Annotated in this window: 54 protein-coding genes and 1 tRNA gene (1 of these 55 only partly in view); 26 read left to right on the top strand and 29 right to left on the bottom strand. The window is 67.4% G+C overall.

Annotated elements, in window-relative coordinates; all coding sequences use genetic code 11:
* Together HWX55_RS18645 and HWX55_RS18640 are read right to left on the bottom strand one after the other, a co-directional pair.
* On the bottom strand, positions 1–722 hold the 5' portion of the coding sequence (locus HWX55_RS18645) for an AraC family transcriptional regulator (protein WP_175976783.1). 52 nt of this gene lie to the left of the window's left edge; the window shows 722 of its 774 coding nt (coding positions 1–722); it begins with the start codon at positions 720–722; its stop codon lies beyond the left edge, outside the window.
* A gap of 25 nt (positions 723–747) precedes the next feature.
* Complete coding sequence (locus HWX55_RS18640; protein WP_006479474.1) at positions 748–1089, bottom strand: FKBP-type peptidyl-prolyl cis-trans isomerase; 342 nt, start codon at positions 1087–1089, stop codon at positions 748–750.
* A gap of 592 nt (positions 1090–1681) precedes the next feature.
* Between HWX55_RS18640 and HWX55_RS18635 the strand changes: the two genes are divergently transcribed.
* Both HWX55_RS18635 and HWX55_RS18630 read left to right on the top strand, forming a co-directional pair.
* On the top strand, positions 1682–2599 hold the full coding sequence (locus HWX55_RS18635) for a metal-dependent hydrolase (protein ID WP_175976782.1): 918 nt from the start codon (positions 1682–1684) through the stop codon (positions 2597–2599).
* A 444-nt stretch (positions 2600–3043) separates the two neighbouring features.
* Positions 3044–4534 carry a sigma-54 dependent transcriptional regulator gene (locus HWX55_RS18630; protein ID WP_050017964.1) on the top strand — a complete coding sequence of 497 codons (1491 nt, stop codon included), beginning with the start codon at positions 3044–3046 and terminating at the stop codon, positions 4532–4534.
* A gap of 28 nt (positions 4535–4562) precedes the next feature.
* Here HWX55_RS18630 and HWX55_RS18625 read toward each other — a convergent pair whose 3' ends face one another.
* The 3 genes from HWX55_RS18625 to HWX55_RS18615 form a co-directional block, all read right to left on the bottom strand.
* Complete coding sequence (locus tag HWX55_RS18625; RefSeq protein ID WP_175976781.1) at positions 4563–4949, bottom strand: GtrA family protein; 387 nt, start codon at positions 4947–4949, stop codon at positions 4563–4565.
* 595 nt (positions 4950–5544) lie between these two features.
* On the bottom strand, positions 5545–5928 hold the full coding sequence (locus tag HWX55_RS18620) for a hypothetical protein (RefSeq protein WP_175976780.1): 384 nt from the start codon (positions 5926–5928) through the stop codon (positions 5545–5547).
* Between the two features lie 106 nt (positions 5929–6034).
* Entirely contained in the window at positions 6035–6817 is a 783-nt protein-coding gene (locus HWX55_RS18615) for an ABC transporter substrate-binding protein (protein WP_175976779.1), read from the bottom strand.
* Between the two features lie 234 nt (positions 6818–7051).
* Between HWX55_RS18615 and HWX55_RS18610 the strand changes: the two genes are divergently transcribed.
* Positions 7052–7471 (top strand): MbcA/ParS/Xre antitoxin family protein, encoded by a 420-nt coding sequence (locus HWX55_RS18610; RefSeq protein WP_050017968.1) that lies wholly within the window; start codon positions 7052–7054, stop codon positions 7469–7471.
* Positions 7472–7500: 29 nt separating this feature from the next.
* Entirely contained in the window at positions 7501–8169 is a 669-nt protein-coding gene (locus HWX55_RS18605) for an RES family NAD+ phosphorylase (RefSeq protein ID WP_175976778.1), read from the top strand.
* Positions 8170–8188: 19 nt separating this feature from the next.
* Here the strand turns inward: HWX55_RS18605 and HWX55_RS18600 are convergent, their stop codons facing one another.
* Positions 8189–8920, bottom strand: coding sequence for a metallophosphoesterase (locus HWX55_RS18600; RefSeq protein WP_175976777.1), 732 nt, complete (start codon positions 8918–8920; stop codon positions 8189–8191).
* A gap of 133 nt (positions 8921–9053) precedes the next feature.
* Between HWX55_RS18600 and HWX55_RS18595 the strand changes: the two genes are divergently transcribed.
* Positions 9054–9707 carry a DUF1345 domain-containing protein gene (locus HWX55_RS18595; RefSeq protein WP_050017971.1) on the top strand — a complete coding sequence of 218 codons (654 nt, stop codon included), beginning with the start codon at positions 9054–9056 and terminating at the stop codon, positions 9705–9707.
* A gap of 6 nt (positions 9708–9713) precedes the next feature.
* On the opposite strand, the gene HWX55_RS18590 is transcribed toward HWX55_RS18595, so the two are convergent.
* Positions 9714–10382: a glutathione S-transferase gene (locus HWX55_RS18590; protein WP_175976776.1), complete on the bottom strand. Its 669-nt coding sequence runs from the start codon at positions 10380–10382 to the stop codon at positions 9714–9716.
* Positions 10383–10480: 98 nt separating this feature from the next.
* Entirely contained in the window at positions 10481–11188 is a 708-nt protein-coding gene (locus tag HWX55_RS18585) for a class I SAM-dependent methyltransferase (RefSeq protein WP_175976775.1), read from the bottom strand.
* Between the two features lie 313 nt (positions 11189–11501).
* Between HWX55_RS18585 and HWX55_RS18580 the strand changes: the two genes are divergently transcribed.
* Positions 11502–13154 carry a DUF3459 domain-containing protein gene (locus HWX55_RS18580; protein ID WP_175976848.1) on the top strand — a complete coding sequence of 551 codons (1653 nt, stop codon included), beginning with the start codon at positions 11502–11504 and terminating at the stop codon, positions 13152–13154.
* A gap of 74 nt (positions 13155–13228) precedes the next feature.
* Here HWX55_RS18580 and HWX55_RS18575 read toward each other — a convergent pair whose 3' ends face one another.
* From HWX55_RS18575 to HWX55_RS18555, 5 genes are all read right to left on the bottom strand, one after another.
* Positions 13229–13813, bottom strand: coding sequence for a thiamine phosphate synthase (locus tag HWX55_RS18575; protein WP_175976774.1), 585 nt, complete (start codon positions 13811–13813; stop codon positions 13229–13231).
* A gap of 22 nt (positions 13814–13835) precedes the next feature.
* On the bottom strand, positions 13836–15179 hold the full coding sequence (locus tag HWX55_RS18570) for a hemolysin family protein (RefSeq protein WP_050017974.1): 1344 nt from the start codon (positions 15177–15179) through the stop codon (positions 13836–13838).
* Positions 15180–15255: 76 nt separating this feature from the next.
* Positions 15256–16035 (bottom strand): HAMP domain-containing sensor histidine kinase, encoded by a 780-nt coding sequence (locus HWX55_RS18565; RefSeq protein WP_175976773.1) that lies wholly within the window; start codon positions 16033–16035, stop codon positions 15256–15258.
* A gap of 67 nt (positions 16036–16102) precedes the next feature.
* On the bottom strand, positions 16103–17026 hold the full coding sequence (locus HWX55_RS18560) for a DMT family transporter (protein WP_175976772.1): 924 nt from the start codon (positions 17024–17026) through the stop codon (positions 16103–16105).
* Between the two features lie 37 nt (positions 17027–17063).
* Positions 17064–17921: a LysR family transcriptional regulator gene (locus HWX55_RS18555; protein WP_175976771.1), complete on the bottom strand. Its 858-nt coding sequence runs from the start codon at positions 17919–17921 to the stop codon at positions 17064–17066.
* Positions 17922–18034: 113 nt separating this feature from the next.
* On the opposite strand from HWX55_RS18555, the gene HWX55_RS18550 reads away from it, so the two are divergent.
* From HWX55_RS18550 to HWX55_RS18540, 3 genes are all read left to right on the top strand, one after another.
* The gene (locus HWX55_RS18550; RefSeq protein ID WP_175976770.1) at positions 18035–18418 is read left to right on the top strand and encodes a tautomerase family protein; all 384 of its coding nucleotides are present in this window, start codon (positions 18035–18037) and stop codon (positions 18416–18418) included.
* A 139-nt stretch (positions 18419–18557) separates the two neighbouring features.
* Positions 18558–20177, top strand: a complete 1620-nt coding sequence (locus HWX55_RS18545; protein ID WP_175976769.1) for a CHAD domain-containing protein — start codon at positions 18558–18560, stop codon at positions 20175–20177.
* A 55-nt stretch (positions 20178–20232) separates the two neighbouring features.
* Positions 20233–21069: a TOBE domain-containing protein gene (locus HWX55_RS18540; protein WP_175976847.1), complete on the top strand. Its 837-nt coding sequence runs from the start codon at positions 20233–20235 to the stop codon at positions 21067–21069.
* A gap of 182 nt (positions 21070–21251) precedes the next feature.
* Here HWX55_RS18540 and HWX55_RS18535 read toward each other — a convergent pair whose 3' ends face one another.
* A complete protein-coding gene (locus tag HWX55_RS18535) occupies positions 21252–21953 on the bottom strand; it encodes an ATP-binding cassette domain-containing protein (protein WP_175976768.1) in 702 nt (233 codons plus the stop codon).
* A gap of 157 nt (positions 21954–22110) precedes the next feature.
* On the opposite strand from HWX55_RS18535, the gene HWX55_RS18530 reads away from it, so the two are divergent.
* The gene (locus HWX55_RS18530) at positions 22111–23163 is read left to right on the top strand and encodes an RNA-guided endonuclease TnpB family protein (protein WP_175976767.1); all 1053 of its coding nucleotides are present in this window, start codon (positions 22111–22113) and stop codon (positions 23161–23163) included.
* Between the two features lie 13 nt (positions 23164–23176).
* Here the strand turns inward: HWX55_RS18530 and modB are convergent, their stop codons facing one another.
* The 3 genes from modB to HWX55_RS18515 form a co-directional block, all read right to left on the bottom strand.
* Positions 23177–23854: a molybdate ABC transporter permease subunit gene (gene modB, locus HWX55_RS18525; RefSeq protein WP_175976766.1), complete on the bottom strand. Its 678-nt coding sequence runs from the start codon at positions 23852–23854 to the stop codon at positions 23177–23179.
* A 10-nt stretch (positions 23855–23864) separates the two neighbouring features.
* Positions 23865–24659 (bottom strand): molybdate ABC transporter substrate-binding protein, encoded by a 795-nt coding sequence (gene modA, locus HWX55_RS18520; protein ID WP_175976765.1) that lies wholly within the window; start codon positions 24657–24659, stop codon positions 23865–23867.
* Positions 24660–24817: 158 nt separating this feature from the next.
* Positions 24818–25516, bottom strand: coding sequence for a phosphatase PAP2 family protein (locus tag HWX55_RS18515; RefSeq protein ID WP_050011356.1), 699 nt, complete (start codon positions 25514–25516; stop codon positions 24818–24820).
* A 259-nt stretch (positions 25517–25775) separates the two neighbouring features.
* Here HWX55_RS18515 and HWX55_RS18510 point away from each other — a divergent pair, with 259 nt between their 5' ends.
* Together HWX55_RS18510 and HWX55_RS18505 are read left to right on the top strand one after the other, a co-directional pair.
* Complete coding sequence (locus HWX55_RS18510) at positions 25776–26885, top strand: PHB depolymerase family esterase (protein ID WP_175976764.1); 1110 nt, start codon at positions 25776–25778, stop codon at positions 26883–26885.
* Positions 26886–26965: 80 nt separating this feature from the next.
* A complete protein-coding gene (locus HWX55_RS18505; RefSeq protein ID WP_069618521.1) occupies positions 26966–27142 on the top strand; it encodes a DUF3563 family protein in 177 nt (58 codons plus the stop codon).
* Positions 27143–27258: 116 nt separating this feature from the next.
* Here HWX55_RS18505 and HWX55_RS18500 read toward each other — a convergent pair whose 3' ends face one another.
* The 5 genes from HWX55_RS18500 to HWX55_RS18480 form a co-directional block, all read right to left on the bottom strand.
* Positions 27259–27678 carry an organic hydroperoxide resistance protein gene (locus tag HWX55_RS18500; RefSeq protein WP_050011354.1) on the bottom strand — a complete coding sequence of 140 codons (420 nt, stop codon included), beginning with the start codon at positions 27676–27678 and terminating at the stop codon, positions 27259–27261.
* 163 nt (positions 27679–27841) lie between these two features.
* Positions 27842–28294 (bottom strand): MarR family transcriptional regulator, encoded by a 453-nt coding sequence (locus tag HWX55_RS18495; RefSeq protein ID WP_175976763.1) that lies wholly within the window; start codon positions 28292–28294, stop codon positions 27842–27844.
* A 194-nt stretch (positions 28295–28488) separates the two neighbouring features.
* Complete coding sequence (locus HWX55_RS18490; protein WP_175976762.1) at positions 28489–29298, bottom strand: BPSS1780 family membrane protein; 810 nt, start codon at positions 29296–29298, stop codon at positions 28489–28491.
* Complete coding sequence (locus tag HWX55_RS18485) at positions 29289–30287, bottom strand: homoserine kinase (protein ID WP_175976761.1); 999 nt, start codon at positions 30285–30287, stop codon at positions 29289–29291. Before HWX55_RS18485 ends, HWX55_RS18490 begins: the two co-directional genes overlap by 10 nt.
* 99 nt (positions 30288–30386) lie before the next feature.
* Positions 30387–30782 (bottom strand): hypothetical protein, encoded by a 396-nt coding sequence (locus HWX55_RS18480; protein ID WP_027782546.1) that lies wholly within the window; start codon positions 30780–30782, stop codon positions 30387–30389.
* Between the two features lie 129 nt (positions 30783–30911).
* Between HWX55_RS18480 and HWX55_RS18475 the strand changes: the two genes are divergently transcribed.
* Positions 30912–32438 carry an AMP nucleosidase gene (locus tag HWX55_RS18475; protein WP_175976760.1) on the top strand — a complete coding sequence of 509 codons (1527 nt, stop codon included), beginning with the start codon at positions 30912–30914 and terminating at the stop codon, positions 32436–32438.
* Positions 32439–32555: 117 nt separating this feature from the next.
* On the opposite strand, the gene HWX55_RS18470 is transcribed toward HWX55_RS18475, so the two are convergent.
* The 4 genes from HWX55_RS18470 to HWX55_RS18455 form a co-directional block, all read right to left on the bottom strand.
* Complete coding sequence (locus tag HWX55_RS18470; RefSeq protein ID WP_175976759.1) at positions 32556–33119, bottom strand: tautomerase family protein; 564 nt, start codon at positions 33117–33119, stop codon at positions 32556–32558.
* Positions 33120–33271: 152 nt separating this feature from the next.
* The gene (locus HWX55_RS18465; protein WP_175976758.1) at positions 33272–34264 is read right to left on the bottom strand and encodes a helix-turn-helix domain-containing protein; all 993 of its coding nucleotides are present in this window, start codon (positions 34262–34264) and stop codon (positions 33272–33274) included.
* A gap of 157 nt (positions 34265–34421) precedes the next feature.
* On the bottom strand, positions 34422–34712 hold the full coding sequence (locus HWX55_RS18460; RefSeq protein WP_027782548.1) for a hypothetical protein: 291 nt from the start codon (positions 34710–34712) through the stop codon (positions 34422–34424).
* A 346-nt stretch (positions 34713–35058) separates the two neighbouring features.
* Positions 35059–35817, bottom strand: coding sequence for a TIGR00730 family Rossman fold protein (locus HWX55_RS18455; protein WP_175976757.1), 759 nt, complete (start codon positions 35815–35817; stop codon positions 35059–35061).
* A gap of 1 nt (position 35818) precedes the next feature.
* On the opposite strand from HWX55_RS18455, the gene polA reads away from it, so the two are divergent.
* The 3 genes from polA (at position 35819) to HWX55_RS18440 (ending at position 41362) form a co-directional block, all read left to right on the top strand.
* Complete coding sequence (gene polA, locus HWX55_RS18450; RefSeq protein ID WP_175976756.1) at positions 35819–38572, top strand: DNA polymerase I; 2754 nt, start codon at positions 35819–35821, stop codon at positions 38570–38572.
* Positions 38573–38850: 278 nt separating this feature from the next.
* Positions 38851–40185: an NAD(P)/FAD-dependent oxidoreductase gene (locus HWX55_RS18445; RefSeq protein ID WP_175976755.1), complete on the top strand. Its 1335-nt coding sequence runs from the start codon at positions 38851–38853 to the stop codon at positions 40183–40185.
* A gap of 301 nt (positions 40186–40486) precedes the next feature.
* The gene (locus tag HWX55_RS18440) at positions 40487–41362 is read left to right on the top strand and encodes a dienelactone hydrolase family protein (protein WP_175976754.1); all 876 of its coding nucleotides are present in this window, start codon (positions 40487–40489) and stop codon (positions 41360–41362) included.
* 84 nt (positions 41363–41446) lie between these two features.
* Here HWX55_RS18440 and HWX55_RS18435 read toward each other — a convergent pair whose 3' ends face one another.
* Positions 41447–42316, bottom strand: coding sequence for a sulfurtransferase (locus HWX55_RS18435; protein ID WP_175976753.1), 870 nt, complete (start codon positions 42314–42316; stop codon positions 41447–41449).
* Between the two features lie 117 nt (positions 42317–42433).
* On the bottom strand, positions 42434–43540 hold the full coding sequence (locus HWX55_RS18430) for an aromatic ring-hydroxylating dioxygenase subunit alpha (protein ID WP_175976752.1): 1107 nt from the start codon (positions 43538–43540) through the stop codon (positions 42434–42436).
* Between the two features lie 269 nt (positions 43541–43809).
* On the opposite strand from HWX55_RS18430, the gene HWX55_RS18425 reads away from it, so the two are divergent.
* The 4 genes from HWX55_RS18425 (at position 43810) to folE2 (ending at position 47933) form a co-directional block, all read left to right on the top strand.
* Entirely contained in the window at positions 43810–44103 is a 294-nt protein-coding gene (locus tag HWX55_RS18425) for an exodeoxyribonuclease VII small subunit (RefSeq protein WP_006479428.1), read from the top strand.
* Positions 44100–44984, top strand: coding sequence for a polyprenyl synthetase family protein (locus HWX55_RS18420; protein ID WP_175976751.1), 885 nt, complete (start codon positions 44100–44102; stop codon positions 44982–44984). The genes HWX55_RS18425 and HWX55_RS18420 overlap by 4 nt, the downstream gene beginning before the upstream one ends.
* A gap of 81 nt (positions 44985–45065) precedes the next feature.
* Positions 45066–46970, top strand: coding sequence for a 1-deoxy-D-xylulose-5-phosphate synthase (gene dxs / locus HWX55_RS18415; RefSeq protein WP_050011335.1), 1905 nt, complete (start codon positions 45066–45068; stop codon positions 46968–46970).
* A 153-nt stretch (positions 46971–47123) separates the two neighbouring features.
* Positions 47124–47933, top strand: a complete 810-nt coding sequence (gene folE2, locus HWX55_RS18410; RefSeq protein WP_124553981.1) for a GTP cyclohydrolase FolE2 — start codon at positions 47124–47126, stop codon at positions 47931–47933.
* A gap of 90 nt (positions 47934–48023) precedes the next feature.
* On the opposite strand, the gene tsaD is transcribed toward folE2, so the two are convergent.
* The gene (gene tsaD, locus HWX55_RS18405) at positions 48024–49064 is read right to left on the bottom strand and encodes a tRNA (adenosine(37)-N6)-threonylcarbamoyltransferase complex transferase subunit TsaD (protein ID WP_050011333.1); all 1041 of its coding nucleotides are present in this window, start codon (positions 49062–49064) and stop codon (positions 48024–48026) included.
* A 121-nt stretch (positions 49065–49185) separates the two neighbouring features.
* On the opposite strand from tsaD, the gene HWX55_RS18400 reads away from it, so the two are divergent.
* From HWX55_RS18400 to HWX55_RS18375, 6 genes are all read left to right on the top strand, one after another.
* Positions 49186–50415, top strand: a complete 1230-nt coding sequence (locus HWX55_RS18400; RefSeq protein WP_256975831.1) for an NAD(P)/FAD-dependent oxidoreductase — start codon at positions 49186–49188, stop codon at positions 50413–50415.
* Between the two features lie 106 nt (positions 50416–50521).
* On the top strand, positions 50522–50734 hold the full coding sequence (rpsU, locus tag HWX55_RS18395) for a 30S ribosomal protein S21 (RefSeq protein WP_006479415.1): 213 nt from the start codon (positions 50522–50524) through the stop codon (positions 50732–50734).
* A 194-nt stretch (positions 50735–50928) separates the two neighbouring features.
* Positions 50929–51375, top strand: a complete 447-nt coding sequence (locus HWX55_RS18390; RefSeq protein ID WP_050011331.1) for a GatB/YqeY domain-containing protein — start codon at positions 50929–50931, stop codon at positions 51373–51375.
* A 70-nt stretch (positions 51376–51445) separates the two neighbouring features.
* Complete coding sequence (dnaG, locus tag HWX55_RS18385; RefSeq protein ID WP_175976750.1) at positions 51446–53314, top strand: DNA primase; 1869 nt, start codon at positions 51446–51448, stop codon at positions 53312–53314.
* An 88-nt stretch (positions 53315–53402) separates the two neighbouring features.
* Positions 53403–55820 carry an RNA polymerase sigma factor RpoD gene (rpoD, locus tag HWX55_RS18380; protein ID WP_175976749.1) on the top strand — a complete coding sequence of 806 codons (2418 nt, stop codon included), beginning with the start codon at positions 53403–53405 and terminating at the stop codon, positions 55818–55820.
* Positions 55821–55958: 138 nt separating this feature from the next.
* A tRNA-Ile gene (locus tag HWX55_RS18375) sits at positions 55959–56037 on the top strand.
* Positions 56038–56211: the final 174 nt, after the last annotated feature.

Below are 56211 nucleotides of genomic sequence, written 5' to 3'. Positions count from 1 at the left end.
AACGCATGCGTGAACGTGCTTTGATCGGCGAAACCGACGCTGCCCGCGATGTCGACGAGCGAATGCCGGCCGTCGGCGAGCAGCACGACCGCTGCGTCGAGCCGCAGCCGCTGCAGGTAGCGATGCGGCGTTTCGCCGAACGCGTCGACGAACAGTTGATGAAACCGGCGCATCCCGTAGCCGCAGTGCGCGGCGAGATCGGCGATGCGCAGCGGATCGGCGAGCCGCGCGCGCAGCCAGCGGTCGATGCGCGCGAAATCGAGGCCCGACGCGGGCGCGGCAATGCCGGCATCGTCGAGCAGCGCATCGCACAGGCGTGCGGCGGCCTGCCACTGGAAACGGTGCGCGGCCGCCTGCCGTGCGTCGCCGGCCGGCGCATCGTGCTGCACGGCGACGGCCGCGACCTGCGCGACGAGCGACGTGAGCGCCGGGTCGATCGACACGGCGCGCGCATGGTCGAACAGCCGCTGCGGCACCGCGAGCGATGCGGCGGGCAGGTCGATCACGAGCTGGCGATTGTCGCCGAGGCCCGCGTAGTCGTGGCGCGCGCCGGCCGGAATCAGCCAGGCCGCGTGCCGGTCGATGCGCCGGCCGACCCCGTCCACCGCCATCACCATCGCGCCATCGACGCCGAGCACGACCTGGTGGAAGTCGTGCACGTCCGACGCTTCGCACGTGGCGTAGCGGCGCAGCGCGATGGCGGGGGAGGCGATGCGTTCCATCGGAAGGAAGCGGCCGGATGCGGGGTCAGACGTCGAGCAGTTCGACTTCGAACACGAGCGTCGCGTTCGGCGGAATCACGCCGCCTGCGCCGCGCGGGCCGTAGCCGAGTTGCGGCGGAATCGTCAGGCGACGCACGCCGCCGACCTTCATCCCTTGCACGCCTTCGTCCCAGCCCTTGATGACCATGCCGCCGCCCAGCACGAACGCGAACGGGTCGTTACGATCCTTGCTCGAATCGAATTTCTGACCATCGGTCAGCCAGCCCGTGTAGTGGACGCTGACGGTCTTGCCGGCTTGCGCTTCCGCGCCGGTGCCTTCGGTCAGGTCTTCGTACTTGAGGCCCGATTCGGTCGTGATGACGGACATGATTTCTCCTGAAAGAGCGTGATGTAAAACCGCTATTGTAGGCGAGCGCGCAGCGGGCCGGCGCGTGCGGATTTCGCGCTGCCGTCCGCGTGTCGGCAAGCGTGGCGGCAAGCGTGGCGGAGCGCCGCGCGCGGGATCGCCCGACACGCCATTGGAACGCGCGTTTGAATTTTTCGCGCGTCGCGGGGCCGAGGTTGCACCACGCGAGTGCGCCGAGTGTATGAATCGACGCGCCGGCACGCGTTGCCGCAGACTGCACGACCGTTGCCGGATTGCACGACACGCCCGCCACACGAGGCTTGCGGGCGGGCGGCGCGGCGCCGAACCGGTTCCGGCGCGTCACCCGTACGCCAACCCGCGCGTTCGAATCGCGACCTGTCCACGCGCCGCTCGCGCGCCGTTTTTTCCGCCTTTCCGACCGTGCCGTGTTTGGAAGCGCGCATCTACCGCGCGGCTTGCGCGGGCCGGCGCGCGCGGCCTATCTTTACATCTGTCGATGTCAGGATTTGGCGGCGCGCGATGTGCCGCCCGGGCTTGCGCCGGCTGCGTCGGACGATGCGCCGGGCCGCTCCGCAACAGGAGAACGATGAACATGAAGTCAGCCGCTTCCGCCACCGCAGCCGGCATCATGCCGATGCGTCGCGACCTGCGCTTCGACCTGCCGGTCGAACGCGCGAAGGACTGGCATGGCCTCGGGTCTCACGTGACCCATTTCTTCAACGCGCTATCGCTGCTGTTTCCGGCCGGCGAGCGTTTCTTCATGGATTCGGTGCGCCACTACCGCGACCGGATCGACGATCCGGTGCTGAAGCAGCAGGTGCTCGGCTTCATCGGCCAGGAGGCGATGCACACGCGCGAGCACGTCGAATACAACGAACTGATGCAGGCGAACCGGCTGCCCGCGCGCAAGCTCGACAAGCGCGTGTGGACGGTGCTCGGCTACCTGAAGCGCAAGCTGCCGCATTCGATGCAGCTCGCGCACACGGTGGCGGCCGAGCACTATACGGCGATGCTCGCCGACTGGCTGTTGAGCGACCCGACGCGCCTGGCCGGTTCGGTCGAAGGCTACCGGCAGATGTGGCTGTGGCACGCGCTGGAGGAAACCGAGCACAAGGCCGTGTCGTTCGACGTATGGAATGCCGCGATGAAGCCGGGGCTGCGCCGTTACCTGATCCGCATCGGCGTGTATCTGCTGACGACGCTGACGTTCTGGCCGACCGTGTTCCTGATCCATGTGACGCTGCTGTGGCGCGATCGCGGCGCCGGCCATCACGTGCGCGGCCTGCTGCGGGTGATCGCGTTCCTGTACGCGCCGCGCCGCGGGCTGTTCCCGCGCATCGCCGGCGAATGGCTGAGCTTTTTCCGGCCGGGCTTCCATCCGTGGGATCACGACAATCGCCACCATCTCGCGCGGGTCGACGCGCTGGCCGCCCGCTACGGCCAACACGGCGGCACGCCGGCCGGCCGCGGCCGCGCGAACGCGCCGGCGCCGCTCGCGTCGGGCCGCTGACCGGGCCACCGCCGCACGGCGGCGCGCCGCGCATGTTGCGTGCGTGCATCATCTGACCGCTTCCGACGATTGACACAAATCAACCGGAACCGGTTGCCCGGGCGCCCGCCTGCCCGGCCCACCGGTTGCGCACGCATGCGCCGGCACGCCGATCAGACGTGCGCCGCGTCGCGCGCAATCGCCGCGCGCCAGCACCGGCGCGGCTGTGCGCGCACGGCGCCGGCCCTTTCCACTCGCACGCCGTGCCCGCCTCCGGGATAACACCCATCCAGCCGCAGGCCGGCCGCATCGATATACCGTTCATGGCAACGTCGACCGCCGGCGCGATTCATGCGCAGGGGGATTTTATTCGGACGGAAATACGGCCAATATGTCGGTTCGATCGTGTCCGTCGTACGCGGCGGTGAGCCGGCGCGCGATACCAACGCCAAGCGGGGAACAACGATGGTTGCAAGGTCACCCGACGCAAACGGGCAGGCGGCGCCCGAGATGACGGACGTGTCCGTCACCGCTCCCGAGGCCGGACGCAAGCTGTTCGTGATCATGCGCACGCCCGACGAGCCGTTGCTCGCACAACTGCGCGGGCTCGGCTGGGAGATCGCGGTCGCGAAGACGGCCGGCGCCGCGCAGAACATGACCTCCGGCGTGAGCGTGGCCGCCGGGCTGGTCGATTTCACCGGGTTCACGTCGCGCGACTATCCCGCGCTGAAGATGTGCCTGAGCCAGCCGGCGATCGGCTGGATTTCCATCGCGCAGGCCGGCATCACGATCGGCCCCGCCGTGCGCGAGCTGATCCGCAGCTATTGTTTCGATTACGTGACGCTGCCGCTGCCGTACGAATGGATTTCGCACGTGCTCGGCCATGCGCGCGGGATGGCCGCGCTCGATCGCGTCGACGGCGCCGCCTATGCGGCGTCGATCGGCGAACACGGGATGATCGGCAACTGCGAGGCGATGCAGCAGTTGTTCAGCACGATCCGCAAGGTCGCGAAGACCGACGCGAGCGTGTTCATCTCGGGCGAATCGGGCACCGGCAAGGAACTGACGGCGCTCGCGATTCACGAGCGCTCCGGCCGCGGCAAGGGGCCGTTCGTCGCGATCAATTGCGGCGCGATTCCGCATCACCTGCTGCAGTCGGAGCTGTTCGGCTATGAACGCGGCGCGTTCACCGGCGCGAACCAGCGGCGCGCGGGCCGGATCGAATCGGCGAACGGCGGCACGCTGTTTCTCGACGAGATCGGCGACATGCCGGTCGAAAGCCAGGCGAGCCTGCTGCGCTTCCTGCAGGAAGGCAAGATCGAGCGGCTCGGCGGGCAGGAATCGATCGCGGTCGACGTGCGGATCATCTCGGCCACGCACGTCGATCTCGACGGCGCGGTCGAGGCAGGGCGCTTCCGCGCGGATCTCTATCACCGGCTGTGCGTGCTGCGCATCCACGAGCCGCCGCTGCGCGCGCGCGGCAAGGACATCGACATCCTCGCGCACTACGTGCTGCAGAAATTCAAGGCCGACAGCGGCCGCAAGATCAGCGGCTTCACGTCGGCCGCGCTCGACGCGATGCGGCGCTACGAATGGCCCGGCAACGTGCGTGAACTGATCAACCGCGTGCGGCGCGCAATCGTGATGGCCGAGAGCCGGCTGCTGACGCCGCACGATCTCGGGCTCGAGACGCCCGGGGAAACCGAACCGGTGACGCTCGAACAGGCGCGGTCGCTGGCCGAGCGCACCGCGATCGAGAACGCGCTGCTGCGCAACGACCACCGGATCAACAAGGCCGCCGCCGAACTCGGCATTTCACGCGTGACGCTCTACCGGATGATGATCGAGCACGGGCTGAACGATCACGACAACACCGGCGGCAACGGCGGGAATGGCGACAGCGGCGGGCACGACGGCGCGCCGTCGGACGACGCGGGGCATCAGCGGGTCGGATGAGCGGCGCGCGCGATGCGTGCGGCGCGGCTCACCGATAGGTCCACAGCCGGTGCAGCACGAACGTGACGGGCGGCACGCACAGCACGACCGCGACGATGCTCCATGCGCGGGCGAGCCCGAGCGCGTCGGTGCCGCGCGCCAGCAGCATCGTCGCGGCGAGGCCGGCCGTCGCGACCGCGAGAAAGCGCACGAAGTTGCCCCACGTCACCGGCGACGAAAAACTCCACAGCGTGTTGGCGAGATACGAGAACGCGGTCGAACAGACGAACGCGGTCGCGTTCGCGATGACGGGCGTCGCGTCGAACAGCGCGAACATCGCGGCGGCGATCAGCGCATGCAGCGCGGTCGAGCCCAGGCCCGACACGCCGAAGCGGATCAGTCTCGCGCGCTCGGCGGCATGGAAGGTACGGATCATCGTGGGCGGGCGGTTGCGCGAGGTTGCGTGAAATCGCGTGAGGTCGCGTGAAGCGGTGTCGCAGTATAGCCATGCGATCGGCCGCCGCGTCCAGCGTGCGGCAGCGACGGGCGGTGCGTCTTGCCGCCGCCGGGCATGTAAAGCGCATGAAACATTTCGCGTTGACCGCCACGCGAATTTCCGCGGCGAACCGGGCCGATCGGCCAGCCCGCCGCCGGTAAAAATTCCGCGCTCCATTGTTCAGCCTTATTCCGCAAGGCCCCGCCGTTGCGCGGCCGGCGCGTGCCGCGGCGCCGATGTTTCAGTTTCGTAACTTCCGGCATTCCACGCCCGTTCCGGCCGCCGGCCGGTTCGGTCACCGCCTTGTCCGGCAGGGCTCGCGCGGCGCTGGCCCGCTCCTTGCGAAGAAGGTCATGCGAGAGTCGACGACGCGAGATCCGTCCGGTCCGGCAGCGAAAGCCGCCGCTACCGGCCAGGATGCAGTCCGCGGGGATGCGGCGGCCGGGCGCGGTGCAGCGGGCCGCGTCACGGCGAGCAGGAAACGTCGTCGCCCGATCGCCGGGGCATCGGCATCGTCCGGTTGCCGGAACAAACATCAGACAGCAAACGGGGTAGAAAAATGATCGATCATCACACGCCGCGGTCCGCAGGCCGCGATCGCAGTGATTCGGGACATCGCCGCTCGAACGTCGCGCTTGCGGCCGACCGGCATGCGTCGACAGGCCATCTCTCCGCGCCCGGTGCGAGGCGGATCCGGCTGCTTGCCGGTCATCCGCGCCGGGTCGGCACTTTCCTGCACGCGAATCCGATCCGCATGGGCATGTGCACACGGGCGCCGATACCGCGACGTCCGATCTTCGCCTATTGACGCGAGCGGCACGACGTTCGTTCGCACGGCCATCATTTCCGCGAACGATTGATCCGTTGTCCGAACGATGGTCGACGCATCGTGCTGCGCGCGATGCAGGAAGACAGGCATTCGATGCAACGGCGAACCACGCGCCGCCGTTGCCATCCGGTTGAAGGGGAGGGGCGGTCGGACGCGCGCGACGGAAGCAGTATCCGTACGCGCGCGACGCCGTTTTTCAACCGCCGTAGATGTCGAAGTCGAAGTACTTCGACGCGAGCCGCTTGTAGGTGCCGTCCTTGACCATGTCGGCGATCGCGCGGTCGATCTTCGCCTTCAGGTCGGTGTCCTCCTGGCGCAGGCCGATGCCGGCGCCGATGCCGAGCACCTTTTCGTCGACGAGCTCGGGCCCGACGAACGTGTAGTTCGCGCCGCGCGGCGATTTCAGGAATCCGATCGCGGCCTGCACTTCATCCTGGAGCGCCGCGTCGAGGCGCCCGGCGATCAGGTCGGCATACACGCCGTCCTGGTTCTGGTACGACACGACGTTCGCGCCTTGCTTGCCCCAGTACGCCTTCGCATACGTCTCCTGCGTCGTGCCTTGCTCGACGCCGATCGATTTGCCCTTCAGCGATTCGGCGGTCGGCAGCAGCGACGAGCCCTTCTTCACGACGAGCCGCGTCGGCTGGTTGTAGATCTTCGTCGTGAAGCCGATCTGCTGCGCGCGCTGCGGCGTGATCGACATCGACGACAGCACCGCGTCGAACTTCTTCGCTTTCAGCGCCGGAATCATCCCGTCGAAATCGTTCTCGAGCCACACGCATTTCGCTTTCAGGCGCGCGCAGATCTCGTTGCCGAGATCGATGTCGAAGCCGACGAGCTTGCCGTCCGGCGCCTTCGACTCGAACGGCGCGTAGCTGGCGTCGGTGCCTAAGCGGATCGTGGTCCAGTCCTTCGCGACGGCGGGGCCTGCGGATACCGCGAGCAGGGCGATCGAAACGGCGGCAATCAGTCTCTTCATGGTGCGTTCCTTGGCGTGGTGCATCCGGGTTCTGGGCGACACGGTTTCCACGGACACGACCCGCGCCGTGACGCGGTGTCCGCACGGCCATTAACGCAGAAAATAAAATAAGAGTCCAGAATGGACAAAAAATATCGATTGAGCGGGTCGGTGTGACGATCGATGGGTGCGACCCTTGCAAAAATACGAGAATGGACTAATCTTGTTAGTAAATTCGTTTCGAGACTAACGATCATGTCACAGCCCGCGTACGAGTCGCATTCCGCCGTGCCGCACGCTTCGGTCGCGCAGATGTCGGCCGCCGGCCTGCGCGCGTTTTTCAATATCGCGCGCGACTGGGAACTGACGATCGACGAGCAGATCGTGCTGCTCGGGTCGCCCGGCCGCTCGACCTTCTTCAAGTGGAAGGCCGCGCCGGAATCGGCCCGCCTGCCGCGCGATACGCTCGAGCGGCTATCGCTGTTGCTCGGCATCTACAAGGCGTTGCAGATCCTGCTGCCGCAGCCGGCCGCGGCTGATGCATGGGTCAAGCGACCCAACGACGCGGCGCCGTTCGGCGGCAAGCGCGCGCTCGACCGGATGCTGGCCGGCAACGTCGGCGATCTGGTGGCCGTCCGGCAATATCTCGACGCGATGCGGGGTGGCTGGGCGTGACGACACCGATCGAAGTCACCCGGTGGCCCATGACCACCGTCGACTGGGCGCCAGCCTATCGCGTGATTCCCACCCGTTTTCCGGCCATCAACCTGTTCGACCGCGTCGCGTCGGCGGACGATTTCGACGCGCTCTACGCACTCGAATCGCTGACCAACGACCGCATCCGCAACGAAGTCGGCACGCTCGACCTCGTGCCGCCCGCCGAGCGCCGCTACGGGCAGGGCTGGGGGCCGATCATGGCCGCGTTCACGCACCTGAATCCGCTGGGCAGCCGTTTTTCGGACGGCAGCTACGGCGTGTTCTACTGCACGCGCTCGCGCGACACGGCAATCGCCGAAACGCGCTATCACAGCGGGCTGTTCCTCGCCGCGACGAAGGAGCCGCCGATGCGCCAGCAGATGCGGCTCTATACCGTGTTCGCGCATGGCGACGTCGCCGACGTGCGCACGTGGCCGCTGCGCGACCCCGCGTTGCTGGACCCGGTCGACTACGGCGCGGGGCAGGCGTTCGGCCGCGCGGTGCGCCATGCCGGCGGCGCGGGGATCGTCTATCCGTCGGTGCGCGATCCGCGCGGCGAGTGTCTGGCCGCGTTCCGCACGACGCTGCTGCGCGACTGCCAGCATGCGGCTTATCTCGAATACAACTGGAACGGCTCGGCCGTCGATGCGGTGTTCGAACTGAATCAGGTCGGCTAGCGTTCGCTTGGTCGGCGCGTCAAGGCAGCGCCCAGTCGCCCGCGTGGCGCTCGCGCGCTTCGGCCTGCGTCATCGACCACGTGCGGCCGGTGCGCGGCTCGGCGAGCGTGAGCCGCCCGGCCGGCGCGAACGCACCCGTGTCGATGAACCATTGCGCGCCGATCCGCCGCGGCTCACGCACCGGCGTGTGTCCGGTGCAGGTCAGCGACAGCCCGGCCTGCAGCGCCGGATCGGCGAGCCCCTGGACGAGATCGCGGCCCCAGATCAGCCGCTCGCGCACGTCGTGCGGATAGCTGCCGGTATCGAGATCCGCGTCCGAGCCGAAGAATTCCGCATGCAGCACGTTGAAGCGCGCGGGGCCGTCGCCGATCACGCGCACGAGCGGCAGTGCGTCGACGCGCGCCGCATGCGCGCGCAGCCGTTCCGGCGGCAGGTCGGCGCCCCAGTCGCCGCCGATTCCGCGCCATGCGTCGGGCGGCAGCTTGCCGCGCGCGACGAGGCTCAGCACTTCCTCGTGATTGCCGCGCACGACGTGGCACCACGGCCGGTCGAGCAGGTCGAGCGCGGTGTCGGAGGCCGGGCCGCGGTCGACGAGATCGCCGACCGAGAACAGCCGGTCGCGGGCCGGATCGAAGCGGACGTCGTGCAGCAGCGCGCGCAGCACGTCGACGCAGCCGTGCAGGTCGCCGACGACGAAGTCGCGGCCGGCCGTGTTCGCGGGATGGCGGCAGAGCAGGGCGGTGGCGGTCATCCCCTTATCTTAGGCGCTCCTTGGGCGCGCGCGCCCATCGCCACGTCACGATGGAATGAGGATAATCGGGGCGCGTTGCGCGCCGGCGCAGCCGCGCGGCCTAACCCTTTCCATCTGCTTTCGGAATCGCACGATGACGCTTTATCCGCAGGTATTACGCAACCGGCCGCGCATGGTCGCGGCGTTCGTCGCCGGCGTGCTGTGCGCGGTGCTGCTGCCGCTCCCGCTGCGCGCCACCGCGCGGGCACTGATCGGCTGGGATTGCGCGGTCTGGTTGTATCTGGTGTTGATGTGGGTGCGCATGGTCACCGCGCATCATCACAAGGTGCGCGAAGTCGCGATCCGCGAGGACGAAAACGCGACGACCGTGCTGACCGTCGTGTGCCTTGCGACCGTCGCGAGCGTGGCCGCGATCGCGATCGAACTCGCGACCGCCAAGAGCGTCGGCTTTCGCGCGGGGCTCAGCCACTACGCGATCACGGGCGCGACGCTGTTCGGCGCGTGGTTCCTGATCCCGACGATCTTCACGCTGCATTACGCGCGGCTCTATTACGGCTCGCCGAGCAGCGACCGCGCGCTCCGTTTCCCGGACCGGAACCCGGAGCCCGATTACTGGGATTTCCTGTATTTCGCGTTCACGATCGCGGTCGCGTCGCAGACGGCCGACGTGTCGCTCGCGAATCGTTCCGCGCGGCGCTCGGTGCTCGCGCAATCGATCCTGTCGTTCTACTTCAACATGGCCGTGCTCGGCTTGTCGATCAACGTCGCGGCGGGGCTGCTGAGCTGACGCCGGTTATTTGAGCAGGTCGTACCGGCCGCCGCGTTCCAGCGCGCGCTGGTACGCAGGCCGCGCATGGATCGTGTCGAGAAAGCGCGCGATCGCCGGATACCGGCTGCCGCCGCCGCGCGCGGTCGCGGCTTCGAGCGGAAAGCTCATCTGGATGTCGGCCGCGCTGAAGCCGTCGCCGACGAACCAGCCGCTGCGCGCCAGCGTGCCGTCGACATGGCCGAGATGCAGGTCGATCTGCGGATCGACGAAACCCGACTGCAACGTCGCGGCGATCTTGCGCGCGATCGGCCGCGCGAAGAACGGCATCGGCGCATGCGCGATCCGCAGCGCGACGAGCTTGAGCAGCAGCGGCGGCATCGCCGACCCTTCCGCGTAGTGCATCCAGTACGTGTAGTCGTGCCGGTCGGGCGAGCCGGGCGGCGGCGCGAGACGCCCGTCGCCATAGCGTTCGACCAGGTATTCGATGATCGCGCCCGATTCGGCGAAGGTGCGGCCGTCGTCGGTCACGACGGGCGACTTGCCGAGCGGATGGATCGCGCGCAATTCGGCCGGCGCGAGCATCGTTTTCGGATCGCGTTCATAGCGCACGATCTCGTACGGCACATCCAGTTCTTCGAGCAGCCAGAGCACGCGCTGCGAACGCGAGTTGTTCAGGTGATGGACGGTGAGCATGTCGAGGCCGGGGAAGGGGCGGGAACGACATCATACCGAGCGCATCCGTTGCGCACGCAAATAGCGTTGCGCGCGCCGTTTCGTGCCGCGCCGAACCGTCATGCGTGCCGCACCGCGATCCACGCGCCCCAGAACAGGCTCGCGAAAAAACGCAGCGGCGCGTCGAACCCCGCGTCGCGCAGCAGCGCGAACACGGCTTCCTCGGACGCGGGCGGATCGGCGCCCTGCAGGATCTTCGCGAGTTGCGCGCGCACGGCGTCGGGCGTGGCGCCCTTCATGCGCCAGCGCTGCTGCCACGCGTCGAGCAGGCGCGGGTGGTCCGCGTAGCGGCGATGGTTGCCGGCGAGCACGAGCGGCGCGCCGGGCTTCAGGCGTCGCGCGATCGCGTGCAGCAGCGCGGCCTTCGCGTCGTCGCCCGGCACGTGATGCAGCACGCCGATCAGCGTCGCACCGTCGAACGCGGCGACGTCGGGCAACGCGTCGACGCCGTCCTCGACGAATGTCGTACGCGCGCCGAAACCCGCGGCTTCGACGTTCGAGCGCGCAAGCGCGAGCATCGGCGCGGACGGATCGACGGCCGTGAACCGCCAGCCCGGTTCGAGCGCGGCCGCGACGCAGATTTCCTGTCCCGTGCCGCCCGCGCCCGCGACGAGTATCCGCGCGTCGGCCGCACCGATCGCCGACGCGAGCATGCATGCGGTGAGTTCGTGGCACGCGTCGTAGCCGGCGAGCGCGATGCGCGATTGCTCGGCGTATTCGTGTGCGCGTGACGGATCGAATTTCGCGGCGCTGGCGGGACGCGACATGGCAGGTCCTCGGATCGGGGCGGACGACATGTCCGCGAACAGGACGCAGAGCGTATGTGCGCGCGGCCGGCGCAACAAGACGAGCAATCATTCCGGTATGCCGACTACCCGACTCGCGGGCGCATGCCGGCCGGTTTCCCGTGAGATTTTCCGAGGGTCGATTCGCATTTAAAAATGTCTGACTACGATGCATCGACGTGGCGAATCCGGCGCATACTCGGTGCTCTCCCCCCGCCTGGCCTTCGCATGCCGGGCCCCGATGCGCTGCGCCATCGGCGCGGCCATGCCGCTCGGTACGCACGAGGAGCGCATGATGTCCGATTGTCCGCACGATCCGTACGCGCAGCATTACATCCATTGTTTGCCGTTTGGCGCGCAGCCCTGCGGCGCGCTGTGCACGACGCCGCGCACGCATTTCCGCGTGTGGGCGCCCGGCAGCACCCACGTCGAGCTCGAACTCGATACCGGCTACGGCCCGATGCTCGTCCCGATGTCGAGCGCCGGCCCGAACTGGTTCGAGGTCTTCGTCGACTGCGGCGCGGGCGCACGTTACCGCTATCGTCTCGACGATACCGTGTCGATTCCCGATCCCGCGTCGCGCTCGCAGCCCGACGGGCTCGACGGCCCGAGCGAGGTCGTCGATCCGCGCGCGTTCACGTGGCGCAATACGTTCTGGCACGGGCGCGCGTGGGAAGACATCGCGCTCTATGCGATCCGCCCGCACGCGGTGGGCGGCTTCGACGGCGTGCGCCGCCGTCTGCCGCAACTCGCGCGCCTCGGCGTGACCGCGCTGGAGCTGCTCGCGTCGCCGCACGACAGCCTGCCGTTCGCGCCGCTCGCGGCCGAAGGCGGCCCCGATGCGCTGAAGGCGCTGATCGACGCGGCGCACGGCTACGGTCTCGCGGTGCTGCTGGAGCTCGACTACGCGCGCTTCGGCAGCGGCACCGATGCGCTGCGCCACTACGCGGGGCCGTTCTTCCATACGCGCGACGATCCGCTGCAGGCCGCTCCGCTCGCGCTCGATCATCTGGAAGTCTGCGATTTCTTCTGCGACAACGCGCTGTACTGGATCGACGAATATCGCTGCGACGGGCTGCGCCTGCGCGAAGCCGACCGCATCGGCGTGTCGTGGCTGCGCGAGATCGCGGATCGCGTGCGCGCCGCCGTGCCGGCCGACCGGCTGATCCACCTCGTGCTCGGCAGTGAGCGGCATCCGGCGCATCTCGCCGATACCCATTTCGACGCGCAGTGGAACGGCTGCGGCGAACGCGCGCTGCACCGGCTCACCGGGCGCGACACGTCGGCGCGTGATGGCATTTCCACGCACCAGTCGATTCACACGCTCGCCCGCGCGCTGACGGCGGCCGGCGCGACGTACCAGCCGGCCGCGTCGGCGGACGGGATGGCCGCCGACAGCGCACTGGCGCTGACGTCGCTCGTGCTGTCCGACGGCGCATGGCGCGACAGCGGCCCGGGCGACCATGGGCAGGCGGCCGGTCTGGCCGCGCTCGCGCTGTCGCTGCTCACGCCGCAGATCCCGCTGATCTTCGACGAAACCGCGCGCGACATCGACCGTGCGCATTTCGTGCAGTCGGCGCTCGCGGTGCGCGCGAAGCTGATCGCGCCGAGGCTGTCCGATTGCCGGCCGCAGGCCGCCCATGCGCTGAAGGCGGACGGCGACGGCGATGCCGACGCGCTGTGCGCATCATGGCGGCTCGCCGACGACGAGACGTTGACGATCGCGTTGAACCTGTCGCCCGATGCGGTGCCGTTCGACGCACCGGTCGGGCGGGTGGTGTTCGAGACGCCGGCACGCGCGCGCGACCGGGTCGAGGAAGGGGAGTTGCCGCCGTATTCGCTCGTCGCGTGGCTGACGGGCGACGTCAATCGCTACGCGCTGACGCACGACGTGCGTCGCCTCGACGACGGTTCATGGCGCGGCAGGCGTCCGAACCTGAACGCATGAGCCGATGAACGCGTGAGGCGGCGTGGCGGGGCGGTAAGCGATCGTGCGCGGCCGCGCTGCCGGAAAGCGCCGAATTACCAGAACCCGCGAATGCCCGCGATGCCGTACGCGCCGTGACGGCGCGCATCGTCGAGGTGTGCGCGCGTCATGCCGCCGAGCGCGAACACGGGCATCGCGGCCTGTGCGGCCAGCGCGTCGAATCGCGCCCAGCCGAGCGCTGGCGCACCGGGGTGGCTGAGCGTTGGCAGCACCGGCGACAGCGTGACGAAATCCGCGCCGGCGCGCGCGGCCAGCAGCAGATCGTCTTCCGAGTGGCACGCCGCGGACACCCAGCGTCCGGCCGGCAGCGGCCGCTGCACGGCGGCGCGCAACGCGGCGCCGTCGAGATGCCAGCCGGCGCCATCGAGCCGCATCACGCCGGCTGCCTCGATCGGGCCGTTCAGCATCAGATGTGCGCCGGCCGCATCGCAGCGCGCGAGCGCCGCGGCGGCCAGCGACGCGAATGCGGCCGCGTCGAGCGATTTCACGCGCAGTTGCACGAGCGTTTCGCCGCGCGCGAGCACGGCCGACAGCCGGTCGAGGAACGCGGCCCGATCGGCCGCCGACACGGACGCCGGCTCCGGCGTGATCACGCAGCAGCGCGGCAGCGGCCCATTCATCGCGCGATGCGACGCGCGGCTGTCATTCGTCGGCCTCTTTCGCGATCTTCGGATAGACGCGCACGAGCACGATGCGCGGCCCGTTCATCTTCTTCACGACGACGTCGAAGCGGTCGAACGACACGCGCTGCCCTTCGGTCGGCAGGTCGCTCAACGCCTGGATCACGAGGCCGCCGACCGATTCCGCGCGGCCTTCGTCGATGTCGATGCCGAGCGCCTGCTCGAGCGACACGACGGGCAGGCTGCCCTTGCCCATCAGCGTGCCGTCGTCGAGGCGGCTCCAGTCGGCATCGCCCTGGCGGAATTCGTCGTGGATCTGGCCGACCAGCGCGCCGAGCAGGTTGTCGAGCGTCAGGAAGCCGATCGGCTTCTCGCCCTTGTTGCCGACCAGCGCGAAGTGCGGCGCGCCCTTGCGGAAGCGGCGGAACAGCTCCAGCGCCGGCGTGTCGGGCTTCACGTACTGGACCGGGCGCACGTAGTCGGACAGATCCTCGAGCGCGGCGCCCGCGTGACGCGCGAGCAGCAGGTCCTTCAGGTGGATCAGCCCGCTCACCTGTTCGCGCGATGCATCCTCGAACAGCGGATAGCGGCTGAAGCGGTGCCGCGCGACGATCTCCATGTTGTCGGGCAGCGGCAGGTCGCGCCGCAGGCCGATCATTTCATGGGCCGGCCGCATCAGGTCCGACACGGTCATCGACGAAAAATCCAGCGAATGCGCGAGCGTGTTCCACTCATCGTTGCTGTACGTGCCGCGCGCCGGCTGGGCCGCATTGCCGGCCGCGCTGCGGCGGCTGCGCAGGATCAGCTTCAGCTCGTCGGTCGAATAGTGCGCATCGCCGCCGTGGTCGGCCGACAGCCCCGCGAGCCGCAGCACCGCGTTCGCGCTGGTGTTGAGCACCCAGATCGCCGGATACATCGCCCAGTAGAACGCGTAGAGCGGCAGCGCGACCCACAGGCCGACCTTCTCCGGCTGGCGGATCGCCATCGATTTCGGCGCCAGTTCGCCGACGACGATGTGCAGGAACGAGATCAGCGAGAACGCGAACACGAGCGAGATCAGGTGCACGACGCGTTCGGACTCGACGCCGATCAGGTCGAGCAGCGGGCCGATCAGTTCCGCGAACGCCGGTTCGCCGACCCAGCCGAGGCCGAGCGACGCGAGCGTGATGCCGAGCTGGCACGCGGAAAGATACGCGTCGAGCCGGCCGTGCACGATGGCGAGGATGCGCCCGCGCAGGCCGTGCTTGCGGGCGAGGGTCTTGACGCGCGTTGCGCGGAGTTTGACGAGGCCGAATTCGGCCGCAACGAAGAACCCGTTCAGGGCCACCAGGAACAACGCGCCGATGAGCGCGAAGATCTGTAACAAAGAATCGCTCCGGTTATGACAGGCCCGTCAGTATAGAGCCAGAAAGGAAGTTGTAATGTGTCGGGCGGGCGCTTGCTTACACCGGCGCCTCGCACGGAATCGAGAACGTGAGGGTGGCGCTCGCGCCGTCGACGAACAGGTCGTGCGCGAACGTGCCGCCGTGCGCGAGGGCGACGCGCTGGCACAGCGCGAGCGCCCATGCGCTGCGTTTCGCGTCGCGCTCGCGCAGCATCTCGTGCCGGGCGAACGATTCGAACGCGTGTGGTTGCGCGGGATCGACGAGCACGCCGGCGTTCACGGTGCAGGTGGCGCGCGCGGTGAACTGCGCGCCGTCGCGCGTGCAGGCGAACACGACGCGGCTGCCCGCGGCGCTGGCCTCGACGGCCGTCGTCAGCAGCGTCCACAGCGCCTGCGCGACGCGTTCGCGATCGACGGTGAGCGACGGCTCGCCATCCGGCAGCGTCGTGTCGAGCGCGACCTGACGGGTGTCGGCGAGCGCGAAACGCACGAGCGCGATCGTTTCGTCGAGCAGCGCGCGCAGCGCGAACGGCCGCGGCGCGAGCGCGAGCGTGCGGGTTTCCGCGCGGGGCGCGTCGAGCACGCCATCGATCAGCGCGACCTGCTGGTCGATGCCCGTGCGGATGCCCGCGAGCGCGCGCTGCAGGTTCGGGTCGGCATTGGCGAGCTGGCGCTCGAGCACGTAGGCCCAGCTGTGCATCGCATTCAGCGGGCTGCGCAGGTCGTGCGACGCGGTGGAGAGCGCCTGGTCGCGCAGGAACAGCGCCGCCTGGGCGGCGTAGTGCGCTGCGCGTTCGCGCAGCAGGTCGGCGGCGGGATCGACGGAAGTGGGCGTCACGGAGCAGGCCTGTCGGAAGCGGTTGGCGTGGAAGTCACGCGAATCGCCATTATAGGGACGGTGGGCGTCACGCCGGCAGCGCGTCCTCGTCCTTTTTCCGCGCGTCGCCGTTCGGCAGCAACTGGCACGCGAGCAGGCCGGCCAGCATCAGCGCGCAGCCGACGAGCGCGCGCAGCGTCAGCGTTTCGCCGAGCGCGGCCCAGCCGGCGATCGCCGCGAACACGCCTTCCATGCTGAAGATCACCGCCGCGTGCGCGGGCGCCGCGTCGCGTTGCGCGACGACCTGCAGGGTATAGCCGACCCCGACCGACAGCAGCCCGCCGTACAGCAGCGTCGGCAGCGCCCCGCGCAGCATCGCGACGCTGACCGGTTCGACGGCGAGGCCGACCGCGAGACATGCGACGCCGCATACGGCGAACTGCAGGAACGCGAGCACGAGCGGATCGTGGCGCTTCGCGAGATGGCCGACCGCCATCACGTGCGCGGCGATGATGACGGCGCCCGCGAGCTGGAACCAGTCGCCGTAGAGCACCGAGAAGTGCTCGTCGATGCTGAGGAAATACAGGCCGATCGCGGCCAGCAGCGCGCCGAACCACGTGCCCGCGCCGATCCGGTGGCGCGCGAACACGCCCATCAGCGGCACGATCACGACGTACAGCGAGCTGATGAAGCCGGCGTTCGCGATCCGCGTGTATTGCAGGCCGACCTGCTGCAGCGAGATCGACACGGCGAGCAGCCCGCCGAGCGCGAGGCCCGGCAGCAGCAGCGCGGGGTCGCGCCGGATCGCCGCGAGCTGCGCGCGCGACGCCGGATTCAGCATCAGCAGCGGCACCAGCACGAGCGCGCCGAGCAGGAAGCGCAGCCCGGTGAACAGGAACGGGCCGATCACGTCGAGGCTCAGGCGTTGCGCGACGAAAGCGGAGCCCCAGATCGCGGCGGCGCCGAGCATCAGCAGGTTGGCGCGGAGGTGCTTGCGGGCGTCGGGCTTCATGGGAATTCGTCTGGAGATTGCGGCGGAGCCCGCTAGTTTACGCCGAGATTGCAAGACTGTCGGCGAACCTGCGTAGCGCGGCGGCGGCGCGGGCGTCGCGGACGCGCGAATACAGCACGACCTGCGATTGCGGCAGCGCCGGCAGCCCGAATTTCGCGCCGACGTCGACCAGCGTGCGCGGGGCGACGCGCCGCGCGAGCGGGCAGACGGCCAGCCCCGCCGCGGCGGCGGCCGTGACGGCCGCGACCCCGCCGCCCGTGAAGCGCTCGCGCCATGGCAGCCCCGCGCGGTCGAGCGCGCGCAACGCGGCGGCGCGCACGCCGCAGGGGCCGGCCAGCACCGCGAGCGGCAGCGGCTCGCCGGCGCGCGGCGCCCAGTCGGGCGCGGCGAGCCAGGCCAGCGGCTCGGTGAACAGCGGCGTGGCGTCGTCGCGCGGCGGATCCTCGCCGGGCTCGTGCCGAGCGATCACCGCGTCGAACCTCCGTTCGTCGTATTGCGGCAGCAGGCTCGTCGACGCCCCGAGATGCATTTCCAGCGACAGTCCCGGATCTTGCCGGTGCAGGCTCGTCAGCACGGCCGGCAGGTCGGGCACCGCGACGTGCTCGCTGACGCCGAGCGACAGGCGCACCGTGCCGGTCGAGATCGCGCCGAGCGCACGCTCGTGCGCGTCGAGCAGCGCGCGGGCGGCCGGCAGGAAATTCTCGCCGTCGGCGGCCAGCTTGACGACGCGCGGCGTGCGCGCGAGCAGCGGCTTGCCGAGATGGGCTTCCAGCCGCTTCAGCTTCAGGCTGACGGCCGACTGGGTGGTGCCGAGCGCATCGGCGGCGCGCGTGAAGCTGGCGAGGTCGGCGACCAGCACGAACGCGCGGACAGCATCGAGATCGAGTACTTTCATTTCAAATGAAAATGGATGAAATATTCATCAATGACTGTTCATTATAGGTTGCCGCGCCTAACCTGATGCTGTGTTTTCGATCTTCAACGTCACTCACCGACAGGAGCAGCACCATGCCATTCACCCGTATCGCCGTACGCGAAGGCAAACCGGCCGCCTATCGCAAGGCCCTCGTCGACGGCGTGCAACGCGCACTGATCCAGACGTTCAACGTCCCCGAGGACGACATCTTCATGGTCGTGACCGAGCATGCGGCCGAGAATTTCGTGTTCGGCCGTCATTACCTCGATATCGAACGCAGCGACGATCTCGTGATCATCCAGATCACCGCGAACAACACGCGCACGCTCGAGCAGAAGCGCTCGCTGTACCGGACGATCGCCGACAACCTGTCGCAGCAGCCCGGCGTGCGGCAGGAAGACGTATTCATTGGTCTCGTCGAGGTGCTGAAGGAGAACTGGTCGTTCGGCAACGGCATCGCGCAATACGCCGTCTGACGTGCCGGCTTGACGGGCCACAGAGAGACGGGGCCGGATCGTCGCCTGCGTCCTTTTGGGGCGTGTACTATGGAAGTTGCTTCACGAGCGACGCCGGCGCGGTCGATGCGCCGGCGATCCTTCTTGTGCAGGAGCCTCCATGTCGCGTGTGCTGGAAATCGTGTTGTCGTTGTCGCTGGAAGGGTGGCCGGGAAAGGGCGCAAGCCGCGCCCGTGGCGCGCAGCGCGACTTCGGCGCCGAACTCGTACGCGCGTGGCGGATCTGCCCGCAGGTCCGGATGCGGCGCGGCCACGAACGCGTGACGATCGAGCCGTGCCAGATCGAGGAGGCCGAGCGGAGCCCCGGCGCGAGCTGGTGGACCTGGGTCGAAGCGAACGCGCATGGCACGCGGGTCGTCGCGTCGCGCACCGAGGCGTTCGCGCCCGGCGTCACGCAGCGCGAACTGTTCGACGCGGAGCACGCGGGCATCGTCGTCGCGACGCCGCTGCCGATACCCGAGACACGTGCCGCGACCGATGCCGACGTGCCGGCGGCCGACGTGAACGGCGTTGCACCGGACACCGACGAAGCGCGGGCCCAGGCGTCGGCGCTGCGCATCGTCAGCGAACGGCGGCACGGGCGCTGGGCCGACGACAGCGGCGTCGTGGTCGAGATGACGCTCGACGACATCACGCTGCACGGCGGCGGCGAGCCGCCGCGTCGCTACGTCGAGTTGCGACTGGCCGCGCCCGACTGGGAAACCGTGGCCGCGCGCACGGCCGCGCTGCATGCGCTGTTTGCCGCGGCGCGCGAACTGAGCGGCGCGTGGCCCGCGTTCGTGCAACTGACGAGCATGATCGACCGCGCCTGTGCGGGCGGGCCGGTGGCTGCCGCGCTGGTCAAGGCGCAGCCCGTCGACCTGACCGGCATCCGCACGCAGCGCGCCGCGCTGTTCGCGCTGGCCGGCGACATCACCGCGCAATGGCTCGGCAATGAATGCGGCGTGCTCGATCGCGACGATCCCGAATTCGTGCACCAGATGCGCGTCGCGCTGCGCCGCCTGCGCACGCTGATGCGCTTCTTTCCGCGCTTCACCGACCGTCAATGGAAGGACACGCTCGGCGTCGACCTGCGCTGGCTCGCCAAGCTGCTCGGTACGGTACGCGACTGGGACGTGTTCGCGACCGAGAGCCTGCCCGCGCTGATCGCGGCCGACGGCGGCGGCAGCGCGTGGGACGGCACGCTCGACGCTGCCCGCGCGCAGTCGATGGCCGCGCGCGTCGAGCTGCGGCAGGCGCTGCATTCGGCGCGCTATGCACGGCTGACGCTCGGCTGGCTCGAATGGCTGAGCGCGCTCGCGCTGCCGGCGGCCGGCGACGACGACGCGCCGTCGCTGCGGCGTCACGCGACCAAGCGCGTGCGGCGGCTGTTCGGTCATCTCTACGGATCGCCGTCGCTCACGTCGCTCGACACGGCGGCGCGCCATCAGGTGCGGATCGATGCGAAGCGGCTGCGCTACGCGCTCGAATTCTTCGCGTCGCTGGCGTCGCGCCGCACGCGTACCGAGACGGTCAAGACGCTGGCGCGCGTGCAGAGCGTGCTCGGCGAAGCGAACGACGCGATGGTCGCGCTGCACGATCTCGAACAACTGGCGGCGCCGCCGTATCAGTTGGGTTTCGTGCGCGGCTACGGCGCCGCGCTCGAACAGCGGGCCGCGCGCGACGCCGAGACGCTGCTGGCCAGCCTGCGGCCGCCGAAGCTCGACGGCAAGTCGGGCTGAGCGCCACGCGCCGGACCCTATAATGGCCGCCCGTTTCCCCGCACGCATGCCGATGATGACCGACGCACCGCATTCTTCCTCGTCCGCCGAACCGCTCGAACTGGGCGGCGAGCTGTGGCTGCGCGCCGGCGAACAGACGCTCGGCGGCGCGACGCGCATCGCGCTGCTCGCGGCGATCGGCGACACCGGTTCGATCACGCGCGCGGCAAAGGCGGTCGGCCTCAGCTACAAGGCCGCGTGGGACGCGATCGACACGATGAACAATCTCGCCGGCGAACCGCTCGTCGCGCGTTCGACGGGCGGCAAGGGTGGCGGTGGCACGACGCTGACGCCGCGCGCGACGTCGCTGATCGCCGCGTTCCGCACGATCGAGCGTGAGCATCGCCGCTTCATCGAGGCCGCGAGCGCGGCCGTTGCCGGCTTCGACGTCGACTGGGCGCTGATCGGCCGGATCGGGATGAAGACGAGCGCGCGCAACCAGTTGTTCGGCAAGGTCGCGTCGATCATGCGCGGCACCGTCAACGACGAGGTCACGCTTGCGCTGCCGGGCGGGCAAGCCGTCGTCGCCGTGCTGACGCACGAAAGCGCCGAGGCGCTCGGGTTGCGGGAGGGCGCCCACGCGTGCGCGCTGGTGAAGGCGTCGTGGGTCGTGCTCGCGGTCGACGAGGGCGGACCGGACCTGAAGGTGTCCGCGCGGAACCGGCTGCGCGGCAGCGTCGAAGCAGTCACGGCGGGTGCGGTGAACAGCGAGGTGACGCTGGCGCTCGACGGCGGCGGGACGCTGACGGCCGTCGTGACCAACGACAGCGTCGATGCGTTGCAACTCGACGCCGGCCGGCGCGCGATCGCGCTGTTCAAGGCGTCGAGCGTGATTCTGGCGGTGACGGGCTGACCCGGCCGGTAGCGCGGCTCGCGTTGGCCGCCGGCCGTCGTGCGGGGGCGGGGCGAAGCCGGTGCTGCACGCGTATGCATCGCACCGGCTTCGTTTCCGCGTTCAGCATGTGCCGCGACGCGGCTGCTCCCAGGCTCCAACATGGCGACCGGCGCCACGCTCACGACCACGGCGTCGCGCGTTCAGGTGACGCGCGTCGGCCACTCGGCATGCGGCGAACTCGCCTGCACGCGTCCTTCGCTCAACTGCACGACCTGATCGCCGAACGCGGCGACGTCGTCGGGATCGTGCGAGATCAGCACCATCGGGATGTCGAGCCGCACCTGCAATTCGGCGAGCTCATGGCGCATGCGCTGACGCATCGCGCCGTCGAGCGCCGCGAACGGTTCGTCGAGCAGCAGGATGCGTGGCTGCGCGACCAGCGCGCGCGCGAGCGCCACGCGCTGCTTCTGCCCGCCCGACAGTTGCGACGGATATTGCCCCGCGAGCGATTCGAGATCGAACGCGCGCAGCCAGTAAGCGACCTCCGGCGGCGCCGTCTTCGCGCGCGGGTTGCGCAGGCCGGCCGTGAGCCCGAACGCGATGTTCTGCCGCACGTTCAGATGCGGGAACAGCGCGTAGTCCTGGAACAGGTACGCGACACGGCGTTCCCGGGTCGGCACGTCGATGCGGCGCGCCGCGTCGAACAGCGGCTCGCCGTTCAGCGTGATTGCGCCTGCGTCGGGCGTCAGCAGCCCGGCGATCGCCTGCAGCGTCATGCTCTTGCCCGCGCCCGACGGCCCGAACAGCACGACGCGCTGCGCGGTCGCCGTGAACGACACGTCGAGCGTGAAGCGGCGCTCGGCGTTCGCGTAGGTCTTGCGGATGTCGACGACGACGCTCATGCGGGTCTCCGCCGAAGCGGGCCGGCTGCCGGACGGCGCCAGTGATACGGACAGGACGGCCGCTTCATCAGTTGCTCCGAGAAACCCGGTCCTTCAGGACGGGGAGGAAAGGCGCGCTGTTGACAGGCTGCTTCTTCCACGGGTTAGGATCACCTGCATGATCCTCGTCTACCGCTACCGGGTGAAATCGCTCAACGGACTGCTCAACAAGCAGAGCCGTGCGGTGAACTACGTCTGGAACTTCTGCAACGACACGCAGAAGCACGCGCTCAAGTGGGGCAAGAAGTGGCCGACGGGATTCGATCTGAACGTGCTGACGACGGGGAGCAGCAAGGAACTCGACATCCACTCCGGCACGATCAACGCGACGTGCGAGCAATACGCGAAGTCGCGCAGTCAGCACCGTCGGCCCTACCTGCGCTATCGCGGCAGGAAATCGCTGGGCTGGGTGCCGCTGAAGGGGCGTGACCTGAAGCGCGAGGGTGACGCGTTCCGTTTCGCCGGCAACACGTTTCGCGTGTTCAACAGCCGGCTGCTTCCCGAAGGCAAGATCAAGGACGGGACCAATTTTGCGCAGGATGCGCGCGGCAACTGGTTTCTGAATATCGTGATCGAGATGCCTGATGTGCAGGCCCGCCCGATCCGCTCCGGCGTCGGCATCGATCTCGGCCTGAAAGACTTCGCCACACTTTCGACCGGCGAGAAACTGCCCAACGACCAGTTCGGTCGATGCGCGGCGGAAAAGCTGGCGAAAGCGCAACGGGCGCGAAAGCACAAGCGGCATATCGCGAAGCTGCACGCCAAGGTCGCGAATGCTCGTGCCGATTTCCAACACAAGCTCGCGCTCGATCTGGTGCGGCGCTTCGATTACATCGCGGTCGGCAACGTGTCGGCCGCAAAACTCGCCAGAACCAGGATGGCGAAGAGCGTCTACGACGCATCCTGGTCGTCCTTCCGAAACAAGCTCCGTTACAAAGCGATGGCGCACGGAGTCACGTTCGATGAAGTCGACGAAAGCGGTTCGACCCAGTCCTGTTCGGCGTGCGGGTCGAAAGACAGCACGACGCGGCCGAAAGGTATCGCGGGACTGAGAATAAGAGAATGGACCTGCAGTGACTGTGGTGTCGAACATGATCGTGATATCAACGCTGCGCTGAACATTCTCCGATGCGGACGTGCATCGCCAGGTGTGGGAATCCTCTCCCTTTAGGGAGAGGGGGACGTCAAGTCAGCTGGCTCCGCCGGGCGCGCGACGGCACGAGCCAGCCGGTCGCGAGCAGCACGAGCACGCAGGTGATCGACGTCACCAGCACGAGGAAGTTGGCCGTGTTGTCGTCGCCGGCCTGCACGGCCGCGTAGATCGCGACCGACAGCGTCTGCGTGCGACCGGGCAGGTTGCCGGCGATCATCAGCGTCGCGCCGAATTCGCCGAGCGCGCGCGCGAACGCGAGCAGCGCCCCGGCGAGAATCCCGCGCGCGGCGAGCGGCAGCGTCACGCGGAAGAACACCGCGGCTTCGCCGAGCCCGAGCGTGCGCGCGGCGCGCTCGATATGCGGATCGACGCCCTCGAACGCCGCGCGCGCCGATTTCAGGATCAGCGGAAACGCGACGACCATCGACGCGATTACCGCGCCTTGCCACGTGAACACCAGTTCGATGCCGAACCTGTCGAGCCACGCGCCGAACACGCCGCGCCGGCCGAGCAGCACGAGCAGGTAATAGCCGAGCACCGTCGGCGGCAGCACGAGCGGCAGCGTCAGCACGGAATCGACGACGTCGCGCAGCGGCGAGCGCCAGCGCGCGAGCATGAACGCGGCCGCGACGCCGAGCACGATGTCGAGCGCGGTCGCCCAGCCGGCAACCTTCAGCGACAGCAGCAGCGGGACCCAGGCGTCTTGCATCGAGATTCGCTCACTTGGCGGGCTTGAAGCCGAACGTCGACAGCACGGCCTGGCCCTGCGGCGACGCGACGAAATCGATGAACGACTGCGCCTGCGCGGCGTGGCGGCTGTCCTTGACCACGGCGATCGGGTAGGTGATGGCCGTCTGGGTCGGCACCGTCAGCGCGATCTTCACGCGGCCCGGCATGATCGCCGCGTCGGTGCCGAACACGAAGCCCGCGTCGACCTCGCCGCGCGCGACGTAGTCGAGGCTCTGGCGCACGTTGGCGGCCAGCACGCCCTTCGCGCTGACCGCGTCCCACACGCCGGCCGTGCGCAGCGCGCCCTCGGTGTAGCGGCCGACCGGCACCGACGCCGGGTCGCCGTACGCGATGCGCTTCACGCCGGGCGCGGTCAGGTCGTTCAGCGACGTCGGCGCGGCCGCGCGGCTGTCCGCCGGCACGATCAGCACGAGCGAGTTCGCCGCGAAATCGCGGCGCGTGCCGGGCACGATCACCTTCTCGTTCACCGCCCGATCCATCGCCTTCTGGTCGGCCGACGCGAACACGTCGGCCGGCGCGCCCTTGGCGATCTGCTGCATCAGCACGTCCGATGCGCCGAAGTTGAACAGCACCCTGGTGTCCGGATGCTGCTTCTCGTACGCGTCGCCGACGGCCTTGAACGCGTTCGTCAGGCTGGCGGCCGCCGACACGACCAGTTCGTCGGCGGCGCAAGCGGGCGCGTTGAGCGCGATCCCGGCGGCGAGCGTGGCGATCGGCAGCAAGCGAAGCAGGGCGCGGCGAAGCGGACGGACGGTTGAGCGCATGGGAGTTCGTCGTGAATGGGTGGAAACCGTCATCGTAATATAGGGCGGGTTATAACGCTCGACATACTGCTCATGCGGCGGTGCGCATGAAATGATCAGACGTGAAGATCAGACGTGAAAACGGGCGGTGAAAACGGGCGGTGAAAACGGGCGGCCGGTCACGCGTGAAGCACAGGCGGCGCCGATTCGGTGCGCTGCAGCGACGACGGCTGCGACGCGGGATGGTAGTTCGGATTGGCCTTCCAGCGCGCGCGGACGAACGGGCGCTCGTGGCCCGACAGTTCCAGCGCGACCTTGGTGACCCAGCGATGCGACGGCACCGTGAGGCCGTGCAGCGCGACGGTGACGAGCGCGAGGCTCGCGACGACCGCCGGCACCGACCAGCGGTGCGGCGCCGCGCGCCACGAGCCGGCGATGAACGCGAGCGCGGCGATCGCGCCGACGATGCAGCCGGTGATCGATTCGGACGGCGAATGCGCGTCGAGCGCGACCCGCGACACGCCGACCGCGACGCCGGCCGCCAGCCCGAGCGCGATGCCGGCGATCCGCACCGGCGTGCGCGTGCGGATCAGCGCGAGGAAAATCGCGACCGGGTACACCGACGTCGACAGCATCGCATGGCCGCTGAACCCGGTGAAATCCCACGCGCGGATGCCGATGCCCCAGCCGAGGAACGCGATCTTCGTGAGCGCCACCACGCCGATCGCGGCCGCGAGCACGCCGAGCCACGCGGCCGCGCGCTGCCACGAGTAGCCGAGCGCGAGCCAGACGGCTATCGTGATCGCGAGCGGCAACGTCAGGCCGGCGCCGCCGAACGCGGTGATCATGATCCACAGGTGAGCGGGCAGGTCGAACATCGGGAAGGGGACGAACGAAGGCGGGGACAATGCTTAAATCAACGCGCGAGCCGGGAAGAACGACTACAACGGATACAAGCGACGAAACCCCAGTATAGCGCCGCGTCCGCATGAGGCCCGTTTTTTGCGCTGCCGGGCGCGCTCGGCGAGCAGGAAAAATCCTGGAAACAATGTTATGGTGCATTGCACAAAGTCAAACGATGCATCCGTTGCGGCGCCTTCATCGCGCCCCTATTTTTCCTGACTGCGAGCCCGATCGATGACCAAAAGTCTGACCAAGGTGTGGCTGGGCGGCATGAAACGCATGCTGTCCCCGGCCGCCAAGCGCGCGGCGCGCGATGCGCAGCGCATCACGCGCGACGCACTCGAGGCCGCGGCCTCTCCCGCCGTGTCCGATCCGTCCCCGCCTCGCGAATCGCGTGTGCGGCCGCGCGCTGCCGCGTGGGCGGCGGGCGAGTGGACGCGCGGCGAACATCCGATGGCGCCCGCGCTCGGCCGCCTCGTCCAGAATCTCGCGTACGGGCTTTACGTACCGCCCGGCCGCCGGCGTGGCGCGATGCCGCTCGTCGTGATGCTGCACGGGTGCCAGCAGTCGGCGGACGAATTCGCGCAGGGCACGCGAATGAACCTGCTGGCCGACAAGCACGGCTTCGCGGTGCTGTATCCGGAACAGTCGCCGCGCGCGCACGCGCATGGATGCTGGCACTGGTATGAAGACACCGACCGCGCGGGGCGCGGCGAGGCGGACACGGTGGCGGCGCTGGTCGACGCGCTGGTCGACGAGCACGGCTTCGACGCGTCGCGCGTCTACGTCGCCGGGCTGTCGGCCGGCGCGGGGCTCGCATCGCTGCTTGCGCTGCATCACCCGGACCGTTTCGCGGCGGTCGCGTTGCACTCGGGCCCCGCGCTCGGCGAAGCGAATTCCGGCATCACCGCGATGGACGTGATGCGCCGCGGGCTGCGGCAGAACCCGGCCGCGGCGGTCGACGCGCTGGTCGATGCCGGCGCGTATCCGGGCATGCCCGCGCTGATCGTCCAGGGCGACGGCGATCATGTCGTCGCGCCGAAGAATGCCGATCAGTTGACCGTCCAGTTCATGCGCCTGAACGGGCTCGCCGACAGCCGGGGCGCGCTGCGCGGCGGCGAGCGCGTCGAGACGCGCAAAACGGGCGTCCAGATTACCGACGTGTGCCGCGACGGCGAGCCGGTCGTGCGGCTGTGCCACGTGAAAGGGCTCGATCACGCGTGGGCCGGCGGCGACGAAGCCGTGCCGTTTCACGCGGCGATCGGCCCCGACGCCAGCGCGATGATCTGGGCTTTTTTCGAAGCCCATCGCCGCACTGTGGCGACCGAACGACGCACCGTTTGATCGACGCTGGTCAAAGACTAGGGTTTTCCCTATAATTCGGGAAAACCCTAGTCCAGAACCTTTGAACAGCGAGATCGACCATGTACCTGCTGAGCCACCTCTTCCTGATGCTGACCAAGAACGCTGAAAAGGCCGCGAAAGAGCGCGCCGACGCGTACCTGGCCGAAGCCACCGACATCTACGATCTCGAATTCCGCATGCGCAAGATCGATCGCGACGCGGCAATGAACCGTCCGTATTCGATCGGCGCGCGCTAAGCGGCGCACGCGGGCCTGCCGGCCCGCCATTTCGACGAATCGCGCAAAAGGGCGCGTGCGGCATGGAGCCGCACGCGCCCTTTTTGTACTCTGCTGAAGCCGCAACCTGCGTCGCGTCAGACGACCGTCAGGCGCACCGGCACGTTGTTGCGCGTGGCGTTCGAATACGGGCACACGTGGTGCGCCTTGTCGACCAGCGTTTGCGCGTCGTTCTTGTCCAGCCCCGGCAGCGACACGCGCAGCTCGATGTCGAGCCCGAAGCCGCCTGCGTCGTTCGGGCCGATGCCCACTTCCGCGGTGACTTGCGTATCGGCCGGCAGCGTCTGCTTGTTCTGGCCCGCGACGAATTTCATCGCGCTCAGGAAACAGGCCGAGTAACCTGCGGCAAACAGTTGCTCCGGATTCGTGCCTTCCGCACCCGTGCCGCCGAGTTCGCGCGGCGCGGCCAGCTTCACTTCCAGCTTGTGGTCGGCGGATACCGCGCGGCCGTCGCGGCCGCCCGTGCTCGTGGCGCTGGTCTTGTACAGAATGTTCATCGTGCAGCTCCTGTCGGGAAGAGAGGGAGAAAGCGGTCCGGTTGGACGGGATGTCGCCGGCCATGACCAGAATATAGAACACAAATGATTAGTGTGCAAATTAAATTTTAAAGAAAAACCCGGTGGCGCCGGGTAGGTCGGTCCGAGTTTCAGCGTGCGAGCGTCAGCGTTCGTTGCCCACCGACAACGCGTCGCGCAACTGCTGGAGATCGGCGCGCAGCCTGATCAGGAAGTCGGGTGTCTGTTGCATCGCGCAAAAGAGGTCGGCGGGCACCGAGCGCGCGCGGTCCTTCAGCGCACGGCCTTCCGGCGTCACGCGCACGTTGACGACGCGTTCGTCCGCCGCGCTGCGCACGCGCTCGACGTAGCCGAGCGCTTCCAGTCGCTTGAGCAGCGGCGTGACCGTGGCCGGATCGAGGTCGAGCCGCGCGGCGATGTCCTTTACGGCCAGGTCGTCGCGCTCCCACAGCACGAGCATCGCGAGATATTGGGGATAGGTCAGCGACAGCTTGTCGAGCAGCGGCTTGTACGCCTTCGTCATCGCGTGCGAAGTCGAGTAAAGCGCGAAGCAGAGTTGCTCGTCGAGCGTCTGGGGCAGCGGAGGCAGGCGATCCATGATTCGGGAAGCGCGTCGGATGCGCGAACGATTTGTACGCAAATTATTTTGCGCGCAAAAGATCGGGTTGAACAGAGGCGCCCGAAGCTTTGGATACCGGAAAAGGGAGAGATCAGAAGCACGCGGGGCGACGACCCGGTGCGGGAAACAGCGCGGCGGCCGGCGGCTGACGACGCGCGCCGGCCGGGAGAGAGTCAGCGGCCCGACATCGTCGTCGTCGCGCCCGGTTCCTGCACGCCGAAGCAGCCGCGATAGGTCGCATAGAACGAGCAGTACAGCATCGTGACGATGATGATCGTCACCGGCATCATGATCGTCAGCGCATACGCGCCGGCGCCGAGCGCCTGCAGCAGCAGCGACAGCGCGAGCGACGTGCCGAGCGCGACGGCGAACCACAGCACGCCGTACACGACGAACGCGCCGCGATTGCGCCAGCAACTGACGACGCTGAAGAACAGCGCCTTCGCGGGCGGAACGTCATGCCACGCGACCAGCACCGGCGCGAACCAGAACAGCATCGCGATCGGCAGATAGAGCAGCGTCGCGAAGAACAGCGCGCCCAGCGTGCCTTGCGCGGCGAGCGTCTCGGGCGTCGTGTTCGCTTCGTCGGCCGCGCCCATCATCACGTGGAACAGCGCGCCGCCGTCCACGAGCGACGACGCGGCGAACACCAGCACCATCGACGCGACGTAGATCACGCCGAGCACGAGCAGCCGCTGGGTCGCGACGGTGCCGTACGAGCGAAAGCCGTCGACGAGGATCGTCGGCATCACGGTCTTGCCGGCCACCGTGTCGCGGCACGCGGCCATGAAACCGACCGCGATGCCGGGAATGAACACCAGCGGCAGCGCGGAGCCGATCACGGGCACCATCGACACCAGCGTGATCGCGAGCAGATACGTGAAGAACAGCGTGATGAACGCGAGCGGATTCCGGCGGAACAGCCAGATGCCTTGACGGAACCAGACATAGCCCGTTTTCGCGGGCACTTCGATCAGTTGCATGCGGTTTGGATCTCGGGAAGCGCGGGCGTATGCGCGATACGCTCACGCAGGATGCGTTCGAAATGGCCGGGGTCGTGCGGCTTGAGCATCTCGGCCGCGCGCGGCAGGTAGAAGTCGTACAGGCGCGACACCCAGAAGCGGTACGCGCCCGCGCGCAGCATGTCGCTCCAGTGGCGGCGTTCCTCGGCCGTGAACGGCCGGACCGTCTGGTACGCGCGCAGCAATGCATCGGCGCGCGCGACGTCGAGCACGCCGGTCGCGAGGTCGACGCACCAGTCGTTGACGGTGACCGCGACGTCGAACAGCCACTTGTCGCAGCCCGCGAAATAGAAGTCGAAGAAGCCGCCGAGCCGCACGTCGTGGCCGGTGCCGGGCGCCGCGTGCGCGAACAGCACGTTGTCGCGGAACAGGTCGCAATGGCATGGGCCGGCCGGCAGCGCCGCATAGTCGCCCGACGCGAAGAAGCCGGCCTGGTGTGCGAGTTCGCCTTCGAGCAGCGTGCGTTGCGCGTCCGTGATGAACGGCACGATCGCCGGCACGTTCTCTTGCCACCACGGCAGGCTGCGGAGGTTCGGCTGGCTGCGCGGATAGTCGCGGCCCGCGAGGTGCAGGCGCGCGAGCATCTGCCCGACCTCGATGCAGTGTTCGACTCCGGGTGCGAGTTCGGCCGCGCCGTCGAGCTTCGTGACGATCGCGGCCGGCTTGCCGTGCAGTTCGCCGAACAACGCGCCGTCGTCACGCGGGACCGGATCCGGCACCGGCACGCCGTGGGCGGCCAGGTGGCGCATCAGGTCGAGGTAGAACGGCAACTGCTGCGCCGTGAGCTTTTCGAAGATCGTGAGGACGTATTCGCCGCGCGTCGTCGTCAGGAAGAAATTGCTGTTTTCGATACCGGACGGAATGCCGCGGAACGCAAGCACGTCGCCCAGTTCGTAGTGGCGCATCCATTGCGCGAGATCGGAGTCGGAAACAGCGGTGAAAACGGCCATGCGGGATGCGTCAGGTCAGGGTGTCGGCACGCGGGCGGCGTGCGGCGCGACAGCAGGTGAAGGGGCGGCGCGGCGCGGTCGGGACGCGGCGCCTCGGAATCAGTAGCGCAGGTTCAGCGACGGCAGGCGCGTGATCGGGACGCCCGCGTCGTGCGGCTTCGGCGACGTGTCGGGCGTCGAGCTCATCTGGTAGCGCGTGCCGAAGTTCGACTTCACGTCGATCTCGACCGGCTTGCCGCGATCGCGGTACTCGGTGACTTCGGTGCCGTTCTTGCTCTTTTCGTGGAAGCTCGGCGTGCGGCGGATGTCGGCGAAGTCCACTTTCGACGTGACTTCGGCGCCCGGCCGGTTGATCTTGCGGAGATCGGGCAGGCCGGCGGCTTCGTTGGCCTCGGCCCGGGCCTGCGCGTCGGCGTCAGGCGTGCCGCCGGCGGCATGAGCGACGCTGGCGGCGGCAAACGCGACGGCAGCGGCGACGAAAATGAGCGGCTTCATGATGAGTCTCCAGTGAACCTACCGATTTTAGCAAATACTGCGCGCCATCCGGCCCCGGTGTGCGCAGGGGTGGCCATAAAGGCGACCGGGTTCCGTGGTAATGTCGTCGGATCTGACGAGGTGATGAAAATGAAGAACGATTTGAGCCGCCGGCACCGTGTGCTGTCGCCCGAAAGCCCGTCGATCGAGGCTTTCGACGATCCGATCGCTGCCGTCGCGCGGCTGTCCGCCATTTACGACACGAATACGGGTTTCCTGCGCGATGCATTTGCGCGCTATCGCCGCCACGAAGCGATCACCGAGCACGTGCGCGCGTGCTATCCGTTCGTGCGGATCCGCACCGACGTCAACACGCACGTCGATTCGCGCCGCTCGTACGGCTTCGTCGCGGGGCCCGGCGTATTCGAGACGACGGTCACGCGCCCCGATCTCTTCGCGAACTACTACCGCGAGCAACTGCGCCTGCTGGCGAAGAACCACCATGTCAAGATCGAGATCGGCGTGTCGTCGCAGCCGATTCCGATCCATTTCGCGTTTCCGGAAGGCATCCATCTCGAGGGCGAGCTCGATCGTGACCGCCTGCTCGCGATGCGCGACATCTTCGATACGCCCGACCTGTCGTATCTCGACGACCGCATCGTCAACGGCACGTTCGAGCCGGTGCCGGGCGAGCCGCATCCGCTCGCACTGTTCACGGCCGCGCGCGTCGACTTCTCGCTGCATCGGCTGCGCCACTACACGGCGACGTCGCCCACGCATTTCCAGAACTACGTGCTCTACACGAACTACCAGTTCTACATCGACGAGTTCGTGAAGCTCGGCCGCACGATGATGACGGAAAGCGACGATCCCGAGGTGCGCGCGTACCGCAGCGAGTACAGCGCGTTCGTCGAGCCGGGCGACGTCGTCACGTACAACGCGAACCTCGGCGGCGAGCCGGCTGAGGGCACCGCGCCGCCGCGCCTGCCGCAGATGCCGGCGTACCACCTGAAGCGCGCGGACGGCAGCGGGATCACGATGGTCAACATCGGCGTCGGCCCGTCGAACGCGAAGACGATCACCGATCACATCGCGGTGCTGCGTCCGCACGCGTGGGTGATGCTCGGTCACTGCGCGGGGTTGCGCAACACGCAGCGCCTGGGCGACTACGTGCTCGCGCACGGTTACGTGCGGGAAGACCACGTGCTCGACGCCGACCTGCCGCTATGGGTGCCGATCCCGGCGCTGGCCGAAGTGCAGCTCGCACTCGAGCGCGGCGTGGCCGAGGTCACGCGGCTCGAGGGTGTGGAGCTGAAGCGCGTGATGCGCACGGGCACGGTCGCGAGCGTCGACAACCGCAACTGGGAGTTGCGCGATCATCGCGAGCCCGTGCAGCGGCTGTCGCAGAGCCGCGCGATTGCGCTCGACATGGAAAGCGCGACGATCGCCGCGAACGGTTTCCGCTTCCGCGTGCCGTACGGCACGCTGCTGTGCGTGTCGGACAAGCCGCTGCATGGCGAGCTGAAGCTGCCGGGCATGGCCGACACGTTCTATCGCGGGCAGGTCGACCAGCATCTGCAGATCGGCGTGAAGGCGATGGAGATCCTGCGCACGAACGGGCTCGACAAGCTGCATAGCCGGAAGCTGCGGAGTTTTGCGGAAGTGGCGTTTCAGTGATGTGAACGGCGGCCCGGGTTGCGGTTTGCGTCGTCATGTTCGGCGTAATCGCGAACCGGGGCATGCCTGCCTTTCCTTCCGTCACGCGGGGCCGCTTGCCATTTCGTTGACCCGGCGTCAGCGGGTTGCGTCGGCAGCCGGTTCGTGCGCTCCACGCCGGGCCGTTTCCGACATCGAATCGCGCACCGCATCGAAGACCCGGCTCGCATCCGCGCGCCGCTTGATCGCCAGCCGCTGTTCGCCGAGTGCGCGCAGCGTCGCGCCGCCGAAATATTCCATGATGTCCGGCAGCCGGCGCACCGTGCCGCGGCTTCCCCAGCAGCCGTCGTCGATTTCCGTCGGAAAGACCCACACGCGCGTCGCGACGGCGTCGGCCGGCACGCCTTCCGCGCGTGCGACGGCGGCGGTCACGTCGGCGATCAGCGCGGCGCGCGTGGCGTCCGTGTACTGCCCTTCCGGTACCGTCGGCACGATCCGGTAGATCGGCGCGGGCGCGACGACGCCTGCGCGATACACGGCCGCTGGCCGATGGACGAAGATCCACGTCACGTCGCGTACGCGCGGATCGTCGGGATCGAGCCCCTCGTGGCGGATCAACGTGGCGGTCAGTTCGTTCATCAATTGCGCTTCGGCTTGCGGCGCGAGCGCGCCGTCAGGGATGGTCACATCGATCATCGGCATGATGGTGTCCTGGGTTCGGTGGAGAGGGCGTCGCTGCGAGCCCGGCGACGTGAATCGAGTGTATGAACCGAGTCCCGCTGCGCGAAGTGGCGAAACTGCCATTCGACGATGCCATTCCCGACATCAAGCCGTCTCGGCTGTTTCAGGCGAGGCTAGCGCGCGAAGCGGCGGCGATATTCGCTCGGCGAGGTGCCCGTCTCGCGCTTGAACAATTGCCGGAAACCGCTGATGTCCGCATAGCCGACGCGTTCGCACACGGTCTCGATTGCGAGCTTCGTTTCCGCGAGCAGCCGTTTCGCGACTTCGATCCTGAGCGTCTGCAGATACCTGAGCGGCGGGGCGCCCACCGCGTCCCGGAAGCGGCGATGGAGCGTGCGTTCGCTCATCGCGACGTGGTCGCTCAGTCGCGCGAGGCTGAAGGGCTCGCGCAAGTGCTTTTCCATCCAGCGCTGTGCGCGCGCGATGGCCGGATCGTGGTGACCGTGGTGGCCCATCCGGTCGAGGTCGATGAACGAATCCTGCGAGTCGCGATTCATGTCGATCAGCATGAGCCTGGCGACCGACGCCGCAACGCGCGCGTTTGCCAGCTTGTCGACGACCCGCAGTGCGAGATTCTGGTACGACGTGACCGCGCCGCCGCACAGGATGCCGTCCTGTTCGGTGAGAACGTCCGACGCGCGCAGCGCGACGTCCGGATAGCGTGCGCGGAAGCTCGGCGCCTTCGACCAGTGCGTCGTGGCGACGCGACCGTCGAGCAATCCGGCCTCCGCGAGCAGGAACGCGCCGGTGCAGTAAGTCGCGATCAGCGTGCCGCGCGCGTGTTGTCGGCGCAGTGCGTCGAATAGCGGCGCGAGCGATGCCGGCCTGTCGAGCAGACGGTCGAGATCCGCGACGAACGGGCCGGTCAGCCAGATTGCGTCGGCGGCGCTGCCGCCGTCGATCGCACCGTCGACCGGAACCACCTGCCCGGACGCCGTGCGCACGGGCCGCCCGCCGAGCGATTCGACGCGCCAGCGGAACGGTGTAGCCGGGCGGCATGGTGGCATCGACGATGCGATATGGTTGGCGGCCGTGAGAATGTCGGTCGGCGCGGCGATACCGGACGCGAGGGCGCGGTCGACGGCCCAGATTCGGATGAGCGGCATGAGTGGCGGGATAGGCCTTGGACGAGGGCAATCCTACCACCCGTAATCGGGCGATTCAGCCGCCTTTCGTTCGCGATTCGCCACTCGAAACCAAAAGGCCGCCCGGGCGCTGAAGCGCGCGGACGGCCTTGCGTAGCGAGTGAATGCGCTCAGGCGCTCAGCACTCGCCCTTTTTCGCGTGCCCCGGCGGGCAGTGATAGCCGCCATGACCGCGATAACGCTGATGATCTTCCCATTCGCGGCGTTCCCAGTAGCGGCGGCCGTCCCAGTAGCGGTCGCCGTGCCAGCCGACGATCACCGCCGGTGCGGGAGCGACCACCACGGGCGCGGGTGCGACGACGACCGGCGCGGGCGTGCCGATGTTGACGTCGACGTTGACGGCGTGAGCGAGGCCGGACAGCGAAAGGCCGAGGCCGGCGAAAGCGAGGGCGATCAGCGAGCGTTGCATGTTCTTTTCCGTGGTGTCGTGATGAATAGGCCGACGCGACGCGATGGAAGCGAGGGGGACCGTTCCACCGGGGGAACGCCGCGCCGACAGAATGCAGTGTGCTGCCGCGCGACGGAAAAGGCGAGTCGTGATTATTACGGAGGATTGGCTGTGCGCAGGCGCGCGAAGGGCCATCCATTTGACAGTGGCGGGCCGCCGGTGCGGCTGATCCCGTCGCATGACGCAACGTCAACCGCGGGATTTGACATTCGACCGCGCGCGGCGGCGAACGGGTATTAACAGCGCGTTACAAAGTCGCGCCCGGCGCGCCGCCGGACCGCGCGGTCCGGCGGTCGTCATTCACCGGTTACAGATAGAACATCCGGTCTTCTTCCGGGCGCGGCGGATGATCGTCGTCGTCCGAACCTTCTTCCTCGCCGCTGTCCTCATAGAACGCGAGCACCGCGTCGAGCACCTGGTCGGGATCGTCGATCACCTGCATCAGATCCATGTCTTCCGGATTGATCAGGCCCATCGGAATCAGTTGATCGCGGAACCATTGCAGCAGCCCCTTCCAGAACTCGCTGCCGACGAGAATGATCGGCACGAGGCGCGACTTCTTCGTCTGGATCAGCGTGAGCACTTCGGACAGCTCGTCGAGCGTGCCGAAGCCGCCCGGCATCACGATCACCGCATCCGAATTCTTCACGAACGTGACCTTGCGCGTGAAGAAGTGGCGGAAGCGCAGCGAGATGTCCTGATAGTGGTTGCCGGCCTGCTCGTGCGGCAGCTCGATGTTCAGGCCGACCGACGGCGCCTTGCCGGCGTGCGCACCCTTGTTCGCGGCTTCCATGATGCCGGGGCCGCCGCCGGAGATCACCGCGAAGCCGGCGTCCGACAGCTTGCGCGCGATCTGCGCGGCAAGCTTGTAGTGCGGCGTGTCGGGTTTGAGGCGGGCAGAACCGTAGATGCTGACAGCCGGGCGGATCTCCGACAGGTACTCGGTCGCCTCGATAAACTCTGCCATAATCGTGAACATCTGCCACGATGCGCGCGCCTTCTTGGCCGTCGCGCGCTCTTGATCTGCGAGCGAACGCAGACTCGGAATCACTTTTCTCTTGTTCATAATGCCTGAAGAACGAAATCTGGAAGGTAAGACCCTGCTATTGGTTGACGGTTCGAGCTATCTGTATCGGGCTTACCATGCGATGCCTGATTTGCGTGGCCCTGGCGGGGAGCCGACCGGAGCGCTCTACGGAATCATCAACATGCTGCGCCGTATGCGCAAGGAAGTCAGTGCAGAGTATAGCGCTTGCGTGTTCGATGCAAAGGGCAAGACGTTCCGCGACGACCTTTATGCCGACTATAAGGCAAACCGTCCGTCGATGCCGCCCGACCTCGCGTTGCAGGTCGAGCCGATCCACGGCGCGGTGCGCGCGCTCGGCTGGCCGCTGCTGATGGTCGAAGGCGTCGAGGCCGACGACGTGATCGGCACGCTCGCGCGCGAAGCCGAACGGCACGGGATGAACGTGATCGTGTCGACCGGCGACAAGGACCTCGCGCAGCTCGTGACCGACCGCGTCACGCTCGTCAACACGATGACCAACGAGACGCTCGACCGCGACGGCGTGCTCGCGAAGTTCGGCGTGCCGCCCGAGCGCATCGTCGACTACCTCGCGCTGATCGGCGACACCGTCGACAACGTGCCGGGCGTCGAGAAATGCGGGCCGAAGACGGCCGTGAAATGGCTGTCGCAATACGACAGCCTCGATGGCGTCATCGAACACGCGGCCGACATCAAGGGCGTGGTTGGCGACAACCTGCGCCGCGCGCTCGACTTCCTGCCGCTCGGCCGCAAGCTCGTGACGGTCGACACCGCGTGCGATCTCGCACCGCATCTCGACTCGATCGAAGCGTCGCTGAAGAGCGACGGCGAGGCGCGCGACCTGCTGCGCGACATCTTCGCGCGCTACGGCTTCAAGACCTGGCTGCGCGAAGTCGAGAGCGCACCGGCCGAAGGCGGCGGCGCCGATGCGCCGGAAGGCGAGCCGGCTCCGGTGATCGCAGCCGACGTCGTGCGCGAATACGACACGATCCAGACTTGGGAACAGTTCGATGCGTGGTTCGCGAAGATCGACGCGGCCGCGCTGACCGCGTTCGACACCGAGACGACCGCGCTCGATCCGATGCTCGCGCGGCTCGTCGGCCTGTCGTTCTCGATCGAGCCGGGCAAGGCGGCCTACCTGCCGGTCGCGCACCGCGGCCCCGACATGCCCGAGCAGCTTCCGCTCGACGAAGTGCTCGCGCGCCTGAAGCCGTGGCTCGAATCGGCCGATCGCAAGAAGGTCGGCCAGCACCTGAAGTACGACGCACAGGTGCTCGCGAACTACGACATCGCGCTGAACGGCATCGAGCACGACACGCTGCTCGAATCGTACGTGCTCGAATCGCACCGCACGCACGACATGGACAGCCTCGCGCTGCGGCATCTCGGCGTCAAGACGATCAAGTACGAGGACGTGGCCGGCAAGGGTGCGAAGCAAATCGGTTTCGACGAAGTGGCGCTCGAGCAGGCCGCCGCGTATGCAGCCGAAGATGCGGACATCACGCTGCAGCTTCACCAGGCGCTGTATCCGCAGGTCGCACGCGAGCCGGGCCTCGAGCGCGTGTACCGCGAGATCGAGATGCCGGTGTCGCTCGTGCTGCGCAAGATGGAGCGCACCGGCGTGCTGATCGACGACGCACTGCTGCAGGCGCAAAGCACCGAAATCGCGACGCGCCTGATCGAACTCGAGGGCGAAGCGTACGAACTGGCGGGCGGCGAATTCAATCTCGGCTCGCCGAAGCAGATCGGGCAGATCTTCTTCGAGAAGCTGCAGTTGCCGGTCGTGAAGAAGACGCCGAGCGGCGCGCCATCGACCGACGAGGAAGTGCTGCAGAAGCTCGCCGAGGACTACCCGTTGCCGAAGCTGCTGCTCGAGCATCGTGGGCTGTCGAAGCTGAAGTCGACCTATACCGACAAGCTGCCGCGGATGGTGAACCCCAGCACCGGCCGCGTGCACACGAACTATGCGCAGGCCGTCGCGGTCACGGGCCGCCTTGCGTCGAACGATCCCAATCTTCAGAACATTCCGGTGCGCACGGCCGAAGGCCGGCGCATCCGCGAGGCGTTCATCGCGTCGCCGGGCCACCGGATCGTGTCGGCCGACTATTCGCAGATCGAACTGCGGATCATGGCGCACATCTCGGGCGACGCGTCGCTGCTGCGCGCGTTCTCGCAAGGCGAGGACATCCACCGCGCGACGGCCGCCGAGGTGTTCGGCGTGACGCCGCTGGAGGTCAATTCCGACCAGCGCCGGATCGCGAAGGTGATCAACTTCGGGCTCATCTACGGGATGAGCGCGTTCGGGCTCGCATCGAATCTCGGCATTACGCGCGACGCGGCGAAGCTCTATATCGACCGCTATTTCACGCGCTATCCGGGCGTCGCGCAGTACATGGAAGACACGCGCGCGGCGGCGAAGGAGAAGGGCTACGTCGAAACCGTGTTCGGTCGCCGCCTGTGGCTGCCGGAGATCAACGGCGGCAACGGTCCGCGCCGCCAGGCGGCCGAGCGCGCGGCCATCAATGCACCGATGCAGGGCACGGCGGCCGACCTGATCAAGCTGTCGATGATCGCGGTGGACGACTGGCTCACGCGCGACCGGCTTGCGTCGCGGATGATCATGCAGGTGCACGATGAACTGGTGCTCGAGGTGCCCGACAGCGAGTTGTCGCTCGTGCGCGAGAAACTGCCGGAAATGATGTGCGGCGTCGCGAAGCTGAAGGTGCCGCTGGTCGCCGAAGTGGGCGCCGGCGCGAACTGGGAAGAGGCACACTGACGCACCCCGTGCGATTCCCCGCTTCCCGCGGCATATTGTTGCAGGGATGCCAAATATCGAGATGGTTTGCTTGTGGTCAACGCGCAAGCTCCCGGACAATGCATGTCAGTCATGTCATTGACGCGGGGCGGCGCGCCCCGCGTGCCGGATCGGTCGCATCGTAGTGCTTCGAACTGCACATCGATGATGTCCGAACCGGTTAATCCACCGGGCGGCGCGCGTGCATCGCGTTTGCTTCATCCGGCGGCAGCCGTTTCGACTCGCAAAGGGGGAATCAGATGCATCGGATCATCATCGTAGGCGGAGGCGCGGGCGGCCTGGAACTGGCGACGCGGCTCGGCGACCGTTACGGCGCGCGCGGCAATCGTCCCGCGCGTGCGCTCGTCACGCTCGTCGACCGCAATCCGACTCACATCTGGAAACCGCTGCTGCACGAGGTCGCGGCCGGCAGCATGGACCCGTTCACGCAGGAACTCGAATATGCGGCGCAGGCGCGCTGGCACGGCTTCGAGTTCCAGCAGGGCGAGTTGACCGGGCTCGACCGCGCGGCGAAGCGCGTGACGCTGTCGCCGCTCAACGACAGCGACGGCGAGGAACTGTTGCCGGCGCGCGAGCTGGAATACGACACGCTCGTGATCGCGATCGGCAGCACGACCCACTTCTTCGGCGTGCAGGGCGCGCCGGAAAACGCGATCGCACTCGATACGGTCGGCGAGGCCGAACGCTTTCGCAAGCGCTTGATCGCTGCGTGCATGCGCGCCGAGCACCAGACGCCGGCGCCCACCGCGCCGGGCGAGTCGGCCGAGCCGCGTATCCAGGTCGTGATCGTCGGCGGCGGCGCGACGGGCGTCGAGTTGTCCGCGGAGCTGCGCAATACCGCGCAGGTGCTGTCGGTATACGGGCTGCACAAGCTCGATCCGCGCCATGACGTCGGCATCGTGCTGATCGAGTCGGGGCCGCGGATCCTGCCGGCACTGCAGGAGCGCGTGTCGACGGCGACGGCCGAACTGCTCGAAAAGCTCGGCGTGCGGCTGATGCTCAGCGAGCGCGTGACCGAGGTGGCGCCCGGGTTCGTGCATACCGCGAGCGGCAAGGCGGTGCGCGCGGACCTGACGGTCTGGGCGGCCGGCATCAAGGCGCCGTCCGTGCTGTCGCACCTCGACGGCCTTCAGGTCAACAAGCTCGGTCAGCTCGACGTGCGCCGCACGCTGCAGACCTTCACCGACGACAACGTGTTCGCACTCGGCGATTGTGCGGCCTGTGCATGGCCGGGCAACGAACGCAACGTGCCGCCGCGCGCGCAGGCGGCGCACCAGCAGGCGAGTTTCCTGCTCAAGGCGATCGGCTGCCGGCTCGAAGGGCGCCCGCAGCCGGAGTTCACGTATCGCGATTTCGGTTCGCTCGTATCGCTCGGTCACTTCAGCGCGGTCGGCAACCTGATGGGCGGGCTGATCGGCGGCAACATGCTGATCGAAGGGCTGTTCGCACGCTTCATGTACATGTCGCTGTACCGGCTGCACATCGCGGCGCTGCACGGTTATCCGCGGATGATGCTCGACACGGTCGCGCACTGGTTGCGGCGCACGACGCTGCCGCGCGTCAAGCTGCACTGATCGCGTCGTCGCGCGCGTAGCGGGCGGGGAATGCGCATGTCGTGCGTGTTCGCCGCCCGTTTTTCTTTTCGATTCGCGAGGATTCGGTCGCGCGCCGAAGCGCGAGACGTGCCGCCGCGCGTCGTAATCGAGTCTTACACATCCGACAGTTGACGCGACAACGGATTATTGGGCATCTTGTCCGGGTTTTCGTTTGCGGCGGGGTGCCAACCGCCGCGACTTCCGCGCCGCGCGCCGGTGCGATGCCCCGTCATGCCGTATCCGCGATCGTGACGGCGGCGCCCAATCGAGGAGTGCATTCATGTTGAAACCCGAAGTCGACAGCCTGGTCCCCCACGTCCCGTTTTCGCGCCGCAAGTTCATGCAGGCTGCGCTCGGCGGCACCTTCGCGGCGGCCGTGCTGCCCGTGTCGGCGCAGACGGTCACGACCGACAGCGCCGGGCTGGACGTCGACACCATCGAGATCCGCTCGGGCGATGCGAGTATTCCGGCGTATCGCGCCCAGCCGATCGACAAGACGAACCTGCCGGTCGTGATCGTGATCCACGAGATCTTCGGCGTCCACGCGCATATCGCCGATGTGTGCCGGCGCTTCGCGAAGCTCGGCTATCTCGCGATCGCGCCCGACCTGTTCGCCCGGCAGGGCAATGCGGCGAAGTATCCGACGATGAAGGAGCTGTACGACCACATCATCAGCAAGGTGCCGGACCGGCAGGTGACGGAGGATCTCGATGCGACCGCCGCATGGGCCGGCAAGAACGGCGGCGACCTGGCGCGTCTCGGCGTGACGGGGTTTTGCTGGGGCGGCCGCCAGGCGTGGCTGTATGCGGAACACAATCCGCACGTGCTGGCCGCCGTCGCGTGGTACGGGTTCGTCGAAGGCAAGACCGACGAGATGACGCCGTTCAATCCGGTCGACCATGCGTCGTTGCTGAAAGTGCCGGTGCTCGGGCTGTATGGCGAGAAGGATCAGAACATCACGCAGGCGTCGCTCGCGGACATGCGCAAGGCGATCCAGGCGAGCGATTCGAAGCGCGCGCGCGAATCGGAGATCGTCGTGTATCCGGATGCCGGTCACGCGTTCTTCGCCGACTACCGGCCGAGTTACGTGAAGGGCGATGCCGAGGACGGCTGGAAGCGCGCGATCGAGTGGTTCCACAAGTACGGCGTGATGTAAACGACGAGCGGCGGCAACTGCCGCCGCGGGATTGATCGCCGCGGCAACGGCCGCCGCATCATCGTCGTCGCGCCGCGCGGGTGCTCAAGGATTCGGGCCGGTCGCGATCGGCCGCGACGGGTCGGCGCTCCATTCGCTCCACGAGCCCGGATACAGCGACGCGCCGTGCAGGCCGGCCACTTCCAGCGCCAGCGCGTTGTGGCATGCGGTGACGCCGGAGCCGCATTGCAGGATCACGCGGTTCGGCTCGGTGCCGGCCAGCACGGTGGTGAATGCCTCGCGCAATTCATGGCCGGTCTTGAAGCGGCCGTCGGCAGTCAGATTGTCCTTGAAGAAGCGGTTGCGCGCCCCCGGAATGTGGCCGCCCACCCGATCGATCGTTTCGTTTTCGCCGCGATAGCGATCCGGTGCGCGGGCATCGATCACGACGCGCGCGGGCGACGACACGTTCGCGAGCACGGCCGCTGCATCGACTGTCGATTCGAGCGGCGTGCCCGAGCGGAAGTCGCCGGCGGCCGAGTGCGGCACGTCGGTCGTCAGCGGCTGGCCGGCCGCTTCCCAGGCTTGCAGGCCGCCATCGAGCACGGCAACCGAATCGTGGCCGAGCCAGCGCAGCAGCCACCACAGGCGCGCCGCATAGGCGCCGCCTTGCGCGTCGTACGCGACCACCTGCTGACCCTGCTTGAGGCCGCGGCTGGCGAGCAGCGTCGCGAGCGCGTCGCGGGTCGGCAGCGGATGACGGCCGTTGGTGCCCGTCTTGCGGCCCGACAGGTCGCGATCGAGATGAAGATAGTGCGCGCCGGGGAGGTGACCGGCCGCGTAGGCGGCTTCGCCGGCGCCGGGATCGGCGAGATCGAAGCGGCAGTCGAACAGTGCGACGCTGCCGGGCGCCGCGGCCAGGCGCTCGGCGAGATTGGCGGCGGAGATGAGCGTGGTGTAATGAGTGTGTGGCATGACGACTCCCTGGAGTGCAAATGGCCTGACACTCCAAGTCTAAACAAAAAAAGACGGGCCGAAGCCCGTCTTTTCGTCTGCCGGATGCCGCGCGGCGTCAACGCGCCGCAGCCGCTGTCAGAGGTCGCCGAGGTGGCGGCGCAGGAACTCGTGGAAGTGCTGCATCCCGTCTTCCATCGGGCTCTGGTACGGGCCGACCTGCGACTCGCCGCGGGCCATCAGCGCACGGCGGCCCGCGTCCATCCGCATCGCGATCTCGTCGTCCTCGACGGCCGTTTCCATATAGGCGGCACGCTCGGCCTCGACGAATTCGCGTTCGAACAGCGCGATTTCCTCGGGGTAATAGAACTCGACGATGTTGGTCGTCTTCTGCGGCCCGCGCGGAATCAGCCACGACACGACCAGCACGTGCGGATACCACTCGATCATCAGGCCCGGGTAGTAGACCATCCAGATCGCGCCGAACTCCGGCGGCACGCCGTTGCGGAACTTCAGCACCTGCTCGTGCCATTTCTGGTAAGTCGTGCTGCCCGGTTTCGCGAGGGCGTTGTGCACGCCGACCGTCTGCACGCTGTACCAGTCGCCGAACTCCCATTTGAGATCGTCGCACGACACGAAGCTGCCGAGGCCCGGGTGGAACGGGACGACGTGGTAATCCTCGAGGTAGACCTCGATGAACGTCTTCCAGTTGTAATCGCACTCGTGCACTTCGACGTGATCGAACTGGTACTCGGCGAAGTCGAAGTGATGCTTCGTGCCGAGGTTCGCGAGATCGCGCGCGACGTTGCGGCCCTCGGCCTCGAACAGCAGCCCCTGCCAGTTCTGCAGCGGGCTCTTGCCGAGGTTCAGGCACGGCTTGTCGGGGAAGTGCGGCGCGCCGAGCAGCTGGCCTTCGAGGTCGTACGTCCAGCGATGCAGCGGACACACGATGTTCTGCGCATGGCCGCGCCCGTTGAGCATGATCGCCTGCCGGTGGCGGCACACGTTCGACAGCAGCTCGATCTGGTTCGTCTGGTTACGGACCAGCACGCGGCCTTCCTTCTCGGACGGCAGCGCAAAATAGTCTCCCGCCTCGGGCACCATCAACTCGTGCCCGACGTAACGAGGACCTTTCTTGAAGAGGGTTTCGATCTCGCGCTCGAGTAGCGCCTCATCGAAATATGCAGTGACTGGAAGCTGGCTGTGGGCCGACTTCAACTGAAGCGCATCGCTCAGATTGGACATTCCCACTCCCGGTGTTAGCGTGAAAGCAGTGAACAACCCAACCATCGAAAAATCGATTTAGGGAAACGGAGAATTATACCCGGTTCGCCCCGCAAGGCTAGGATTAAGTGCCTGATTTGTGTCAATTTTTTGTCGGGCGACCGTCCCAAGGCGCACACTGTGCGTCGTAGATGGGGCCGGAATTGTGCGCGGGCGCCCACGACGGCAGGTCGGAAAATTCTCTTTTGCCGTAGAATGTCCGACTTGTTTTGAAATTTGACACCTCGTCCATGGCGAAAACCGCATCCCCAGGCGCCACGCCGCCCGGCAATGGCACCGAACCGTTGCCGGACAATTACGAGATGGCGCTCGCGGAACTCGAGACGCTGGTTGCCCGGATGGAAGGCGGCGCGTTGAGCCTCGAGGATTCGCTGGCGGCGTATCGCCGCGGTGCGACCCTCGTTGCGTTTTGCCAACAGCAGCTCGAGAAAGTGGAGCAGCAGGTTCGCGTGCTCGACGGCGCGACGCTGAAGCCGCTTTCGTCCGGAACGGCCGCCACGGACGGCGAAGACGACGATCTATGACATTCGAACAATGGATGCGGTCCGTGCTTGACCGTGTCGAGGACGCACTCGGCCACTATCTGCCGGCTGAAACCGCGACGCCCGCGAAACTTCACGAGGCGATGCGCTATGCGGTCCTCGGTGGCGGCAAACGCGTTCGCCCGCTGCTGTGCCATGCAGCAGGCGAACTGACCGGCGCGACGGAAGCGGCGCGCAACGCGGCGGCGGCGGCGCTGGAGATGATCCACGTCTACTCGCTCGTGCACGACGACATGCCGTGCATGGACGACGACGCGCTGCGTCGCGGCAAGCCGACCGTGCACGTGCAGTACGACGAACCGACGGCGCTGCTGGTCGGCGACGCGCTGCAGTCGCAGGCGTTCGTCGCGTTGACCGACGCCGCTGCGCTGTCGCCGGTGCAGCAGGCGGCGCTGGTGCGCGAGCTGGCGCTCGCGAGCGGCTCGATCGGCATGGCCGGCGGGCAGGCGATCGACCTGGCGAGCGTGGGCCTGAAGCTGACGCGCGAGCAGCTCGAGACGATGCACCGGATGAAGACGGGCGCATTGCTGCGCGCGGCCGTGCGGATGGGCGCGCTGGCCGGCGAGACGCCGTCGGCGGAAACGATGGCCGCGCTGGATGTTTACGCGGGCGCCGTGGGCCTGGCCTTCCAGGTCGTCGACGACATTCTCGACGTCACGACCGATTCGGCGACGCTCGGCAAGACGGCCGGCAAGGACGCGGCGAACGACAAGCCGACCTATGTATCGATCCTCGGTCTCGAGGCGTCGCGCGAGCTGGCAGCGCAGCTGCGCGCCGAAGCGCGCGACGCGCTGAAACCGTTCGGCGCACGCGCACAGCGTCTCGCCGAACTTGCCGACCTGGTAGTGAACCGGGTCAGCTGACGCGAAAGCCCGCCGCCGCGCACACGCTACGGTGCGTGCAAAAGAATGCGGGCGCGTTTGATTTCCTACAATGGAACGACGATGTACGACTTGCTGAAAACCATCGACGACCCGGCGGATTTGCGCCGCCTCGATCGTCGCCAACTGCAACCGCTCGCGGATGAACTGCGCGCGTTCGTGCTCGACAGCGTGTCGAAGACGGGCGGCCATTTGTCGTCCAACCTCGGGACGGTCGAGCTGACGATCGCGTTGCACTACGTGTTCAACACGCCGAACGATCGCATCGTCTGGGACGTGGGTCACCAGACCTACCCGCACAAGATCCTGACGGGCCGCCGCGACCAGATGCACTCGCTGCGTCAGCAGGACGGCATCTCGGGTTTCCCGCGCCGTTCGGAGTCGGAATACGACACGTTCGGCACCGCACACTCGAGCACGTCGATCTCGGCCGCGCTCGGGATGGCGATCGGCAGCCAGTTGAACGGCGACGATCGCTTCTCGATCGCCGTGATCGGCGACGGCGCGATGACGGCCGGCATGGCGTTCGAGGCGATGAACAACGCGGGCGTGTCGGAAGATGCGAAAGTGCTCGTGATCCTGAACGACAACGACATGTCGATCTCGCCGCCGGTCGGCGCGCTGAATCGCCATCTCGCGCGCCTGATGTCGGGCCGCTTCTATGCGGCCGCGCGCGCGGGCGTCGAGCGCGTGCTGAGCGTGGCGCCGCCGGTGCTCGAACTCGCGCGCAAGCTCGAGGAGCATGCGAAGGGCATGGTCGTGCCGGCCACGCTGTTCGAGGAATTCGGCTTCAACTACATCGGCCCGATCGACGGTCACGATCTCGATTCGCTGATCCCGACGCTGCAGAACATCCGCGAACTGCGCGGCCCGCAGTTCCTGCACGTGGTGACGAAGAAAGGCCAGGGCTACAAGCTCGCCGAAGCCGATCCCGTGCTCTATCACGGCCCCGGCAAGTTCAATCCGGCCGAAGGCATCAAGCCGTCGACCACGCCTGCGAAGAAGACGTACACGCAGGTGTTCGGCGAGTGGCTGTGCGACGAAGCCGAGCGCGATACGCGCGTGGTCGGCATCACGCCCGCGATGCGCGAAGGCTCGGGCATGGTCGAATTCGAGAAGCGCTTCAAGGATCGCTACTACGACGTCGGCATCGCCGAGCAGCATGCGGTGACGTTCGCCGGCGGTCTCGCGACCGAAGGGCTGAAGCCCGTCGTCGCGATCTACTCGACGTTCCTGCAACGTGCGTACGACCAGCTGATCCACGACGTCGCGCTGCAGAACCTGCCGGTCGTGTTCGCGATCGACCGCGCGGGCCTCGTCGGCGCGGACGGCGCGACGCATGCGGGCGCGTACGATCTCGCGTTCATGCGCTGCATCCCGAACATGACGATCATGGCCGCATCCGACGAGAACGAATGCCGCCAGATGCTTCACACGGCGCTGCAGCAGCCGAACCCGACCGCGGTGCGCTATCCGCGCGGCGCGGGCACGGGCGTGGCGACGGTGAAGGAATTCACCGAGATCCCGCTCGGCAAGGGTGAAGTGCGGCGTCGCACGTCGCAGCCGGAAGGCAAGCGCGTCGCGATCCTCGCGTTCGGTACGATGGTGGCGCCGTCGCTCGCCGCCGCCGAGGAGCTCGATGCAACGGTCGCGAACATGCGCTTCGTGAAGCCGATCGACGCGGCGCTCGTGCGCGAGCTCGCCGAAACGCACGACTACGTCGTCACGGTCGAGGAAGGCTGCGTGATGGGCGGCGCGGGCTCGGCCTGCGTCGAAGCCCTGATGGAGAGTGGGGTTATCCGACCCGTACTACAATTGGGCCTCCCTGACCTGTTCATCGATCACGGCGACCCCGCGAAGCTGCTGTCGCAATGCGGCCTCGACGGCGCGGGCATCGCGAAATCGATTCGCGAACGCTTTCTGAATCCGGCGGCCGATGTCGCCGGTCAGGCGAAGCGCGTCGCGTAAGCTGACGCCGCCCGCGGGCGGCGTCGGTGCGACTGGCGCAACCGGTCTTCATTGATGCGGAAAACATGGGCCTGCGGGCCCATGTTGCTTTTCCGGCCGCCGCATGATGCGGCGTGCGCGTCGTCGGACGCGCGGCTTACAAGGATTGAACAAATGAACCAGATGAATCCCGCCTTCGTAATGCCCGACGTGCAGAGCACGGTGGATATCCGTCAGATCCCGATTCAGCGCGTGGGTGTGAAGGCGGTTCGGCATCCGTTGACGGTGCGTACCGAAAGCGGCGACGTGCAACCGACGGTCGGTGTCTGGAACCTCGACGTCCGTCTGCCGGCCGATCAGAAGGGCACGCACATGTCGCGCTTCGTCGCGCTGCTCGAAGAGAATCGCGCGCCGCTGACGGTCGAGCGCTTCCGCGCGATGCTCGCATCGATGCTCGTGAAGCTCGAAGCCGAGGCCGGCCGCATCGAAGTCACGTTCCCGTACTTCGTGAACAAGACGGCGCCGGTGTCCGGCGTGCAGAGCCTGCTCGACTATGAAGTGACGCTCACGGGCGAAAGCCGCAACGGCGACACGCGCGTGTTCCTGAAGGTGCTCGTGCCGGTGACGAGCCTGTGCCCGTGCTCGAAGAAGATCTCGCAGTACGGCGCGCACAACCAGCGCTCGCACGTGACGATCGATGCGGAGCTGGCCGCCGATCTGCCGGTCGAGGCGCTGATCCGCATCGCGGAAGAGGAGGCGTCGTGCGAACTGTGGGGACTGCTGAAGCGCCCGGACGAGAAGTTCGTCACCGAGCGTGCCTACGAGAACCCGAAGTTCGTCGAGGATCTCGTGCGTGACGTCGCGCAACGTCTCGATGCGGACGAGCGCGTGATCGCGTACGTGCTCGAAGCCGAGAACTTCGAGTCGATCCACAATCACAGCGCATATGCGCTGATCGAGCGCGACAAGCGGTTGACCGCATAACGCCGCGGCGTTTTGTCGCGCCAATGACGAAGGCCGCTCGAAACCGAGCGGCCTTTTCGTTTTCCTGCCTGGGGCGTTGCGTGGCGCGATTCAGCTTGCGAGCGACGCGAGATCCCAGCGCGGTTTCACCGTGAATGCGTAATCGGCATTCGCCTGTTCGGGCCAGCGGCCGAGCCGCAGCGCGCCCGCGAGCGCGATCATCGCGCCGTTGTCGGTGCACAGCGCGAGATCGGGATAGTGCACATCGAAGCCGCGCTTGGCCGCGGCCGCCGACAGGGCGGCGCGCAACTGGCGGTTCGCGCCGACGCCGCCCGCGACCACGAGGCGCTTGAGCTTCGTCCGCTTCAGCGCGGCGAGCGACTTCGCGACGAGCACGTCGACGGCCGCATCGACGAAGCCGCGCGCAAGGTCGGCCTTCGCGCGTTCGAGTGCTTCGCCGTCGAGCTTCGCCGCTTCGAATTTCTTCATCTGCGTGAGCACGGCCGTCTTCAGGCCGCTGAAGCTGAAGTCGAGATCGCCCGAATGCAGCATCGGGCGCGGCAGCACGACCGCGCCCGGCGTGCCCGTTTCGGCGAGCTTCGATACTTCGGGGCCGCCCGGGTAGCCGAGGCCGATCAGTTTCGCGGTCTTGTCGAACGCTTCGCCGGCCGCGTCGTCGAGCGTTTCGCCGAGCGTCTCGTACACGCCGACGTCGGTCACGCGCATCAACTGCGTGTGGCCGCCGGAAACCAGCAGCGCAACGAACGGGAACGGCGGCGGCGCGTCGACCAGCAACGGCGACAGCAGGTGGCCTTCGAGATGATGGATGCCGACGGTCGGCTTGTTCCACGCGAGCGCGAGCGCATTCGCGATGCTCGCGCCGACCAGCAGCGCGCCGGCGAGGCCGGGGCCCTGCGTGAACGCGATCGCGTCGATGTCGTCGCGGCGCGTGCCGCTTTGCGCCATCACTTCCTCGAGCAGCGGCAGCGCGCGGCGGATATGGTCGCGCGACGCGAGCTCGGGCACGACGCCGCCGTATTCGCGATGCATCGCGATCTGCGAATGGAGCGCGTGCGCGAGCAGGCCGCGCTGCGTGTCGTAGAGCGCGAGGCCGGTTTCGTCGCAGGAGCTTTCGATGCCGAGAACGAGCATGGGTGAGGGCAGGGCGCGCCGTTTCGGACGCGCCGCGGGTAGGTCGACGTAACCCGAAATTATAGCAGGCGGGGGCTCACGGCCGCCGCGGGCGGCCCGGGCCCGAGGCCGGGCAGGTACAATCCGCGCCATGGAAACCTATGACATCGCCGTGATCGGCGCGGGCGCCGCCGGCATGATGAGCGCCGCGGTCGCCGGGCAGCTCGGCCGCCGCGTCGTGCTGATCGATCACGCGCCGCGGCTCGCCGAGAAAATCCGCATCTCGGGCGGCGGCCGCTGCAACTTCACGAACCTGTACGCGGGGCCCGACAACTACCTGTCGTCAAATCCGCATTTCGCGCGCTCGGCGCTGGCGCGCTATACGCCACGCGACTTCCTCGGGCTGCTCAAGCGCCATCACGTGACCTGGCACGAAAAGCACAAGGGCCAGCTCTTTTGCGACCACGGCAGCGACGCGATCATCGACGTGCTGAAGCACGAGTGCGACGCGGGCGGCATCGCGTGGCGCCGGCCCGTCGTCGTCGACGCGGTGCGCCATGCGCCGGCCGACGGCTTTACGCTCGACACGCAGCAGGCCGGCCCGATCGGCGCGCGCGCACTGATCGTCGCGACCGGCGGCCTGTCGATCCCGAAGATCGGCGCGACCGACTTCGGCTACCGGCTCGCGAAGCAGTTCGGCCACAAGCTCGTCGATACGCGGCCCGCGCTCGTGCCGCTGACGTTCGCGCCGCAGGACTGGGCGCCGTTCGCGCCGCTGTCCGGCGTATCGCTCGAAGTGCGCGTATCGACCGGCGACAAAAAGCGCGGCGGCGAATTCGTCGAGGACCTGCTGCTGACCCATCGCGGGCTGTCCGGGCCGGGCATCCTGCAGATCTCGAGCTACTGGCAGCCCGGCGATCCGATCCGCGTCGACCTGCTGCCGCAGCGCGACACGGTGGCCGACTTGCTCGACGCGAAACGCACGTCGAAGCGCCAGATCGGCTCACTCCTCGCCGACTGGGTGCCGTCGCGCCTCGCGCATGCGTGGCTCGACACGCATCGCGTCGCGGCCGACGCGCGGCTCGCGGACCTGCCCGACAAGACGCTGCGGCAGATCGGCGACGCGCTGTCCGGCTGGACGCTGACGCCGAACGGCACCGAAGGCTACAAGAAGGCCGAAGTGACGAAGGGCGGGGTCGATACGCGCGAGCTGTCGTCGGCGACGATGATGAGCGCGCGCGTGCCCGGGCTGTTCTTCGTCGGCGAGGCGGTGGACGTGACGGGCTGGCTCGGCGGCTACAACTTCCAGTGGGCGTGGGCGTCCGGCACGGCGGCCGGGCAGGCCGCGGCCGAGTATGCGCGAGGCGCCTGACGCGCCGGCCGGCGCGGTTCCGGCGGGGTTGGGGGTCCGTGCCTTTGACCCATCGCTCTGCTATACTCGGTAGTCTTTCCCTGCAAACCTTTATTCGTGTCGGATCATGACGATCATTCGCGTTAAAGAGAACGAGCCGTTCGAAGTTGCAATGCGTCGCTTCAAGCGCACGATCGAGAAGAACGGTCTGTTGACCGAGCTTCGTGCGCGTGAGTTTTACGAGAAGCCGACCGCAGAACGCAAGCGCAAGAAGGCCGCTGCGGTGAAGCGTCATTACAAGCGTATTCGCAGCCAGACACTGCCGAAGAAGCTGTACTGAACGATTGGGCGCCGCGCGGTTCGCTGAGCGGCGCACCGGCGACTCCGTGCGATCGGGTCCGGTCGCGCAGCCGATCAGGCGGCGAATCGCCGATGCCGGATTCGAGCAACCCGCTTGAGACACTGTCCCAAGCGGGTTTTTGTGTTGACGCCTATTCGTGGGCGTCGGATTCACGTTTCCATCCCGGGTGAAAGATGAGTTTGAAAGAGCAGATCAGCGAAGACATGAAGGCCGCGATGCGCGCGAAGGAAAGCGAGCGCCTGGCAACGATTCGCCTGCTGATGGCCGCGATCAAGCAGCGCGAAGTCGATGACCGGGTCACGCTCGACGACGCGGGCATCACGGCCGTGATCGACAAGATGATCAAGCAGCGCAAGGATTCGATCAGCCAGTTCCAGGCGGCCGGCCGCGACGATCTGGTCGCGAAGGAGCAGGCCGAGCTGGCCGTGCTGGGCGGCTACATGCCCGCGCAACTGTCGGACGCCGAAGTGGCGGCCGAGGTCCAGGCGGCGGTCGCGCAAACCGGCGCAGCCGGCCCGCAGGACATGGGCAAGGTGATGGGCGTGCTGAAGGGCAAGCTCGCCGGCCGCGCCGACATGACGGCCGTTTCCGCGCAGGTCAAGGCCGCGCTCACGAAGTAAAACCCGTTCCCGGCGCGCCCAGCGATGCGTGCGCCGGGCGTCGTATTGTCTTTTTTCGCTCGATCCCACGGTGATTCCGCATTCGTTCCTGCAGGATTTGCTGAACCGCGTCGATATCGTCGACGTGGTGGGCCGGTACGTGCAGCTCAAGAAGGGCGGCGCCAACTTCATGGGGCTGTGCCCGTTCCATAACGAGAAGAGTCCGTCGTTTACCGTCAGCCCGACCAAGCAGTTCTATCACTGCTTCGGTTGCGGCGCGCACGGCACGGCGATCGGCTTCCTGATGGAACACGCGGGGCTTACGTTCCCGGAAGCCGTGCAGGAGCTCGCGCAATCCGTCGGGCTGACCGTGCCGCATGAGCCGTCCATGCGCGGCGGTGGGGGTGGAGGCGGCGACTATCCGGCGCCCGTGTCGAAATCGGTGGCGACCGCGCTGTCCGATGCGATGACCGCGGCGTGCGACTACTACCGCAAGCAGCTGCGCGGCGCGACCGTCGCGATCCAGTACCTGAAGAACCGGGGCCTGACCGGCGAGATCGCCGCGCGCTTCGGTCTCGGCTATGCGCCGGACGGCTGGCAGAACCTCGAAGCTGCGTTTCCCGACTACCGCGACGAATCGCTCGTCGAGGCGGGGCTCGTGATCGTCAGCGAGAAAACCGACGCGCAGGGCGTCGCGCGCCGCTACGACCGGTTCCGCGAGCGGATCATGTTCCCGATCCGCAACGTGAAGGGGCAGGTGATCGGTTTCGGCGGCCGCGTGCTCGGCAGCGGCGAGCCGAAGTACCTGAACTCGCCGGAAACGCCGCTGTTCAACAAGGGCAGCGAGCTGTACGGGCTGTTCGAGGCGCGGCTCGCGATTCGCGAGCGCAAGTACGTGCTGGTCGTCGAAGGCTACATGGACGTCGTCGCGCTCGCGCAGCTCGGCTTTCCGAACGCGGTCGCGACGCTCGGCACCGCGTGCACGCCGATTCACGTGCAGAAGCTGCTGCGACAGACCGACACCGTCATTTTCAGTTTCGACGGCGATTCGGCCGGGCGGCGCGCGGCGCGGCGCGCGCTCGAGGCCTGCCTGCCGCATGCGGGCGACAACCGGACGATCCGGTTCCTTTTTCTGCCGACCGAGCACGATCCGGACAGCTACGTGCGCGAGTTCGGCGCGGACGCGTTCTCCGAGCAGGTCGAACGCGCAATGCCGCTGTCGCAATTTCTGTTGAACGAAGCCATTGCCGGCAAGGCGCTCGATCAGCCGGAAGGCCGCGCGAAGGCGCTGTTCGATGCGAAGCCGCTGTTGCAGGCGCTGCCCGCGAACGCGTTGCGCGCGCAGATCATGCACATGTTTGCCGATCGGCTCGATATTCCGTTCGAAGAGGTTGCGGCGCTGTCGGACGTCGATACGCGCATCGCGGCGCCGCCGCGTCAGGCGCCCGCGCGCAGCGAGCGGCGCCGCGTGACGGACAGCGAAAAGCGCGCATTGCGCACGCTGGTGATGCATCCGCGCGTCGCATCGCAGCTCGACGACGAACAGATTGCGACCCTGCGCGCGCTGCCGCGCATCGGCGAATTGTTCGCGGAAGTCGTCGATCATGCGCGTGCGCTGGGCGACGGCGCGGAGTTCCGGCTGCTGTCGGATGTCCTGAGGACGTCCTCGAATGGGGCGACTTACGAGGAAATCTTCCGCGAAATTCTGGACTATGATGAAAACGTCCGCGATTTGCTGTTACAGAATCCGGAAGACGAGACGGTGCCCGAGCGGCAACGTGAGCAGGAGCGGATTGCGGGGGAGGAGCTGCAGGCAGCCGTGCTCAAGATGCGCTACGACGCCTGCTGCGACCGGCTGGACAGGCTGGCGCGGCAATCCACCTTCACCCCCGAGGAACTGGCCGAATTGACGGAATTGAACCAGCAGCGAACCGACATGAAGCGTCGGCTCGGGCTGTAGGCGGCCGGGGCGCTTAGAGAGGGCTCCCCAGCATGCTATAATATAAGGTTTCCAGCGGTTTGTTTTCCAAGCAGAGGCGAGAATCGCGATGGCAAAGACGACAGGCGGAAAGAAAGCAACAGGCAAGGGCTCGACGGAGCCGACCAAAAAGGTCACAGCGGCCAAGTCTGCTTCTTCCACCAGGACAACGTCTTCAGCCACGTCAGCCCCTGCAGGAAAGAAAACCGCGGCCGGCACTGCTCAGGCTGCGCCGGCGCCGGCAGCCAGAACACGGGCTGCCGTGAGACCCGACTCCGGGCCGGCCAAGCCGGCGGCGAAGCGGGCAAGTGCGAAAAGCGCAAGGGACACGACTGCCGACGCGGACGAAACGGCAGTACGTACTACTCATGCACCCACGGTTCAACCGGCTGTCGTCCAGCAGCCGCGAGTCGATATAGCCGGTACGGCGAACTCCATGACCAAAAAGCTGAACGAAGTATCCGTCGAAGACGACGCAAATCAGAGCGACGAGCAGCCCGCAGCCGCGGCTGCACCGGGCAAGTCCAAGGTGCGCGATCGTCGCGCCAAGGAAAAGGCGCTGCTGAAGGAAGCGTTCGCGACGAGCACGCCGGGCACGGCCGAGGAGCTCGAAGAGCGCCGCGTGAAACTGCGCGCGCTGATCAAGCTCGGCAAGGAGCGCGGCTTCCTCACGTACGCCGAAATCAACGACCACCTGCCGGACAACTTCACCGAGACCGAAGCCCTCGAGGGCATCATCGGCACGTTCAACGACATGGGCGTGGCGGTTTACGAGCAGGCGCCGGACGCGGAAACGCTGCTCCTGAACGACAACGCGCCCGCCGCGTCGTCGGACGATGAAGTCGAGGAGGAAGCGGAAGTCGCGCTGTCCACCGTCGATTCGGAATTCGGCCGCACGACCGATCCGGTCCGGATGTACATGCGCGAGATGGGCACGGTCGAGCTGCTCACGCGCGAAGGCGAAATCGAGATCGCGAAGCGGATCGAGGACGGCCTGCGCCACATGGTGATGGCCATCTCCGCGTGCCCGACGACGATCGCCGACATCCTCGCGATGGCCGAACGCGTCGCGAACGAAGAGATCCGCGTCGACGAGCTCGTCGACGGCCTGCTCGATCCGAATGCTTCGGACTCCGCCGATACGGACGGCTTCTCCGCGAAGGAAGCGGAAGCCATCGAGAACGAGGACGAGGAAGCCGAAGAGGAAGAGGAAGAAGAGGAAGAGGAGGAAGACGACGGCGCCGCGCAGGCATCGGCGAACGCCGCCCAACTCGAAGCCCTCAAGCGTGCGTCGCTCGAGAAGTTCTCGCAGATCAGCGAGTGGTTCGACAAGATGCGCCGCGCGTTCGAGAAGGAAGGCTACAAGTCGAAGGCCTACCTGAAGGCGCAGGAAACGATCCAGACCGAACTGATGACGATCCGCTTCACCGCGCGTACCGTCGAGCGTCTGTGCGACACGCTGCGTGCGCAGGTGGACGAAGTGCGTCAGGTCGAGCGTCAGATCCTGCACATCGTCGTCGACAAGTGCGGCATGCCGCGTTCGGAATTCATCGCACGCTTCCCGGGCAACGAGACGGATCTCGACTGGGCGGAGAAGATCACCGCGGAAGGCCATTCGTACAGCGCGGTGCTGTCGCGTAACGTCCCGGCGATCCGCGAACAGCAGCAGCGCCTGCTCGACCTGCAGGCGCGCGTCGTGCTGCCGCTGAAGGACCTGAAGGAAACCAACCGCCAGATGGCGGCCGGCGAACTGAAGGCGCGTCAGGCGAAGCGCGAAATGACCGAGGCGAACCTGCGTCTCGTGATCTCGATCGCGAAGAAGTACACGAACCGCGGCCTGCAGTTCCTCGACCTGATCCAGGAAGGCAACATCGGCCTGATGAAGGCGGTGGACAAGTTCGAATACCGTCGCGGCTACAAGTTCTCGACCTATGCGACGTGGTGGATCCGTCAGGCCATCACGCGCTCGATCGCGGACCAGGCGCGCACGATCCGTATTCCGGTTCACATGATCGAAACGATCAACAAGATGAACCGCATCTCGCGGCAGATCCTGCAGGAAACCGGTCTCGAGCCGGATCCGGCCACGCTCGCCGAGAAGATGGAGATGCCGGAAGACAAGATCCGCAAGATCATGAAGATCGCGAAGGAGCCGATCTCGATGGAAACGCCGATCGGCGACGACGACGATTCCCATCTCGGCGACTTCATCGAGGACACCAACACGGTCGCGCCGGCGGATGCCGCGCTGCATGCCAGCATGCGCGACGTCGTGAAGGACGTGCTCGATTCGCTGACGCCGCGCGAGGCGAAGGTGCTGCGGATGCGTTTCGGTATCGAGATGAGCACCGATCACACGCTCGAGGAAGTCGGCAAGCAGTTCGACGTCACGCGCGAGCGGATCCGTCAGATCGAGGCCAAGGCGCTGCGCAAGCTGCGTCACCCGAGCCGTTCCGACAAGCTGAAGTCGTTCCTCGAAGGGAACTGATTTCCAGCGTTTCTTCTACGAACGCCGCCGGTATCCGCATGATGCCGGTGGCGTTTGTTCCCTGTGTCGTCTTTGTTGTTACAATGCCGGCCCGGCCTCGTTGCCGGGGTGGCGTGTAGCACGCCTTGCTTCTCGTCTGGGCCCCTAGCTCATGCTTGGTTAGAGCAGCGAACTCATAATTCGTTGGTGCCGGGTTCGACTCCCGGGGGGCCCACCAGATTCGCTCCCACGGTTGCCCGGGGGAAGCCGCGAAACCCGCGATGCCGCATGGCGTCGCGGGTTTTTCTTTGGGTGCGCCCGGCAGGGCGCACTTACTTGGAGGTGAAAGTCCTCTACTCGCCCGGCAAGGGGAAGAGTTAGCCGAAGGCAAGGGTTTCCCGGGTGACTGGGA

The organism is Burkholderia sp. BCC1047 (assembly GCF_902833155.1).
Taxonomy (GTDB): domain Bacteria; phylum Pseudomonadota; class Gammaproteobacteria; order Burkholderiales; family Burkholderiaceae; genus Burkholderia; species Burkholderia sola.
This window is presented reverse-complemented; position numbering and strand designations above follow the sequence as displayed.

Bases quoted from the DNA above. Each gene is read 5' to 3' on its own strand.
- HWX55_RS18490 (WP_175976762.1), bottom strand. From the start codon at position 29,298: ATGCAACTGATCGAAGTGCCCGCGAAAACGGGCTATGTCTGGTTCCGT.
- HWX55_RS18390 (WP_050011331.1), top strand. From the start codon at position 50,929: ATGAGTTTGAAAGAGCAGATCAGCGAAGACATGAAGGCCGCGATGCGC.
- HWX55_RS18585 (WP_175976775.1), bottom strand. From the start codon at position 11,188: ATGTCGCGTCCCGCCAGCGCCGCGAAATTCGATCCGTCACGCGCACAC.
- HWX55_RS18615 (WP_175976779.1), bottom strand. From the start codon at position 6,817: ATGAAGAGACTGATTGCCGCCGTTTCGATCGCCCTGCTCGCGGTATCC.
- HWX55_RS18540 (WP_175976847.1), top strand. From the start codon at position 20,233: ATGACCGACGCACCGCATTCTTCCTCGTCCGCCGAACCGCTCGAACTG.
- HWX55_RS18545 (WP_175976769.1), top strand. From the start codon at position 18,558: ATGTCGCGTGTGCTGGAAATCGTGTTGTCGTTGTCGCTGGAAGGGTGG.
- HWX55_RS18530 (WP_175976767.1), top strand. From the start codon at position 22,111: ATGATCCTCGTCTACCGCTACCGGGTGAAATCGCTCAACGGACTGCTC.
- HWX55_RS18550 (WP_175976770.1), top strand. From the start codon at position 18,035: ATGCCATTCACCCGTATCGCCGTACGCGAAGGCAAACCGGCCGCCTAT.
- HWX55_RS18560 (WP_175976772.1), bottom strand. From the start codon at position 17,026: ATGAAGCCCGACGCCCGCAAGCACCTCCGCGCCAACCTGCTGATGCTC.
- HWX55_RS18435 (WP_175976753.1), bottom strand. From the start codon at position 42,316: ATGCCACACACTCATTACACCACGCTCATCTCCGCCGCCAATCTCGCC.
- HWX55_RS18465 (WP_175976758.1), bottom strand. From the start codon at position 34,264: ATGCCGCTCATCCGAATCTGGGCCGTCGACCGCGCCCTCGCGTCCGGT.
- HWX55_RS18430 (WP_175976752.1), bottom strand. From the start codon at position 43,540: ATGTCCAATCTGAGCGATGCGCTTCAGTTGAAGTCGGCCCACAGCCAG.
- HWX55_RS18620 (WP_175976780.1), bottom strand. From the start codon at position 5,928: ATGCCTGTCTTCCTGCATCGCGCGCAGCACGATGCGTCGACCATCGTT.
- tsaD (WP_050011333.1), bottom strand. From the start codon at position 49,064: ATGCTCGTTCTCGGCATCGAAAGCTCCTGCGACGAAACCGGCCTCGCG.
- folE2 (WP_124553981.1), top strand. From the start codon at position 47,124: ATGAACCAGATGAATCCCGCCTTCGTAATGCCCGACGTGCAGAGCACG.
- HWX55_RS18515 (WP_050011356.1), bottom strand. From the start codon at position 25,516: ATGTTCGACCTGCCCGCTCACCTGTGGATCATGATCACCGCGTTCGGC.
- HWX55_RS18510 (WP_175976764.1), top strand. From the start codon at position 25,776: ATGACCAAAAGTCTGACCAAGGTGTGGCTGGGCGGCATGAAACGCATG.
- HWX55_RS18575 (WP_175976774.1), bottom strand. From the start codon at position 13,813: ATGAATGGGCCGCTGCCGCGCTGCTGCGTGATCACGCCGGAGCCGGCG.
- HWX55_RS18505 (WP_069618521.1), top strand. From the start codon at position 26,966: ATGTACCTGCTGAGCCACCTCTTCCTGATGCTGACCAAGAACGCTGAA.
- HWX55_RS18555 (WP_175976771.1), bottom strand. From the start codon at position 17,921: ATGAAAGTACTCGATCTCGATGCTGTCCGCGCGTTCGTGCTGGTCGCC.
- HWX55_RS18500 (WP_050011354.1), bottom strand. From the start codon at position 27,678: ATGAACATTCTGTACAAGACCAGCGCCACGAGCACGGGCGGCCGCGAC.
- polA (WP_175976756.1), top strand. From the start codon at position 35,819: ATGCCTGAAGAACGAAATCTGGAAGGTAAGACCCTGCTATTGGTTGAC.
- modA (WP_175976765.1), bottom strand. From the start codon at position 24,659: ATGCGCTCAACCGTCCGTCCGCTTCGCCGCGCCCTGCTTCGCTTGCTG.
- HWX55_RS18460 (WP_027782548.1), bottom strand. From the start codon at position 34,712: ATGCAACGCTCGCTGATCGCCCTCGCTTTCGCCGGCCTCGGCCTTTCG.
- HWX55_RS18480 (WP_027782546.1), bottom strand. From the start codon at position 30,782: ATGAAGCCGCTCATTTTCGTCGCCGCTGCCGTCGCGTTTGCCGCCGCC.
- HWX55_RS18470 (WP_175976759.1), bottom strand. From the start codon at position 33,119: ATGCCGATGATCGATGTGACCATCCCTGACGGCGCGCTCGCGCCGCAA.
- HWX55_RS18640 (WP_006479474.1), bottom strand. From the start codon at position 1,089: ATGTCCGTCATCACGACCGAATCGGGCCTCAAGTACGAAGACCTGACC.
- HWX55_RS18440 (WP_175976754.1), top strand. From the start codon at position 40,487: ATGTTGAAACCCGAAGTCGACAGCCTGGTCCCCCACGTCCCGTTTTCG.
- HWX55_RS18495 (WP_175976763.1), bottom strand. From the start codon at position 28,294: ATGGATCGCCTGCCTCCGCTGCCCCAGACGCTCGACGAGCAACTCTGC.
- dxs (WP_050011335.1), top strand. From the start codon at position 45,066: ATGTACGACTTGCTGAAAACCATCGACGACCCGGCGGATTTGCGCCGC.
- HWX55_RS18635 (WP_175976782.1), top strand. From the start codon at position 1,682: ATGAAGTCAGCCGCTTCCGCCACCGCAGCCGGCATCATGCCGATGCGT.
- HWX55_RS18535 (WP_175976768.1), bottom strand. From the start codon at position 21,953: ATGAGCGTCGTCGTCGACATCCGCAAGACCTACGCGAACGCCGAGCGC.
- modB (WP_175976766.1), bottom strand. From the start codon at position 23,854: ATGCAAGACGCCTGGGTCCCGCTGCTGCTGTCGCTGAAGGTTGCCGGC.
- HWX55_RS18605 (WP_175976778.1), top strand. From the start codon at position 7,501: ATGACCACCGTCGACTGGGCGCCAGCCTATCGCGTGATTCCCACCCGT.
- HWX55_RS18455 (WP_175976757.1), bottom strand. From the start codon at position 35,817: ATGAACAAGAGAAAAGTGATTCCGAGTCTGCGTTCGCTCGCAGATCAA.
- HWX55_RS18625 (WP_175976781.1), bottom strand. From the start codon at position 4,949: ATGATCCGTACCTTCCATGCCGCCGAGCGCGCGAGACTGATCCGCTTC.
- HWX55_RS18475 (WP_175976760.1), top strand. From the start codon at position 30,912: ATGAAGAACGATTTGAGCCGCCGGCACCGTGTGCTGTCGCCCGAAAGC.
- HWX55_RS18425 (WP_006479428.1), top strand. From the start codon at position 43,810: ATGGCGAAAACCGCATCCCCAGGCGCCACGCCGCCCGGCAATGGCACC.
- HWX55_RS18445 (WP_175976755.1), top strand. From the start codon at position 38,851: ATGCATCGGATCATCATCGTAGGCGGAGGCGCGGGCGGCCTGGAACTG.
- HWX55_RS18630 (WP_050017964.1), top strand. From the start codon at position 3,044: ATGGTTGCAAGGTCACCCGACGCAAACGGGCAGGCGGCGCCCGAGATG.
- HWX55_RS18590 (WP_175976776.1), bottom strand. From the start codon at position 10,382: ATGCTCACCGTCCATCACCTGAACAACTCGCGTTCGCAGCGCGTGCTC.
- HWX55_RS18420 (WP_175976751.1), top strand. From the start codon at position 44,100: ATGACATTCGAACAATGGATGCGGTCCGTGCTTGACCGTGTCGAGGAC.
- HWX55_RS18485 (WP_175976761.1), bottom strand. From the start codon at position 30,287: ATGGCCGTTTTCACCGCTGTTTCCGACTCCGATCTCGCGCAATGGATG.
- HWX55_RS18610 (WP_050017968.1), top strand. From the start codon at position 7,052: ATGTCACAGCCCGCGTACGAGTCGCATTCCGCCGTGCCGCACGCTTCG.
- rpoD (WP_175976749.1), top strand. From the start codon at position 53,403: ATGGCAAAGACGACAGGCGGAAAGAAAGCAACAGGCAAGGGCTCGACG.
- HWX55_RS18595 (WP_050017971.1), top strand. From the start codon at position 9,054: ATGACGCTTTATCCGCAGGTATTACGCAACCGGCCGCGCATGGTCGCG.
- HWX55_RS18580 (WP_175976848.1), top strand. From the start codon at position 11,502: ATGTCCGATTGTCCGCACGATCCGTACGCGCAGCATTACATCCATTGT.
- HWX55_RS18600 (WP_175976777.1), bottom strand. From the start codon at position 8,920: ATGACCGCCACCGCCCTGCTCTGCCGCCATCCCGCGAACACGGCCGGC.
- rpsU (WP_006479415.1), top strand. From the start codon at position 50,522: ATGACGATCATTCGCGTTAAAGAGAACGAGCCGTTCGAAGTTGCAATG.